The sequence below is a fragment of the Marinobacterium sedimentorum genome, assembly GCF_024267675.1.
GTDB classification, from domain to species: Bacteria; Pseudomonadota; Gammaproteobacteria; order Pseudomonadales; family Balneatricaceae; genus Marinobacterium_A; species Marinobacterium_A sedimentorum.
Genome location: NZ_JALDYX010000007.1, coordinates 57,156 through 113,533, shown reverse-complemented (window position 1 = coordinate 113,533; position 56,378 = coordinate 57,156). Strand labels below are relative to the sequence as shown.

54 protein-coding genes (2 of these 54 cut by a window edge) are annotated in these 56,378 nt (G+C 58.8%); 20 read left to right on the top strand and 34 right to left on the bottom strand.

The features are described from left to right. From aptA to MRS74_RS08740, 4 genes are all read left to right on the top strand, one after another. Positions 1-1,285: the 3' portion of an omega-aminotransferase AptA gene (aptA, locus tag MRS74_RS08755; protein WP_254579899.1), read on the top strand. It extends 59 nt beyond the left edge of the window; only the last 1,285 of its 1,344 coding nucleotides appear in the window; its start codon lies off the left edge, out of view; its stop codon occupies positions 1,283-1,285. A 37-nt stretch (positions 1,286-1,322) separates the two neighbouring features. Continuing rightward, positions 1,323-2,813 carry a CoA-acylating methylmalonate-semialdehyde dehydrogenase gene (locus MRS74_RS08750; RefSeq protein ID WP_254579898.1) on the top strand — a complete coding sequence of 497 codons (1,491 nt, stop codon included), beginning with the start codon at positions 1,323-1,325 and terminating at the stop codon, positions 2,811-2,813. 339 nt (positions 2,814-3,152) lie between these two features. Continuing rightward, positions 3,153-3,791 (top strand): GTP cyclohydrolase I FolE, encoded by a 639-nt coding sequence (folE, locus tag MRS74_RS08745; RefSeq protein WP_254579897.1) that lies wholly within the window; start codon positions 3,153-3,155, stop codon positions 3,789-3,791. Between the two features lie 91 nt (positions 3,792-3,882). Beyond that, positions 3,883-4,383 carry a cyclic nucleotide-binding domain-containing protein gene (locus tag MRS74_RS08740; protein ID WP_254579896.1) on the top strand — a complete coding sequence of 167 codons (501 nt, stop codon included), beginning with the start codon at positions 3,883-3,885 and terminating at the stop codon, positions 4,381-4,383. Between the two features lie 91 nt (positions 4,384-4,474). On the opposite strand, the gene aroQ is transcribed toward MRS74_RS08740, so the two are convergent. The 4 genes from aroQ to MRS74_RS08720 form a co-directional block, all read right to left on the bottom strand. Beyond that, positions 4,475-4,912: a type II 3-dehydroquinate dehydratase gene (aroQ, locus tag MRS74_RS08735; RefSeq protein ID WP_254579895.1), complete on the bottom strand. Its 438-nt coding sequence runs from the start codon at positions 4,910-4,912 to the stop codon at positions 4,475-4,477. Positions 4,913-4,929: 17 nt separating this feature from the next. Next, positions 4,930-6,198, bottom strand: a complete 1,269-nt coding sequence (locus MRS74_RS08730; RefSeq protein ID WP_254579894.1) for a TRAP transporter large permease — start codon at positions 6,196-6,198, stop codon at positions 4,930-4,932. Between the two features lie 83 nt (positions 6,199-6,281). Further along, the gene (locus tag MRS74_RS08725) at positions 6,282-6,743 is read right to left on the bottom strand and encodes a TRAP transporter small permease (protein WP_254579893.1); all 462 of its coding nucleotides are present in this window, start codon (positions 6,741-6,743) and stop codon (positions 6,282-6,284) included. Positions 6,744-6,821: 78 nt separating this feature from the next. Then, a complete protein-coding gene (locus MRS74_RS08720) occupies positions 6,822-7,841 on the bottom strand; it encodes a DctP family TRAP transporter solute-binding subunit (RefSeq protein WP_254579892.1) in 1,020 nt (339 codons plus the stop codon). Between the two features lie 590 nt (positions 7,842-8,431). Between MRS74_RS08720 and MRS74_RS08715 the strand changes: the two genes are divergently transcribed. Beyond that, positions 8,432-9,283, top strand: coding sequence for a shikimate dehydrogenase family protein (locus MRS74_RS08715; protein WP_254579891.1), 852 nt, complete (start codon positions 8,432-8,434; stop codon positions 9,281-9,283). Between the two features lie 206 nt (positions 9,284-9,489). Beyond that, a complete protein-coding gene (locus MRS74_RS08710) occupies positions 9,490-10,155 on the top strand; it encodes a GntR family transcriptional regulator (protein WP_254579890.1) in 666 nt (221 codons plus the stop codon). Between the two features lie 15 nt (positions 10,156-10,170). Here MRS74_RS08710 and MRS74_RS08705 read toward each other — a convergent pair whose 3' ends face one another. The 10 genes from MRS74_RS08705 to pcaQ form a co-directional block, all read right to left on the bottom strand. Then, a complete protein-coding gene (locus tag MRS74_RS08705) occupies positions 10,171-11,106 on the bottom strand; it encodes an AEC family transporter (RefSeq protein WP_254579889.1) in 936 nt (311 codons plus the stop codon). A gap of 35 nt (positions 11,107-11,141) precedes the next feature. Continuing rightward, positions 11,142-12,479, bottom strand: coding sequence for a class-II fumarase/aspartase family protein (locus MRS74_RS08700; protein WP_254579888.1), 1,338 nt, complete (start codon positions 12,477-12,479; stop codon positions 11,142-11,144). A gap of 124 nt (positions 12,480-12,603) precedes the next feature. Continuing rightward, on the bottom strand, positions 12,604-13,809 hold the full coding sequence (pcaF, locus tag MRS74_RS08695) for a 3-oxoadipyl-CoA thiolase (protein WP_254579887.1): 1,206 nt from the start codon (positions 13,807-13,809) through the stop codon (positions 12,604-12,606). A gap of 9 nt (positions 13,810-13,818) precedes the next feature. Then, positions 13,819-14,589, bottom strand: a complete 771-nt coding sequence (locus MRS74_RS08690) for a CoA-transferase subunit beta (RefSeq protein ID WP_254579886.1) — start codon at positions 14,587-14,589, stop codon at positions 13,819-13,821. A gap of 13 nt (positions 14,590-14,602) precedes the next feature. Next, on the bottom strand, positions 14,603-15,460 hold the full coding sequence (locus MRS74_RS08685; protein ID WP_254579885.1) for a CoA transferase subunit A: 858 nt from the start codon (positions 15,458-15,460) through the stop codon (positions 14,603-14,605). Between the two features lie 93 nt (positions 15,461-15,553). After that, complete coding sequence (locus MRS74_RS08680) at positions 15,554-16,384, bottom strand: 3-oxoadipate:acetyl-CoA acetyltransferase (protein WP_254579884.1); 831 nt, start codon at positions 16,382-16,384, stop codon at positions 15,554-15,556. A gap of 15 nt (positions 16,385-16,399) precedes the next feature. Beyond that, positions 16,400-16,999: a protocatechuate 3,4-dioxygenase subunit alpha gene (gene pcaG / locus MRS74_RS08675; protein ID WP_254579883.1), complete on the bottom strand. Its 600-nt coding sequence runs from the start codon at positions 16,997-16,999 to the stop codon at positions 16,400-16,402. 3 nt (positions 17,000-17,002) lie between these two features. Next, the gene (gene pcaH, locus MRS74_RS08670) at positions 17,003-17,701 is read right to left on the bottom strand and encodes a protocatechuate 3,4-dioxygenase subunit beta (protein WP_254579882.1); all 699 of its coding nucleotides are present in this window, start codon (positions 17,699-17,701) and stop codon (positions 17,003-17,005) included. 1 nt (position 17,702) lies between these two features. Continuing rightward, positions 17,703-18,887: a bifunctional 3-oxoadipate enol-lactonase/4-carboxymuconolactone decarboxylase PcaDC gene (gene pcaDC, locus MRS74_RS08665; RefSeq protein WP_254579881.1), complete on the bottom strand. Its 1,185-nt coding sequence runs from the start codon at positions 18,885-18,887 to the stop codon at positions 17,703-17,705. Positions 18,888-18,970: 83 nt separating this feature from the next. Then, on the bottom strand, positions 18,971-19,924 hold the full coding sequence (gene pcaQ / locus MRS74_RS08660; protein ID WP_254579880.1) for a pca operon transcription factor PcaQ: 954 nt from the start codon (positions 19,922-19,924) through the stop codon (positions 18,971-18,973). Between the two features lie 244 nt (positions 19,925-20,168). Between pcaQ and MRS74_RS08655 the strand changes: the two genes are divergently transcribed. Next, on the top strand, positions 20,169-22,019 hold the full coding sequence (locus tag MRS74_RS08655) for a bifunctional sugar phosphate isomerase/epimerase/4-hydroxyphenylpyruvate dioxygenase family protein (RefSeq protein WP_254579879.1): 1,851 nt from the start codon (positions 20,169-20,171) through the stop codon (positions 22,017-22,019). Between the two features lie 556 nt (positions 22,020-22,575). Here the strand turns inward: MRS74_RS08655 and gbcB are convergent. The 5 genes from gbcB to MRS74_RS08630 form a co-directional block, all read right to left on the bottom strand. Beyond that, on the bottom strand, positions 22,576-23,685 hold the full coding sequence (gene gbcB / locus MRS74_RS08650) for a glycine betaine monooxygenase reductase subunit (protein ID WP_254579878.1): 1,110 nt from the start codon (positions 23,683-23,685) through the stop codon (positions 22,576-22,578). A 33-nt stretch (positions 23,686-23,718) separates the two neighbouring features. Next, positions 23,719-25,065 (bottom strand): NAD(P)/FAD-dependent oxidoreductase, encoded by a 1,347-nt coding sequence (locus MRS74_RS08645; RefSeq protein ID WP_254579877.1) that lies wholly within the window; start codon positions 25,063-25,065, stop codon positions 23,719-23,721. 109 nt (positions 25,066-25,174) lie between these two features. After that, positions 25,175-26,668 carry an aldehyde dehydrogenase gene (locus MRS74_RS08640; protein ID WP_254579876.1) on the bottom strand — a complete coding sequence of 498 codons (1,494 nt, stop codon included), beginning with the start codon at positions 26,666-26,668 and terminating at the stop codon, positions 25,175-25,177. Beyond that, complete coding sequence (locus tag MRS74_RS08635; RefSeq protein WP_254579875.1) at positions 26,668-27,576, bottom strand: dihydrodipicolinate synthase family protein; 909 nt, start codon at positions 27,574-27,576, stop codon at positions 26,668-26,670. Before MRS74_RS08635 ends, MRS74_RS08640 begins: the two co-directional genes overlap by 1 nt. Before the next feature lie 395 nt (positions 27,577-27,971). Beyond that, entirely contained in the window at positions 27,972-28,916 is a 945-nt protein-coding gene (locus MRS74_RS08630; protein ID WP_254579874.1) for a LysR family transcriptional regulator, read from the bottom strand. A gap of 269 nt (positions 28,917-29,185) precedes the next feature. On the opposite strand from MRS74_RS08630, the gene MRS74_RS08625 reads away from it, so the two are divergent. From MRS74_RS08625 to MRS74_RS08590, 8 genes are all read left to right on the top strand, one after another. Continuing rightward, a complete protein-coding gene (locus MRS74_RS08625; RefSeq protein ID WP_254579873.1) occupies positions 29,186-30,397 on the top strand; it encodes an aromatic ring-hydroxylating oxygenase subunit alpha in 1,212 nt (403 codons plus the stop codon). A gap of 242 nt (positions 30,398-30,639) precedes the next feature. Continuing rightward, positions 30,640-31,536 carry a DMT family transporter gene (locus MRS74_RS08620; RefSeq protein ID WP_254579872.1) on the top strand — a complete coding sequence of 299 codons (897 nt, stop codon included), beginning with the start codon at positions 30,640-30,642 and terminating at the stop codon, positions 31,534-31,536. 338 nt (positions 31,537-31,874) lie between these two features. Then, entirely contained in the window at positions 31,875-33,056 is a 1,182-nt protein-coding gene (gene proV, locus MRS74_RS08615) for a glycine betaine/L-proline ABC transporter ATP-binding protein ProV (RefSeq protein ID WP_254579871.1), read from the top strand. A gap of 27 nt (positions 33,057-33,083) precedes the next feature. Then, positions 33,084-34,046 (top strand): glycine betaine/L-proline ABC transporter permease ProW, encoded by a 963-nt coding sequence (gene proW, locus MRS74_RS08610; RefSeq protein WP_254579870.1) that lies wholly within the window; start codon positions 33,084-33,086, stop codon positions 34,044-34,046. Positions 34,047-34,074: 28 nt separating this feature from the next. Further along, positions 34,075-35,100, top strand: a complete 1,026-nt coding sequence (gene proX / locus MRS74_RS08605) for a glycine betaine/L-proline ABC transporter substrate-binding protein ProX (RefSeq protein ID WP_254579869.1) — start codon at positions 34,075-34,077, stop codon at positions 35,098-35,100. A 64-nt stretch (positions 35,101-35,164) separates the two neighbouring features. Then, on the top strand, positions 35,165-36,499 hold the full coding sequence (locus MRS74_RS08600; protein WP_254579868.1) for an MmgE/PrpD family protein: 1,335 nt from the start codon (positions 35,165-35,167) through the stop codon (positions 36,497-36,499). 206 nt (positions 36,500-36,705) lie between these two features. Further along, positions 36,706-38,019, top strand: a complete 1,314-nt coding sequence (locus tag MRS74_RS08595) for a 7TMR-DISM family protein (protein WP_254579867.1) — start codon at positions 36,706-36,708, stop codon at positions 38,017-38,019. Then, a complete protein-coding gene (locus MRS74_RS08590; protein ID WP_306421976.1) occupies positions 38,016-38,663 on the top strand; it encodes a GGDEF domain-containing protein in 648 nt (215 codons plus the stop codon). The genes MRS74_RS08595 and MRS74_RS08590 overlap by 4 nt, the downstream gene beginning before the upstream one ends. A gap of 277 nt (positions 38,664-38,940) precedes the next feature. Here the strand turns inward: MRS74_RS08590 and MRS74_RS08585 are convergent, their stop codons facing one another. From MRS74_RS08585 to MRS74_RS08570, 4 genes are all read right to left on the bottom strand, one after another. Next, the gene (locus tag MRS74_RS08585) at positions 38,941-40,455 is read right to left on the bottom strand and encodes a tripartite tricarboxylate transporter permease (protein ID WP_254579866.1); all 1,515 of its coding nucleotides are present in this window, start codon (positions 40,453-40,455) and stop codon (positions 38,941-38,943) included. A gap of 20 nt (positions 40,456-40,475) precedes the next feature. Further along, positions 40,476-40,946, bottom strand: a complete 471-nt coding sequence (locus MRS74_RS08580) for a tripartite tricarboxylate transporter TctB family protein (protein ID WP_254579865.1) — start codon at positions 40,944-40,946, stop codon at positions 40,476-40,478. A 54-nt stretch (positions 40,947-41,000) separates the two neighbouring features. After that, entirely contained in the window at positions 41,001-42,005 is a 1,005-nt protein-coding gene (locus tag MRS74_RS08575; protein WP_254579864.1) for a tripartite tricarboxylate transporter substrate binding protein, read from the bottom strand. Between the two features lie 223 nt (positions 42,006-42,228). Next, positions 42,229-43,308, bottom strand: coding sequence for a Gfo/Idh/MocA family protein (locus MRS74_RS08570; protein WP_254579863.1), 1,080 nt, complete (start codon positions 43,306-43,308; stop codon positions 42,229-42,231). A 129-nt stretch (positions 43,309-43,437) separates the two neighbouring features. Here MRS74_RS08570 and MRS74_RS08565 point away from each other — a divergent pair, with 129 nt between their 5' ends. After that, positions 43,438-44,358 carry a LysR substrate-binding domain-containing protein gene (locus tag MRS74_RS08565; protein WP_254579862.1) on the top strand — a complete coding sequence of 307 codons (921 nt, stop codon included), beginning with the start codon at positions 43,438-43,440 and terminating at the stop codon, positions 44,356-44,358. Positions 44,359-44,361: 3 nt separating this feature from the next. Here MRS74_RS08565 and MRS74_RS08560 read toward each other — a convergent pair whose 3' ends face one another. Beyond that, positions 44,362-45,216 carry a sugar phosphate isomerase/epimerase family protein gene (locus tag MRS74_RS08560; RefSeq protein ID WP_254579861.1) on the bottom strand — a complete coding sequence of 285 codons (855 nt, stop codon included), beginning with the start codon at positions 45,214-45,216 and terminating at the stop codon, positions 44,362-44,364. A gap of 6 nt (positions 45,217-45,222) precedes the next feature. Then, positions 45,223-46,068, bottom strand: coding sequence for a VOC family protein (locus MRS74_RS08555; RefSeq protein ID WP_254579860.1), 846 nt, complete (start codon positions 46,066-46,068; stop codon positions 45,223-45,225). A 347-nt stretch (positions 46,069-46,415) separates the two neighbouring features. Here MRS74_RS08555 and MRS74_RS08550 point away from each other — a divergent pair, with 347 nt between their 5' ends. The 3 genes from MRS74_RS08550 to pcaG (MRS74_RS08540) all read left to right on the top strand — a co-directional run bounded on the left by MRS74_RS08550 (position 46,416) and on the right by pcaG (MRS74_RS08540) (position 48,645). After that, positions 46,416-47,090 carry a GntR family transcriptional regulator gene (locus MRS74_RS08550; protein WP_254579859.1) on the top strand — a complete coding sequence of 225 codons (675 nt, stop codon included), beginning with the start codon at positions 46,416-46,418 and terminating at the stop codon, positions 47,088-47,090. A gap of 218 nt (positions 47,091-47,308) precedes the next feature. Further along, positions 47,309-48,025 carry a protocatechuate 3,4-dioxygenase subunit beta gene (gene pcaH, locus MRS74_RS08545; protein ID WP_254579858.1) on the top strand — a complete coding sequence of 239 codons (717 nt, stop codon included), beginning with the start codon at positions 47,309-47,311 and terminating at the stop codon, positions 48,023-48,025. 14 nt (positions 48,026-48,039) lie between these two features. Beyond that, positions 48,040-48,645 carry a protocatechuate 3,4-dioxygenase subunit alpha gene (gene pcaG, locus MRS74_RS08540; RefSeq protein ID WP_254579857.1) on the top strand — a complete coding sequence of 202 codons (606 nt, stop codon included), beginning with the start codon at positions 48,040-48,042 and terminating at the stop codon, positions 48,643-48,645. Here pcaG (MRS74_RS08540) and MRS74_RS08535 read toward each other — a convergent pair. The 3 genes from MRS74_RS08535 to MRS74_RS08525 are packed head-to-tail and all read right to left on the bottom strand — an operon-like array spanning position 48,588 to position 49,554. Further along, positions 48,588-49,163 carry a type 2 periplasmic-binding domain-containing protein gene (locus MRS74_RS08535; protein ID WP_254579856.1) on the bottom strand — a complete coding sequence of 192 codons (576 nt, stop codon included), beginning with the start codon at positions 49,161-49,163 and terminating at the stop codon, positions 48,588-48,590. The genes pcaG (MRS74_RS08540) and MRS74_RS08535 overlap by 58 nt on opposite strands. After that, a complete protein-coding gene (locus tag MRS74_RS08530) occupies positions 49,147-49,377 on the bottom strand; it encodes a type 2 periplasmic-binding domain-containing protein (protein ID WP_254579855.1) in 231 nt (76 codons plus the stop codon). Before MRS74_RS08530 ends, MRS74_RS08535 begins: the two co-directional genes overlap by 17 nt. A 21-nt stretch (positions 49,378-49,398) precedes the next feature. Then, positions 49,399-49,554, bottom strand: a complete 156-nt coding sequence (locus MRS74_RS08525; RefSeq protein ID WP_254579854.1) for a helix-turn-helix domain-containing protein — start codon at positions 49,552-49,554, stop codon at positions 49,399-49,401. A gap of 120 nt (positions 49,555-49,674) precedes the next feature. Between MRS74_RS08525 and MRS74_RS08520 the strand changes: the two genes are divergently transcribed. Beyond that, positions 49,675-50,076 (top strand): FCD domain-containing protein, encoded by a 402-nt coding sequence (locus MRS74_RS08520; RefSeq protein WP_256557867.1) that lies wholly within the window; start codon positions 49,675-49,677, stop codon positions 50,074-50,076. A 44-nt stretch (positions 50,077-50,120) separates the two neighbouring features. Here the strand turns inward: MRS74_RS08520 and MRS74_RS08515 are convergent, their stop codons facing one another. The 6 genes from MRS74_RS08515 to MRS74_RS08490 form a co-directional block, all read right to left on the bottom strand. Next, on the bottom strand, positions 50,121-51,635 hold the full coding sequence (locus tag MRS74_RS08515; protein WP_254579852.1) for a tripartite tricarboxylate transporter permease: 1,515 nt from the start codon (positions 51,633-51,635) through the stop codon (positions 50,121-50,123). Between the two features lie 25 nt (positions 51,636-51,660). Further along, the gene (locus MRS74_RS08510; protein WP_254579851.1) at positions 51,661-52,131 is read right to left on the bottom strand and encodes a tripartite tricarboxylate transporter TctB family protein; all 471 of its coding nucleotides are present in this window, start codon (positions 52,129-52,131) and stop codon (positions 51,661-51,663) included. Positions 52,132-52,554: 423 nt separating this feature from the next. Beyond that, entirely contained in the window at positions 52,555-53,343 is a 789-nt protein-coding gene (locus tag MRS74_RS08505; protein ID WP_254579850.1) for an IclR family transcriptional regulator, read from the bottom strand. A gap of 140 nt (positions 53,344-53,483) precedes the next feature. Then, positions 53,484-54,479, bottom strand: coding sequence for a Bug family tripartite tricarboxylate transporter substrate binding protein (locus MRS74_RS08500; RefSeq protein ID WP_254579849.1), 996 nt, complete (start codon positions 54,477-54,479; stop codon positions 53,484-53,486). 84 nt (positions 54,480-54,563) lie between these two features. Continuing rightward, positions 54,564-55,559 (bottom strand): Bug family tripartite tricarboxylate transporter substrate binding protein, encoded by a 996-nt coding sequence (locus tag MRS74_RS08495; RefSeq protein WP_254579848.1) that lies wholly within the window; start codon positions 55,557-55,559, stop codon positions 54,564-54,566. A 93-nt stretch (positions 55,560-55,652) separates the two neighbouring features. Beyond that, on the bottom strand, positions 55,653-56,378 hold the 3' portion of the coding sequence (locus MRS74_RS08490) for an NAD-dependent epimerase/dehydratase family protein (RefSeq protein ID WP_254579847.1). Its footprint extends 216 nt past the window's final position; the window shows 726 of its 942 coding nt (coding positions 217-942); its start codon lies beyond the right edge, outside the window; it ends in the stop codon at positions 55,653-55,655.

The following is a 56,378-nucleotide window of genomic DNA, read 5'->3' as shown; positions in this document are numbered from 1 at the left end:
CTGGATGCCGTACACGGCCAACCGTCAGTTCAAGGCCGACCCGCGCATCATTGTTGGTGCCGAAGGTGCCTACTACAAGACGGCCGATGGCCGTCGCATCTTCGATGGCCTGTCGGGTCTGTGGACCTGCGGCGCCGGTCACAACAGGCCCGAGATCGCCGAGGCGGTCTCCAGGCAGCTGCGCGAACTCGACTATGCGCCGGCGTTTCAGCACGGCCACCCCAAGGCGTTTGAGCTGGCGCACCGCATCCGCGAGCTGACCCCCAAGGGGCTCGATTATGTGTTCTACACCGGTTCCGGTTCAGAGAGTGCCGATACCTCGCTGAAGATCGCCCGCGCTTACTGGCGCAAGAAGGGCAAGGCCAGCAAGACCAAGCTGATCGGCCGTGCCAAGGGCTACCACGGTGTTAACTTCGGCGGTATTAGCCTGGGCGGTATCGGTGCCAACCGGGCCCTGTTTGGCCAGGGCATCGATGCCGATCACCTGCCCCATACGCTGCTGAAGGAAAATGCCTTTACCCGTGGCATGCCGGAAGTGGGCGCCGACAAGGCCGAGGATCTGCTCGAGCTGATCGCGCTGCACGATGCCAGCAATATCGCGGCCGTGATCGTCGAGCCGATGGCGGGCTCCGCCGGCGTTATTCCGCCGCCTGTGGGCTACCTGAAACGCCTGCGCGAGATCTGCGATCAGCACGACATTCTGCTGATCTTTGACGAGGTCATTACCGGCTTTGGCCGCATGGGCTCCATGACAGGCGCCGAAGAATTCGGCGTGGTGCCGGACATCATGAACGTCGCCAAGCAGTTGACCAACGGCGCAGTACCTATGGGTGCGGTGATTTGCAAAGGTGAGATCTACCAGACCTTCATGGAGCAGGGCGGGCCTGAATACATGCTGGAACTGCCCCACGGCTATACCTACTCCGGTCACCCGGTAGCCTGTGCCGCGGCCCTGGCGTCGCTGGATATTCTGCAGAACGACAACCTGATCAACCGGGTTAAGGAAATGAGCCCGGTGTTCGAGAACGCGCTGCACAGCCTCAAGGGTACGCGCTATATCAGCGATATCCGCAACTACGGTCTGGCCGGTGCCCTGCAGATTGAAAGCTACCCCGGCGAGCCGGCGCGTCGGCCTTATGAAATTGCCATGAAGTGCTGGGAGAAGGGCTTCTACGTGCGTTACGGCGGCGACACCATCCAGCTGGGCCTGCCCTTTATCGTCGAGCCTGAAGAAATTGACCGGGTGATCAATGCCCTGGGCGATGCCTTCGCCGAACTCGACTGAACGACCGCGACTACAACACATTGACGGAGGCAACAGCATGAAAACCATCGGACATCTGATCAACGGTACCGCACACACAGGCTCCGGCCGCAGCCAGGACGTTTACAATCCCTCCACCGGTACGGTCGACAAGCAGGTTCTGCTGGCCAGCAAGGCCACGGTGGAAGAAGCCATAGCCGCGGCTCAGGCGGCCTTCCCGGCCTGGCGCAACACGCCGGCGCAAAAGCGCGCCCGCATCATGTTCCGGTTCAAGGAACTGCTGGAAGCCAATGCCGAAGAAATATGCCGCCTGATTGGCGAAGAACACGGCAAGATTTCCCACGACGCCATGGGCGAGCTGTCCCGCGGTATCGAGAACGTCGAGTACGCCTGTGGCGCACCTGAGCTGCTCAAGGGTGAGCACAGCAAGAATGTGGGCCCTGCAATCGATTCATGGAGCGAGTTCCAGCCCCTGGGTGTCGTTGCCGGCATCACGCCGTTCAACTTCCCGGCCATGGTACCGCTGTGGATGTACCCCATGGCCATCGTCTGCGGTAACACCTTCGTGCTCAAGCCGTCCGAGCGTGATCCGTCCTCCACGCTGTTTATCGCCGAACTGCTGATGGAAGCGGGCCTGCCCGCCGGCGTTATCAATGTGGTCAACGGTGACAAGGAAGCGGTGGACACCCTGTTGCAGGACAAGCGTGTGCAGGCGGTGAGCTTTGTCGGCTCCACGCCCATCGCCGAGTACATCTATACCCAGGCCAGCGCCAACGGCAAGCGTTGCCAGGCCCTGGGTGGCGCCAAGAACCACGCCATCGTTATGCCCGATGCCGATATGGATAACGCCGTCAGTGCCCTGACCGGCGCTGCTTTTGGCTCCTCCGGCGAGCGCTGCATGGCGCTGTCGGTCGCCGTTGCCGTGGGTGATGCCGCCGCCGATGCGCTGGTCAGCAAGATGAAGGCACAGATGCAGAGCCTCAAGGTTGGCGCCTTCAGCGACAGCAGCAATGACTTTGGTCCGGTCATCACCAAGGCGCACCAGGAAAAGGTGGTGGGCTTTATCAACAGTGCCCAGGAGCAGGGCGCCGAGATCGTCGTCGATGGCCGCGCGCCCAATGTGAGCGGCTATGAGAATGGCTTCTTCGTCGGTGGCACCCTGATCGACCGGGTGACCCCCGAGATGACCTGCTACCAGGAAGAAATCTTCGGCCCGGTGCTGCTGGTGGTGCGAGTCGATAGCATGCAGCAGGCGATGGATCTGATCGATGACCATGAGTACGGCAACGGTACCTGCATCTTTACCCGTGACGGTGAAGCGGCACGTTACTTCAGCGACAACATTCTGGTGGGCATGGTAGGCATTAACGTGCCACTGCCGGTACCTGTCGCTTACCACAGCTTCGGCGGCTGGAAGCGCTCCCTGTTCGGTGATCTGCATGCTTATGGCCCTGACGCGGTGCGATTCTACACCAAGCGCAAGACCATCACTCAGCGCTGGCCGTCGGCCGGTGTTCGTGAAGGTGCGCAGTTCGCTTTTCCGTCCTGAGGCTGGAATGAGTTGTAGCACGTTAGTTAAAGGATTTTAGCAGTGGCGTTTTCGGGCACGGCCTGGGCGGCTGCCAGATCAGATGTCCTGTATAGGCCCTTGAAAACACCGGAATTGAACCGGATCAGAGCAATCTGATCCGGTTTTCTTATATAAAGTATTCAGCGGCGCTGCCGATTGTTAATATCGCGTTACCAACGCAAGGCAAACCCTTGCGATTCTGATAAAAAACCTGCGAGCAGGTTTCACGCAGACAGTTGCCCTATCGAATAAAAAGTAAAAGGTACGGGAATCCGAATCTGGGAACTCTCGCATTCCCGTCAAACCCAGGATGGAAAAATGATATCCAATGAAGCGCAGATTGTTCGTGAAGTGCTGATCGCTCGGGGCCTGGAAACTCCGCTGCAGGAGAACGGCATGAGCAGCGAACAGAAGTACGAACGCATCAAAAGCTTGATGACCGAAGTGGTTGGCACGCTGGGGCTGGACCTCAGTGATGACAGCCTGGCGGAAACGCCGCATCGCATTGCCAAGATGTATGTCAACGAGATCTTCGCCGGCCTCGATTACGCCCGCTTTCCAAAGATGGCGCTGATCGAGAACAAGATGCAGGTGGAGGAAATGGTCAAGGTGCGGGACATCAGTGTCGTCAGCACCTGTGAGCACCACTTCGTGACGATTGATGGCGTGGCCAAGGTGGCCTATATTCCGGATCAGACCATTATCGGCCTGTCCAAGATCAACCGAATTGTACGTTTCTTCGCCCAGCGCCCGCAGGTACAGGAACGCCTGACACAGCAGATTCTGGTGGCGTTGCAGACGCTGCTTGGCACAGACAACGTGGCCGTCAGTATCAGTGCGGTACACTACTGCGTTAAGTCCCGCGGGGTCATGGATGCCAACTCCCAGACCGAAACCACGGCACTGGGCGGCAGCTTTAAAAGCAACGCCCGCACAAGAGCCGAATTTCTCGGCTGAATATGATACCCGGGCGGGCCTGGGGGAAACGCTGAGCCCGCCACACTGCCTACAGAGAGATTGGCAGTCTCCAAAGCGGGGGGCATGAGTGATGCGCACTATTGCTGGTAATGATCTGTGGCAGCGTTGGGGGGAGGATTACTTTCGTGCCCTGTCGACCTTCGGGGCGCTGCAGGACGGCACCATTCTCAGCCTGCTCGAAAACGGCCAGGTATCTGAGCTCTCCCAGGGCGAGGTGCTGTACCGCCCGGGTGACAAGACCCGCGGCTTCTATGTCATTCTCCGGGGCTCTATCGCCCTCTATATGCACCATCACGACCGGGATGCGCTGACGCGGCTGTATCGCAATGGCGAACAACTGGGCTTCGTCGACATGATCGGCCTGCACGACCGCTGGTCAACCAGTGTGGCCCAGCAGCCCACTACCCTGGTACATATCTCGTCTGATCAGTTTTACGAGCTGCACCTGCAAGCGTCGGATGACTTTGGCCTGCTGATGATCAACCTGTCTCGGGAGATGGCACGTACGGTGATAACGCTGGCTGAAGTAATTGTCGATCAGAGTGTGCTGATCGCCAGCGGGCGCAATTAAATATTAAGCAGGGGATGAGCAGAGGGCGGGGGCGAGGGTAGGAGAGTGCCACCGGCTGGCTGGCCGGCGGCGTGCATAACAAAAGCGGACTTTATTGGCCTGCCTCGACGAAGTACTCCAGCGCCAGCAGATAGCCCTTGGTACCCAGACCTGCAATCACCCCCTCGGCCCGCGCCGAGACAAAGGAGTGGTGGCGGAAGGCTTCACGCTTGTGGATGTTGGAAATGTGCACCTCGATGACCGGCTTTTCGAAGCTGTTCAGCGCATCCAGGATGGCCACCGAGGTGTGGCTGTAGGCTGCCGGGTTGATGATAATGCCGTCGGCCCGGCTGCGGGCTTCGTGAATCTTGTCGATAATTTCCCCTTCGTGATTGCTCTGGAAAAAATCAATCTCAAATCCCAGTTCTGCGGCCCGGCCGATCAGGCGTTGCTGCACGTCGGCCAGGGTTTCATGGCCGTAAACCTCCGGCTGGCGAGTGCCCAGCAGGTTCAGGTTCGGGCCATTCAGTACATAGATGCGTGTGCTCATTTCAAAGTCTCCGATGATCAGTAGCCAAAGAGCCCGGGTATAAAGGTCACGGTCTGCGGTATGAAGGTGATGATGATCAGCACCAGCAGCTCAACCAGGAACATGGGCATGATGCGGCGCGATATCGCCCCCATGCCTACATTGGCGATGGAGTTGGATACGAACAGGCAGATACCCATGGGTGGCGTAACCAGCCCGATCATCAGGTTGAAGATCACGACTATGCCAAAGTGCGTCGGATCAATTCCCAGGCTCATGGCGATGGGATGCAGGATCGGCAGCAGAATCAGCATGGCGGCGATGCCCTCAAGGAACAGGCCGACAACCAGCAGAATCAGGTTCACCGCGATCAGGAACACCCAGGGGCTCGAAATTTCGTCCAGCACGAAGCTGCTGACGGTCTGGGGCACGCGGGAGAAGGTCAGCATCCAGTTGGCCGCAGCGACCACGGCAATAATGATCAGGATGATTGACGAGTCACGCATGGCGCGGGTGAATATGCGCGGCAGCTGGCTCAGATGCAGGCTCTTGAGCACGAACATGCCGGCGACCAGGGCATAGCCCGCGGCCAGCGCTGCCGCTTCCGTCGGTGTGACGACGCCGGTAATGATGGAACCAACAATAAAGACCGGCATAAACAGCGGAATCAGGGCGTCGACAAAGGCCTTGAAACGTTCTTTATTCGACAGCTTTTTACGCAGCGGCGCATAGTGGGCGGCGAAAAAACGCACATAGATCGAAAGCCCAATGGCCAGCAGCAGGCCAGGGGCCACGCCCGCCAGAAACAGTGCCGGTACCGATACGCCGGTGGTGATCAGGGCGTAGATAATGACCGGAATACTGGGGGGGATCATGGGGCCTATCACGGAGGAGGCGGCCGTCAGGGCGGCGGCGAAATCCCGCGGGTAACCTTCTTTCTCCATGGTGGGAATAAAGATGCGACCCAGGGCCGAGGTGTCTGCCACGGCGGAGCCGGACAGGCCTGCGAAGATCACCGAGGCCCAGATATTCACCTGTGCCAGGCCGGCTTTCATGTGGCCGACCAGGGCATTGGCGAAAGTGATGATGCGCCCGGTAATGCCACTCTCGTTCATCAGCTCGCCCGCCAGCACGAACAGCGGGATGGCGAGGATGGCGAAGGAGTCGAGGCCCGAGAAAATACGCTGGCTGACCAGACCAAAGGAAAACGGCGTCTGGGACACATGCCCAAACACGGCCAGCAGAATGGCAAACGCAATAGGGCTGCCGATCGCCAGCAGTACGAACAGTATCAGAAATCCAACCATAGTCTTATTCGCTCTATTGGGCGTCGTTCAGCGGTAATTGAGCAACGCCTTGGCTCTTGTTCAGATGTGCAGCTGCCTGAGTGTCAGGCCGGGGTGCCGGTGCGGTGTTCAGACAGCTTGATCAGTGCCGCCAGTACCAGGCCGATGCCGCCGGCAATCATGGCGGACTGAAACAGGTACATGGGCAAGCCGGTTCCAGGCGCCAGGATGGCACCACGCTTGAGGACAAAGAGGTAACCGGACCAGACCAGAACTGCACCGGCCACCAGGGACACCAGGTCGACGACAATGGCCAGTAGCCGGCGCACGGGCGCAGGCACGCTGTCTTCCACAAAACTGAACTTGATATGGATTCCTTCGAGGTAGCACAGGATGCTGCCAAACATGGCGCCGTAAATCATGGCGAACTTGGCGACTTCCTCGCTCCACAGAATGGGGGCGTTGAAGGTATAGCGGCTCATGCTGCTGACCAGCACCACCGCAAAGACGATAAACAGCGAACTGCCTGTCAGCCAGGACAGGACTTTTTTGTAGAAGAGCTTCATAAGCTGTGATCCCGGAAAACAGGTAGTTGTGCAAACGCCGGAGGCTCAGCGCCTCCGGCGTTTGACGGTCAGGGCAGACTAGTCGGCGGAGGCAGTTTTTACCGCATCCTGAGCCTTGTTGATCCAGCTCGGATCGATTTCGCCCTTGAGCCACTCGATCACGGCCGGCTGAGCGGTGCTCTGGAACTTGGCCATCTGCTCGGCATCGGGCACGGTGATTTCCATGCCGTTTTCGGCCAGTTTCGCCAGACCTTCAGCGGAGTTGATCTGCTGAATGGCACGACCGACAAGACCTGCGACCTTGGCGGCGCGCTTGATGATGGCCTGATCCTGCGGGCTCAGGCTCTGCAGCAGCTCGTCGTTCATCAGGATGAAGTCGGTGCCATATACATGGCCATCCAGGCTGATGTACTTCTGCATTTCGTAGAACTTGTTGCCATAAATCACGCTGACCGGGTTTTCCTGACCATCAACGACGCCGGTCGCCAGAGCGGAGGGTACTTCAGGCCAGGCGATCGGTGTCGGCTCGCCACCCAGAGCCTTGACCATTTCGACGTACAGTGGCGTGGTCATGACGCGGATTTTCAGACCTTCCAGATCCTTGGGCTCGTTGATCGGGCGCTTGGAGTTGGTGAAGTTGCGAAAGCCGGTTTCGGCGTAGGCCAGGGTGCGCAGGCCGGTTTTTTGCAGGCAGTGCTCACCGAGCGCCTTGCCGAACTCACCGTCCAGCACTTCCCAGGCGATAGGAGCAGACGGGAACAGGTAGGGAATTTCCAGTACCGAGGCTTCGGCGCAGAGCTTGGAGTAGGCGCCGGATACCATGGCCATGCTCAGCGTGCCTTCCTGGGCGGACTGCAGCAGGTCGGTTTCACCACCGAGCTGGCCGGCCGGGTATACGTTCACGGCGATGCGACCACCGGACTCGGCTTCAACCAGATCCTTGAAGACCTTGGAAGCGGCGCCTTTTTTGGAGGTGGTCCATTCCTGGGGATCGACGTGACCCAGGGTCAGCTCGATATCAGCGGCCTGTGTCTGCAGCGCAATCATGGCAGCGGCAGTGGCTAATCCCAGTGTTATTTTTTTTGTTGAAAGTTTCATGCTTCTCTCCAAAGACGGACTTAGGTAGGCGTCCGCTATTACTTGTTGTTGTGAGTGCTTGTGCTCATCAGGGCGGCCCCTGAGGTTGAAATGCAGGCTAGCAACAGTATTGAGCATCGTCAAGTTCGTAGGTTTAAATCAAAAATACCCTATATTTTGTTTTTTATTCTTTACTATCGCCCCGGCTGTGCCTGGTTGCTGCTTTAAACCCAGCAATTTCAGGGTCTTAGTCTGCAAAGTTGCCTGTCGGCCGACCGTTCTGCCCATGAAATACGCAGCTTGATATGAAGAGTGATATTTCGTTTGTTTTATATATCGTTTTCGATATGTTTATCGCCTTATCCTGGCTCAGGCCAGCTAGCATGCGGCTTGCAGGCGTGCCCGTCTAAATATCCTATATTTTTGAAAATATCATACATATTGACGATTCTTGGTTGGGGTGGCTATTATCTGTTCATCTCAAAACGCAGTCGGCGACGGGGCTTCCCGTTACCGGATCCGGTTGATGGCGCGCACTAGGGCGATGCTGTTCCGGATCTCTGCGGCCCCTGAATAATTCGGCGGATGCGTTACCGCTGTGGAGAATAAGAATGCTCAAACTTGGTCTCATAGGGCAATCCATTGCCCAGTCCCGCTCGCCCGCCCTGCATATTATGCTGGGTGAAATGTATGATCTGCCGGTGAGCTATGAGCTGCACGAACCGGCGGATGCCAGCGAAGCTGCCTTTGCCGCGACCCTTGCCAGCCTGCGCGAGCAGGGCTATCGCGGCACCAACGTGACCTTCCCCTACAAGCAGCTGGCGGTTGCCCATGCGGGGGAGGTCTATCAGGGTGCACGGCTGGTGGGGTCCACCAATACGCTCAACCTGAGCGGTTCAGTGTCTGCGCACAATACCGATTACACCGGCTTCATCCGTGGCTATCGCCAGCGTGTGGGGGAGCAGGCTGCAGGCAGGGTGCTGCTGATCGGCGCCGGCGGCGTAGGCCGGGCGGTGGCGTTCGGGCTCTTTGAAGTCGGTGCCACCGAAGTGATGATCGCGGACCTGAATGCCGCCAGTGCGGCCTCCCTGGCCGCGGCGCTGAATGCTGCCGGGTTCAATGCATCCAGTGTATCGTCGGACGGCCTGGCGGCAGCGGCTGCCAGTGCCGATGGCCTGGTGAACTGCACACCGGTAGGGCATTACAAGACGCCGGGTCTGCCCATTGCGGCAGAACTGATAGGGTCGCAGCGCTGGGCCTTCGATGCGGTCTATACACCCATCGATACGGAGTTTCTGCTGCAGGCGCACGCCAGGGGCCTGGCGATCGTCTCGGGCTTTGATCTGTTCATTTACCAGGGCATCGATGCCTTTGAAATCTTTACCGGCGTGCGGGCCGATGCAAAGGCGGTACTGCAGCGCTTCAAACAGAAATTCGACATCCAGAGTGATCTGATTGCCTGATTCCTGATGATTGTGTCGCGCAGACCCGCTTTGTGCGGGTGTGTTTTTGCCGCGACTGACGCGACTTTTTTTACCTGCAGATTGGCGCGCAGCGTCGAACGGTTGAGCTGCCGTCTGATGGGAAGTGGCTGGTCATGGGAAAACAGCCTTTATTTGGAGTAGTATGGGGCGAAACCCTGATTGTCAGATACCTTGCGAGAATGCGAATGAACACTGCGGTGGACCGTAAACTGGTGGGTCAGACGGCCTACGAGAGCCTGCGTAACGACATCGTTACCGGCAAGCTGGGCCCTGGCCAGAAGCTGAAGCTGAACGAGCTTCGATCCAGCTATGGTGTGAGTGTGAACACCCTGCGTGAAACCCTGATGCGGCTGGTATCCGATGGCTTTGTCGCCTTCGAGGATCAGAAGGGCTTTCGCGTGAACCCGGTGTCGGTATCCGATCTGGACGAGCTGATCGAGCTGCGTGTACAGCTGGAAATTCTCGGGCTGCAGAAATCCATGGCCAACAGCCAAAACCGCATGGACTGGAAATCCGCTCTGATAAGCGCGCATTACCGCCTGAGCTGCATGGAAAAGCTGATGATGGAAAATGAATCCGCCCATGCACGCGAGTGGGAAAAGGCGGATCGCGACTTTCACATGACCATCGTGTCCAATTGCGGCTCCAGCCAGCTGATTCGCTATCACGGCTCAGTGCTGGAGCTGTTCATGCGCTACCAGGTGCTGGCGCTGAAAAAACGGCCGTTCCGTGGTGATGCCGTGGCGGACGAGCACCAGCAGCTGCTTCAGCTGGTATTGGACGACCAGCTGGATGCTGCCCAGGCGTTGCTCACCGAACATATCAACAAGGGCAGCGAACTGCCGCTTTGAGCCACAGAGCGCTGCTTAGAGCAGCAGCTTGAGCGTCAGAGTAATGGTGACGAAGGAAAGCACCGTTGTCACCAGCAGGATGCTGGCGCAGAGGTTGCGGTAGCCGTAATTGCCGCCGATGATCGGGTAGATGCTCATCATCGGCATGGCGGCCATCAGGACGGCGGCCAGCTGCAGGCGCGGATCGAAATCCGGCAGCAGCCAGATCAGCAGCACCATCATCAGCGGGTGCAGCGCCAGCTTGCCCACCACCACCAGGCTGATTTCCGACACACTGCCGCGCAGCGAGCTGTTGACCAGGGAGGCACCCACCACAAAGAGCGCCACCGGCGCCGCCGTGCCCGCCAGCATAGTCAGACTCTGATTCATCACCGCCGGCAACTGCAGTTCGATGGCCGAGGCCACAATACCGGCGACAATGGCAATAATCAGTGGGTTCTGCATGACCCGCACCAGCACCGACTTCCAGGCGCTCGCCAGGGTCGTGCCGTTCTGGCGCCCGACGCCGTATTCGATGATTACCAGCGCCAGCGGCAGAATGAGCATGTTTTCGATCATCAGGCCCATGGCAAAGGCATTGGTGGGTGGGTCGTCGAACACCTGCACCAGCACCGGGTAGCCGAAAAAGGCGCTGTTGGACACGGCCATGCCGATGGCCTTGACGCCGCCTGCGGCGATGGAGTCCCGAAACAGCAGTTTGCTGATACCAAGGCCGGCCGCCAGCGCCAGTGCCGAACCTGCCCCGTATACCAGCAGATAGGTCGGATCGATGACCTGGTCGAACTTCATGTTGACCAGGGTGCTGAAAATCATCGCCGGCATGGCGAAATACATCACCAGGCGCCCGAGGCCCGGGATGGCATCGGCGGGCATCAGCCGTGTCCGGACCGCGACAAAGCCCAGCGCAATGAGCATAAAGATCGGCGCTGTGGTGGACAGTACAGCCAGCATGAATGCCTCCGTGGCAAACGATAGAGTGGTGTCTGTTATGACTGAGTCAGCGAGCGGGCCTGTTGCAGCAGGGTATCGAGCCAGACGCTGGTGGCGCCATCGCAGAGCAGGCGTTGCTGCATCTGGCTGACGTCGAGCTGCATGCCGCTGAGTCTGGCTACTATATCGAACAGATGCTCATCGCCCGAGATAGCCTGCAGGCAGGCATTCTTGAGCAGCTGCGCCGCCTGGTCGCGGGGCATGCTGCGGGCCAGCTCGAAGGTGGCAGCTTCGGCGTAGATCACGCCATTGAAGGCGCCAAGGTTCTGCAGCATGCGATCGGAATTGACCTCAAGGAACTGCAGGGCTTCAAGGCCGTGCTTCAGCGCCACGGCGGTGGCCATCAGCTGCTGCGGCAATACCAGCCACTCCTGCGCCCAGCTGCTGCCACTGCGCTCGTGCTCGTGCAGCATGGCCTGGTGCATCTGGCCGACCAGTCCTGCGTTCTGGCGGGCCATGGCAAGAATGATCTCGGCGTTCACCGGATTGCATTTCTGCGGCATGGTGGAGGAGCCGCCGCCATTGCTGAAGCGGATTTCGCCCACTTCTGTCTGGGACATCAGCAGCCAGTCCTGGGCAATCTTGCCCAGAGCGCCGGTGCAGAGACCGAGCCAGCCGGAGAGCTCCACCAGGGCGTCGCGCTGGGTATGCCAGTTGGTGCCGCAGGCCAGATCCAGCCTGCGGGCCAGGATCTCACCGCTCTGGTCGGCCTTGTCGCCCATGGCGGCCAGGGTGCCAACGGCGCCGCCGAGCTGGGTTTTCAGCAGCCGGGGTTTCAGCTCTTCGAGGCGCTCGAGCTGGCGCAGCAAGGGGGAGAGCCACTGCGCTACCTTGAAGCCGAAGCTCATGGGCACGGCCTGCTGGGTGCGGGTGCGCCCGGCAATCAGGCTATCGCGGTGCGCCTCGGCCAGATCCGCCAGGCCGCCAATCAGTGCCCTGATGCGGCCTTCATGGAGCGCGATCAGTTCGCGGCAGTTCAGAATCAGCGCGGTATCGACAATATCCTGGCTGGTGGCGCCAAAGTGTACCCAGCGTGCCTGTTCGGCCGGCAGGACATCTTTCAGCGCCTTGACCAGCGCCGGCACCGGCACACCGGCAGACGCGGTGCCGGCGGCAAGGCTGGCAGGATCTGGAACAAGGGATGCCGCCGCCGCGGCAATGGCGGTAGCGGCGGCGGCGGGAATCAGGCCGGCTTCGGCCTGGGCCATGGCCAGCTCCCCCTCGACTCTGAGCATGGCCCGAAGCTGCGCCTGGTCATTGAGCCAGAGCCCGGCCTCGGTGTCGGACAGCAGGGTCTGATAGAGGCCGGAGTCGAAGGGGGATACCTGAATCATGATGCTTATCGCCGATGTAAAAAATGTTGGGAGACAGATCTCTGAATTTAACAAAAACCGGGTAGGTGCGGATCTCCTGTTCGCACGCCAACGACTTCCTGCCGTCAGTTACCAGGTTGTTCCGTCAGACCGCTTCCAGCGCGATGGCGATGCCCTGGCCGACGCCGATGCACATGGTGGCCAGCGCGTAGCGCTTGCCGCGACGTTTCAGTTCCAGCGCCGCAGTGCCGGTGATGCGTGCGCCCGAGGCGCCCAGCGGGTGCCCCAGGGCGATGGCGCCGCCGTTGGGATTCACCTGTTCGGCGTCGTCTGGCAGCCCCAGATCGCGCAAGGTTGCCAGCGCCTGGGAGGCAAAGGCTTCGTTCAGCTCGATCACATCGAACTGATCAATGCTCATGCCCAGTTTCTGGCACAGTTTCTGGCTCGCCGGCGCCGGACCAAAGCCCATGATACGCGGCTCAACGCCGGCCGTCGCGCCGCCGAGGATCTTGGCAATCGGTGTCAGGCCATATTTCCGTACCGCGTCCTCGGAGGCGATAATCAGGGCCGCAGCACCGTCGTTGACGCCGGATGCGTTGCCGGCGGTGACACTGCCGTTGGCGCGAAAGGGGGTGCCGAGTTTGGCGAGAATCTCGGCCGTGGTGTCGGCACGGGGGTGTTCATCCTGGGCAAACAGGATCGGGTCCTTTTTGCGCTGCGGGATGCTCACCGGCACAATTTCTTCGGCAAAGATGCCGGCGGCCTGGGCTTTGGCGGCGCGCTGCTGCGAGCGCAGCGCAAAGGCGTCCTGATCGGCGCGGCTGATGCCGAACTGCTCGGCCACGTTCTCGCCGGTTTCCGGCATCGAATCGACGCCGTATGCGGCCTTCATCTTCGGGTTGATGAAACGCCAGCCGATGGTGGTGTCGTGCACCTCGTTAGTGCGCGAGAAGGCGCTGCTGGCCTTGGGCATCACGAAGGGGGCGCGGGTCATGCTTTCGGTGCCGCCGGCAATCATCAGATCCGCTTCACCGGCCTTGATGGCGCGGGCCGCCATCAGGATGGCATCCATGCCTGAACCGCACAAACGGTTGATGGTGGTGCCGGTTACGGCGGTGGGGTAGCCGGCCAGCAGCAGCGACATGCGTGCCACGTTGCGGTTGTCTTCACCGGCCTGGTTGGCACAGCCGAAGATGACATCATCAATGGCGCTCGGGTCCAGCTGGGGGTTGCGCTCCAGCAGGGCTTTCAGTGGCACGGCGCCCAGGTCGTCCGGGCGAACCGAGGCCAGGGCGCCGCCAAAGCGGCCTATGGGGGTGCGTACATAGTCGCAGATATAGGCAACGGTCATGTCGATCTCCTATTGGCCGGCGTGGGCGCGGGCGGTACGTTCGTTCAGGGCGCGCAGGGCGGCGAGTTCGGACTCATTGGGCGCCGGTGTTTCGACCACCTGGTCGGCGAAGCGAATGGCCCAGCCGGTATTTTCCGCGATCTGTTCGCGGCTGACCCCGGGATGGATGGAGGTGACAACGAATTCCTTGCTGGCAGGGTCCGTTTCCATGATGCACAGATCGGTGGTCAGGCGGCTCGGGCCCCGGGTCTTGATACCAAGTGCCTCGCGCTCCTTGCCGGTCTTGCCGTGACCGAGGGACGTCATGAAATCGATGTTATCCACAAAACCACGGGCCGACTGCTTCATGACGATAAAGATCTCGCCGCAGGAGGTGGCGATCTCGGGGGCGCCACCGCCGCCGGGCAGGCGAACTTTCGGGCTGTTGTAGTCACCGCCGACCACAGTGGTGTTGAGGTTGCCGAACTTGTCGAGCTGGGCGGCGCCCAGGAAGCCGACGGAGATGCGTCCGCCCTGCAGCCAGTAGCGGAACATTTCCGGCACCGCCACGGTGGTGACGGCGGTATCGCACAGCTCGCCGTCACCGATGGACAGCGGCAGTACATCGGGTTTGGTGCCGATGGTGCCGGATTCGTAGATCAGGGTGACGTCGGGGGCATGGGTCAGGCGTGCCAGGTTGCAGGCCGCAGACGGCATGCCGATGCCGACGAAGCAGACATCGTCGTTGCGGATGGCACGGGCCGCGGCCACGGTCATCATTTCGGTCGCTGTGTAGTTCATCTCGTGGCTCCTGTTACTTCTCGGCCTGGGTAAAGACAACGCGGCTGGCGAAGGCGTCGGGACCTGCGTTCAGCACGTTTTCCTGCATCCAGGCCTGGAAGCCCTCGCGATCGCTGGCGATCGGGTCCCAGGCCTTGTAGAAGGCGTTGTCGCGCTCGTAGTAACCCTTGGCATAAGAAGGGTGAGCGCCTCCCGGCACCGGCACGACGGCTTTCAGCGTCCAGTTCGGCAGTACGCAGGCATTGGGGTGGAGGTCGTCAAAGTTGTCGACGATTTCTTCCACCGTGACGATGGCACGCTTGGCGGCCAGCACAGCTTCCTTCTGTACACCGACAATGCCCTCGATCAGAACGTCGCCCTTGCGGTTGGCTTTCTGGGCATGAATGATGCTGACGTCGGGCCTTATCGATGGCACCGAGGCCAGACGCTCGCCGGTGAAGGGGCATTCGATAAAGCGGATATTGGGGTTCACCTCGGCGAGTCCTGCACCCAGGTAGCCGCGAAAGACCGCGCAGGGCAAGCCTGCAGCGCCGGCTTCATAGGCATTGGCCATGGCGGCGTGGCTGTGCTCCTCGATTTCGAGCTTGTGGGGCCAGCTCTTTTCGTAGGCATCGCGAAAACGTCGCAGGGAGCCAACACCGGGGTTGCCGCCCCAGGAGAAGATCATCTTTTTGACACAGCCCATGCCGATCAGCTGATCGTAGATCAGGTCCGGCGTCATGCGGATCAGGGTCAGATCCTTGCGCTGCTGGCGGATGATTTCGTGTCCGGCAGCATAGGGAATCAGGTGGGTAAAGCCTTCCAGTGCAACCAGGTCGCCGTCAAAGACGTTGGCGGCGATCGCTTCTTTTAACGAAACAAACAGGGTCATGCAATGATCCTCCGGTAATCGAATGCAGTGATGTTGGCAGCGGGGCGCGCAGCCCCGCTACCAGTGCAGATGAAGCGGTTTTTTTGGGGAGGCTCAGGCCGGGCGCAGACCCAGCAGGGCACGGGCCTCGGCGGGCGTGGCGACGGTGCGGCCATGGTCGACCACCATGCCGGCCAGACGCTCCACTAGATGGGCGTTGCTTTTGGCCAGGGTGTTCTTGTCATAGCGCACGTTGTCTTCCAGCCCCGTGCGCACATGGCCGCCGAGTTCCAGTGCCCACTGGTTGAGAATCAGCTGGTACTTGCCGATACCGGCGGCCGTCCAGGTTCCGCCGGGGCAGACCTTTTCGTACTGCTTGATCATGAACTCCAGCACTTCACGATTGGCCGGAATGGCGTTCGGGATGGAGGTCACGAATTGCAGGTGCACCGGTGCCTTGATCAGGCCGCGCTCAACCAGCTTGGCGGTGTTGAACACCATCGACAGGTCGAAGGCTTCGATCTCGGGCTTGATGTCGTACTTCAGCATGCGCTCGGCCAGGTCGTCGATCAGCGCCGGCGAGTTGGCATAGACGATGGAGCCGAAGTTGACGGAACCGGTGGCCAGGGACGCCATGTCAGGCTTGAGGTGCAGCATGCCGCCACGTTCGTCGCCCGCACCGCTGCGACCGCCGGTGGAGAACTGAATGATCATGCCGGGGCAGTGCTTGCGGATACCGTCCTGAACCTGGGCGAAGCGCTCCGGGTCCGACGAGGTGGTACCGTCTTCATTGCGCACGTGCAGGTGCACCAGGGTGGCACCGGCCTCGAAGGCTTCGTGGGTCGATTCAATCTGCTCGGCCGGGGTGATGGGCACCGCCGGGTTGTTGGCTTTCTGCGGCAGGGAACCGGTGATGGCAACGCTGATAATGCATGGGCTGGTCATGGTTATATCCTGTTATTAGAAGTTGAAGAACACGGTTTCGTGCGGGCCCTGCATGTGAATGTCGAAACGGTACTCCACGCCGGTGGACGTTTCGTGGCGCGTCGCGATCAGGGTGTCGCGTCGTGCAGCTTCAACCTTGTTCAGCACCGGGTCCTCGGCGTTGAGGCTGGCCTCGTCACTGAAGTACAGGCGGGTATAAGCATGATTCGGCAGACCGCGCATAAACAGGATCACCGAAATAAAGGGCGCCTGGCCGTCCTGCGCGACACCCGGCTTGATGGTGTCAAAGCGAAAGCTGTTGTCGGGCGTGGTGCCGGTACCTACGCGGCCGAATCCCTTGAATGCAGGATCCAGCGGCCGTGACTCACGGGCATCCACAGGGTGATTGAAGCGCCCGGCGGCATTGGCCTGCCAGAGCTCGATCATGGCATCGTTGATGCGCTGTCCCTGGCCATCGAAGACCTGGCCAAGGATACGGATACGCTCGCCCAGGGTTTCGTCATTGGCCATGGCGCCGGTGGCGACCTGGGTCTGGGGGTAATGATACTGCTGAGCGGTCAGGCCGTAGGCGAAGTAGGGGCCAACGGTCTGGGACGGTGTCTGCTTCAGTGACATGAATTAGTCCTCCATTGGGGTGGCATTCACGCCACGCAGCACGATGTCGAAGATATATCCCAGGGCAAAGCCTTCTTCGGTCACATCGATCGAGAAATCCGCGATCATGCGCTCACGCGCACCTTGTGGTACCGACAGGTAGATCGGGTCCAGCGCCAGCAACGGGTCACCGGGGAAGTACATCTGGGTCACCAGACGGCTGGCGATGGACGCGCCGAAGAGTGAAAAGTGGATATGGTTGGGGCGCCAGGCGTTGGGGTGGTTGCCCCAGGGGTAGGCACCGGGCTTGATGGTGTAAAAGCGGTAGCAACCGTTTGCGTCGGTCAGGCAGCGGCCGGAACCCAGAAAGTTCGGGTCCAGCGGGGCATCGTGCTGATCGGCCTTGTGTACGTAGCGGCCGGCGGCGTTGGCCTGCCAGACTTCTACCAGGGTGTTGGCGACCGGGTTGCCGTTCTCGTCCAGCACGCGGCCGGAGACAACAATGCGCTCGCCCTGGGGCTCGCCATTCACTTGGCCGTTTTTGGTCAGGTCGTGATCCAGCGGGCCCAGTACTTCGGCGCCGTAGGCGGGGCCGGTCAGCTCGGACAGCTCGGGGTCAATATCCACCAGGTTCCGGGATACGCCACGCAGCACGGTGGATTTGTATTCGGGGCTGATATAGGCCGCATGGCTGGCCCAGTCGCGCTTGGTTAGGGTGCTCATCTCAGTGCTTACCTCCGTTAATAGCGATTCCCATGCCGGTATAGGTTTCCTTGGCGATGCGAATGGCGACATTGGATGCCGGTACACCGGCGTAGACGCCCAGGTGCAGCAGGGTTTCACGGACTTCGTCCAGGGTAGCGCCGGTATTGGCGGTGGCGCGTATATGCATGGCCAGTTCTTCGTCGTGGCCCAGGGCTGCCATCAGGGTAATGGTGATCAGGCTGCGATCACGCTTGCTCAGCGTCGGGCGGCTCCAGACAGAACCCCAGGCGCCTTCGGTAATAAAGGTCTGGAAGGGCTCATCAAAGGCGGTCTTGTTGGCTTCGGCGCGGTCGACGTGGGCATTGCCCAGCACCGAGCGGCGTACCTGCATGCCCTGCTCGTACCGGCTCAGCGGCTCTGTCACTTCGGCCAGGAAATCACGGATCAGTGCGGCCAGTGCTTTGGGCTGTTCAACGCAGGGCAGGTGGCCGGCATTGGCCAGCAGTTCAAAGCGCGCGTCCGGAATCAGCGCGGCGGTGGAGCGCACCAGGTCCGGCGGCGTGGCGCCGTCTTCGTCGCCCACCACGCAGAGCGTGGGCTGGATCAGCTGTGCGCTGCTCGCGGTCAGGTCGGCATCGCGAATGGCGGCGCAGGTGCCGATATAGCCTTCCACCGGCGTGCGCACCATCATGTTGCTCCACAGGGATACTTCGGCGGCTTTTTCCTGGCGGAAGGAGGCGGCAAACCAGCGTTCCATCACGGCGTCGGCAATGTATTCCAGGCCGTGCGCGCGAATCGTATCGATGCGGGTATTCCAGCCGGAAGCGTCACCGATCTTGTGGGCGGTGTCACACAGAATCAGGTTCTTCACCAGCTGCGGGCGTTTGGCGGCGACGCCCTGGGCGATCAGGCCGCCGACAGACAGGCCACAGAGCGTGACCTGGCTGAGTTCCAGTGCATCCAGCAGGCCGATCAGGTCGCTGATATGGTCATCGAGCTGGTAGGGCGCGGGCGGGCAGGACGACAGGCCATGGCCACGCTTGTCGTAGCGCAGGAAGCGGAACTGATCTTTCAGCTCGGGCAGCAGAGGGTCCCAGACCCGCAGGTCGGTGCCCAGTGAATTGGAAAAAACCAGCAGCGGCAAATGAGACGGACCGTCCAGCTGGTAGTGGATGAATTCTCCGTTGAGCGACAGGCTGTGCATAGTCATTGACCCTGATGTGGTTAAAGCATATTTCCCTACTTTCGATCACTTCTTCCGATATGTAAAATGAGGTTTTGTGGTTTTTATATATTCTTATTGATATGTGTATCAGGATCCGTAGCTTTAATTGCCAGGGCGACATCACGCACGGCATTCATCAGCAGCTGCAGCGCCGGTGACGGAATCGTATCGGCGCGGGTTGTCAGCCCCACGGGCCCCAGGGTCTCGCGGGTATCCAGCGGCAGTTCGCAGAAGATGCCATCGCTGATTTCCCGCGCCACTACGCCCCTGGAAATGATCCAGATGGCATCGGTCTGGCGGATATATTCCTTGCCGAAACCATCGGACACGGTTTCGATGCGATCGTGCAGCGCGCCAATGCCCTGGCTGATCAGGTAGCGCTCGACGGTGGGCGCAATAATGGAGTCCTTGGGCGGGTAGAGCACTGGATAACCGCTGAGGTCGCGCACATTCAGTGCCGGGTTCTGCAGCAGCGGATGGCCTGGGCGGACCGCAAAGGCAATCCGTTCTGAGTAGAGATGCTGGAACGAGAGCCCCGCCATCAGTTCGGGTTCGGCCAGGCGGCCTACCACCAGATCCAGTTGGCCGACGCGAAGCTGGCTGAGCAGCAGCGCATTGGGCCCTGTCTGCAAATTCAGGGTGACGTCCATGCCGCCCTGGCGAAAGCGCTGTACGGCCCTGGGCAATATACTGGTCGCCACCGTGGGCAGTACGCCGACGCTGAGACGCAGCTTGCCGCGCTGCTGGGCCTGGGCAATGCTGTCGGTACCTTCACGCAGGGCCGCGACGCTGGCGCCGGCATATTTGAGAAACACCTCGCCAAACTGGGTCAGTTCCACGCCTTTCTTGCTGCGTTCCATCAGCCGGACGCCCAGCATCTCTTCCAGTTCCTTGAGCTTTTTCGACACCGCCGGCTGGGTCAGCGCCAGCACGTCGGCCGCGCCACCGACGCTGCCCTGGCGCGCCACTTCCAGAAAGCATTGCAGATGGCGGTACTTGATGCGGTTCTCAAGCATGGGGGCGATTCTCCGGAGGTTCGTCTAAAGTGTAGGGTAATTTATAAATGGTTGAACGCATATTTTTTATGTGTGCTTATTGGCTAAATACAGTGCTTATCATATCGAATTCGATATTTAAATGGTCGTGTTATTCATTTATCAGCGCGACGCCATGGGAGTAGTGTTAGCGAAATGACAATTTTAGCTGGTCGCACTGCTGCGCAGACGCAGGCTACTGGCTCAGAATCTCCGGGAATACAGCATGAAAACGGCACTCGCGACGGTCACGATTTCAGGTTCACTGCAGGAAAAACTGCGCGCCGCGGCGCAGGCTGGCTTTGATGGCGTGGAAATTTTCGAGAACGATCTGACCCAGTTCGATGGCAGCGCGCGAGATGTACGCCTGATGGCGGAAGACCTCGGGCTGGAAATCATTGCGCTGCAGCCGTTTCGCGACTTCGAGGCGATGCCGGAACCCTGGCGCAGCCAGAATTTCTATCGCGCCCAGCGCAAGTTCGAGTTGATGCATGAACTGGGCACCAGGCGACTGCTGATCTGCAGCAATGTATCGCCCCATGTTATCGATGATCGCGACCGTGCTGCCGCCGATCTGCACGAACTGGCGGAACTGGCCCGCCAGCAGGACTTTATCATCGGCTACGAAGCGCTGGCCTGGGGCCGCCATGTGGCGGATTACGATGTCGCCTGGGATATCGTCAAGCGTGGCGATCATCCGAACCTGGGTATCATCCTCGACAGTTTCCACATGTTTGCCCGCGGCAATACGCTGGACGTGCTGCGCGATGAGATCCCCATCGACAAGATAGCGCTGGTGCAGGTGGCCGATGCGCCGCGGCTGCAGATGGAAGTGCTGCACTACAGCCGGCATTTCCGCTGTTTCCCGGGGCAGGGTGATCTGCCGGTGGTGGAGTTTGTGCAGTGCCTGAAGGACAAGGGCTTTGACGACTACCTGTCCCACGAAATTTTCAATGACGAATTCCGTTCCTCATCGCCGCTGGAAAAGGCCGTGGATGGAATGCGCTCCCTGATCTGGCTCGAAGAGCAAACCTCGGTGGCGCCGGAGCAACCGGCTCAGCCCGAGATTACCGACGTCGAATTTATCGAATTTGCGGTGGAGGGCGACAGCGGCGACGAACTGGTGCAACTGCTGCAGAACCTCGGTTTTCGCGAAACCCATAAACACCGCTCCAAGAACGTCAGCCTGATGCGCCAGGGTGATATCAACCTGGTGCTGAACCGCGAGCCGCTGAGCCAGGCCCATGAACACTATCAGGCCCACGGCGTGTCCATCTGTGCCCTGGCGTTTGCCACCACTGATCTGGGTGCCATGCTGGCGCGCACCGAGCGCTATCGCAGCACGCGCTTTGCCAATCAGGCGGGTCCTGGGGAGCTGAACATTCCGGCCATCCGCGGTATAGGTGACAGCCTGGTGTACTTTGTCGAGCGCCCGGGCAAGTTCCGCTTTTTCGATATCGACTTTGTACCGCTGACCGATGTAGGTGAGACCGCCGTCGGGCTGCAGCGCATCGATCATATCGGCCAGACGGTATCCAATACCGATTTCCTCTCGGCGTCCTTTTTCTACAAGTCACTGTTCGGGTTCGAGGTTGAAGCCAGTACCGATCTGCCGGATATCTACGGCCTGGTGGTCAGCCGTGTGGCCAAGAGCCGGGATGGCCGGGTGCGGATACCGCTTAACATGACGGCAGCACGTGAAGCTTCGGCGCAGCGCTTTATCCACAAGGCCAAGGGCTCCGGCGTGCAACAGATCGCCTTTGCCTGCGAGGATATCTTTGCGGCGGCAGGCGCGGTGGGCGCTGACAAGCTGCTGCCCATTCCGCAAAACTACTACCGTGATCTGGATGCACGCTTTGCGCCTGAGCCCGACGTACTGGCGCGCATGCGCAGCCTGAACATCCTTTATGATCGCAATGACGACGGCGAATTCTTCCACTTCTACACCCGCGAAGCCCACGGCGTCTTCTTCGAGGTGGTACAGCGGATCAAGGATTACGACCGTTACGGTGAAGCCAACGCCCATATCCGCATGGCCTCCCAGGCCCGACAGTACCGCCGTGACGAGGGGCTTTGATCGGCGGTTAAGGTCATTAGTTATTCGTAATTCGTGATTCGTTAGCAGGGCGGGTGAGGTGCGCATGGCACAACGCTTGTCATGGCTCCGCTACTTGGGCTGTCAATATCGCCTCAATCGGTTCCGCAGCATTTCCAGATAGTTGAGGGCGGCACCCCGGCCGCGTGAGAAGCCGACGAGCACTGGGCTATTTTTCGATCAGGCCCTTCAGGGGCGAGGCAGGGATGCCGAGCCGCAGATCCGATAAAAGCCGTGCAGACTCTTCACCTTGAAGGCCGGCGTCCGGAAAATCGTTCCAGCGCGCAGTGAAAAAGCTTCATTAGGGCGTATTCTTCAAGGTAAAAAAGCCTTGCTTACTTTTCTTTCGCACGAGCAAAGAAAACTAAGGCGCCCAAAAGGGCGAAACAGGGACTATCCGACCATTGTGATGCTTGATTGTCTAGACATCTCTACACGGAGGCGGTGCATTCGTTTACCAGCGCCGCACCACTTTCTCGTTAAAACTGGAAGAACCCTTTTTTGAGGAAAGTCGGAGCCTGCAGCAAGCACCCGGCGATCAGAACTCGACCTGCAGGTCGCCCTCGACCTGGGTGCAGCACGACAGCACATAACCCTGTTCGATTTCTTCGGGCGTGATGCCGCCGTTGTGCGCCATGCTGGAACGACCATCGATGATGCGGACCCGGCAGGCACCGCAGATGCCGATGCCGCAGGCCTTGGGTATGTTGATGCCGGCTTCGGCGGCGGCCTCGTTAAGGTTACTGCCAAGGGCCACCTCGACGCTCTGGCCGGAGTCGGCAAAGTTGACGCGGGCCATCTCCAGCTCGACGAGCTCCGCTTGCTGAGCTTCGTCGGCATGCACCTCGGCCTGGCGCACATCCTGCGCCGGCGTGGCATCGAATGATTCCTCGTGGTACTGGCGCATGTCAAAACCGGCCTGTTCCAGCAAGGTACGAATGGCCTTCATGTAGGGCTCGGGGCCACAGCAGAAAACCTCGCGCTGCAGAAAATCCGGAGCGATGAGCTGCAGCATGTTGAGATCGACCCGACCGCGATAGCCGCCCCAGATCTGGCCGACGTCGTTGCGCTCACACACCAGGTGCAGCTGGAAATTGCCGATGCGCGAGGACATGTAGTCCAGCTCGTGCCGGTAGATCACATCCCCCGGGGTGCGGGCGCTGTGGACGAAGGCGATATCGACCTCAGTGTCGGTATCAAACCACCAGCGCGCCATGGACATGACCGGCGTGATGCCAACACCGCCGGACAGCAGCAGGACTTTCTCGGCCGGGAAGTCCAGGCAGTTGAACTGCCCCACCGGGCCGTGCACGGCAATCTGGTCGCCGGACTGAAGATTTTCGTGCAGCCAGTTGGAGACCTCGCCACCGGGGACGCGCTTCACGGTGATCGAGAAGCTGTAGGGAATCGACGGTGAGCTGGAGATGGTGTAGGAGCGCATGACGCGCTGGCCGGCGATCTCCAGTTCCAGGGTGACAAACTGCCCGGGCTTGAAGAAAAACAGCACCGGCTGGCCCAGGCTGAAGGTAAAGGTGCAAACGTCCGCGGTTTCGCGGATCACCCTTACGCAGCGCACCAGGTGGCGGCCGTTGCTCCAGGTCTGGGTGCGGACCGGGTCCAGAAACTCGCTAGTGTTGAAGTGGGTCATAGTGGTTTCCTGTTCAGAGTCAGCGCCGGGAGATTACATTTCAATGCCGGCCTGCCATTCCTTCCAGCGCATGGTCATGTTGGCGCCGACCGTCAGAAATGGCTCGGGCGGCAGCTTCCCGGGTTGCTGGTGGTCCAGAAACTGTGTCAGCAGTGTCGAGCTACCGAGTACGGCCTGCTCGGCGGCCATCATTCCCGACAATGTACCTTTCACCGTGCCCAGGCCATTCTGACACGCGGCTGCCCAGACCCTGGATTCCACTTCGCCAAACGCGGGTACAGAGTTCAGGGAAAGACACAGTCGCCCTCCCCAGCGATATTCCATCTCAACCCCCTTGAGCATCGGAAAGCGATTTTCAAAAGAGCGATCCTGCAATCTTGCCGCTCTTTTCATATTTTGGGCCGTCGCTTCAATAGACTGGTTCAGGGTCGCGTGATTACGAATCACAATACGATCGCCGCTGCCCATAAAGTCAGAGCTGCGACGTACCGTTGTGCCCATGGGGTCGGCGGGCAATATTCCCCAGTTACTGGCACCGCCCAAACGCTGGGTTTCTCCAGGCGTCAGCGCCCGGGTCATAGATGCGTAGGTAAATACATGCAGCAGCCTTTTCGGGAAGAAGCCAAACGACTGAATATGGCCATTGACCGCCAGGATAACCCCCTTGGCCCTCACGATGGCCCCGGGGGTGACCAGTTTATGCACAGCGCCGAGTTCCATACGGGTGACAGGGCTGTTTTCATAAATGCTGATCTTGGCGCTCAGGCCTTCGGCCGCCTTACGAATAAAGGCCGCGGGCTGTATCATGACCGCCCCGGGTGTAAAGAGCCCGTTTCGATAAAAGTCGCAGCCTGTCCACTCTTTCATTTCCGAGTGGTCCATTAACCGGAAGCTTTCGCCTAGCGAGCTCAAATGCTTCTGGTAGCTGGCAATATGCTGTTCGCCGCGGGATGAACCGGCTGCGGTTACTTTGCCGCATGGGTTAAATACGGCTTTTGGCATGCCGTACTCAGTGGCCATTTCGCCGGCAAACCGGATTGCTTCGCGGTTTAGTTTAATCTGCCGCAGGTCATTTTCATGGGCACCGGCATAGGTCTCCGAGCTCAGATCATGGGGCAGATCGATCATAAAGCCGCTATTGCGCCCGGCGGGGCCATCGGCCAGTCGTTTTGCTTCCAGCAGCACGATGGATTCGGTTCCGACCAGCTGGGACAGCCTGCGGGCTGCGGCGATACCGGTAAAACCACCGCCTACGACGACCCAGTCAGCATTTATATCCCCGTTCAGGCGTGGATACTCTGATGCCGGGGTCAGGATACTGTTCCAGGCTGCAGGGCCTGGATCCACGGGTAAGCGCTTTACTTTTATAGTTTTGGTCATACCGTTGTCCTTCTGAACCGGAGCCGGGTAACGCTAGTGCCATGCGCCTGGAACTTTGGCCCCTGGTCTCTTTTAATTGCAGTACCCGCCCGGTTAGAACCTTTAACCATCAGTCAGTCAGATCAATCCAGATAGTTTTCAGCTGGGTGAACTGATCATGTGCATGAATGGATTTGTCGCGACCACCGAAGCCCGACTGTTTGTAGCCACCGAAGGGGGTCGATACATCACCTTCGCCAAAGCAGTTCACGGTGACGGTGCCGGCACGCAGTGCCTGAGCCGCACGCATGGATGTTTTTCCATTGGCAGTGAATACCGAAGCCGCCAGGCCATATTCGGTATCGTTGGCGACGGCGATCGCTTCTTCGTAGCTGCTGACGGTAATGACCGACAGAACAGGCCCAAAAATCTCTTCTTTCGCCAGACGGTCGCTGTTTTTGACACCATCAAAAATGGTCGGCATTACATAGCAGCCATCTGACGTGTTTCCGCCGAGCAGAAGTGTGTGACCCTCTTCCCTGGCGATCTCGAGATACTCACAGACCTTGCCAAAGTGTACCTTGTCGACCAGCGCACCCAGCTGGTTCGACGGATCCAGAGGATCGCCGGTTTTCCAGTCTTTGGAGTGATGCAGCACCCGCTCCATCAGCTTGTCCTTGATGCCTGCCTGAACAATCAGGCGGGAGCCCGCTGAGCAGTTTTCGCCCATGTTCCAGAAGGCTGCGGCGACAACCTGCGCGGCAACTTTATCCAGGTCTTCGGCATCATCCAGCACGATGCAGGGGTTCTTGCCACCGAGTTCCAGTACCACTTCCTTGATGTTGGAGTCGGCGGAGTAGCGCAGAAAACGACGGCCGGTCTCTGTCGAGCCGGTGAAGGTCACCATGTCGATGTCCATGTGGCTGCCAATCGCTTCGCCCACGACCCGACCGCTACCGGTCACGATATTCAGCACGCCATCGGGCAGACCGGCTTCAGTGGCTAACTCAGCAACACGCAATGCTGTCAAAGACGTCTGAGCGGCAGGCTTGACGATCATGGAGCAGCCTGCTGCCAGTGCGGGTGCAATTTTCCACGCCAGCATCAGGATCGGGAAGTTCCAGGGCAGAACAGCCCCAACAACGCCAACAGGCTCACGCACCACCATGGCAACGGCATCATTTCCGACCGGCGCGGTCTGATCGTAGATTTTATCGATCAGCTCGGCGTGCCAGCTAATAGTGTGAATTATTTCTGGAATATCAATGGTCGCGCAATCAGAAATAGGCTTGCCTGAGTCAATGCTTTCCAGCACTGCCAGCTCATGAGCGTTCTTTTCAATCAGCGAGCAGAGCTGGATTAAAACTTTTTTGCGTTCTGACGGGTGGATTTTGCTCCAGACACCGCTGTCAAATGCTGTGCGTGCCTTCTCAACGGCAAAATCGACATCGGCAACAGTACAGGCCGCGATATGGGTTATCAGCTCGTCGGTGGCCGGATTCGTTACGGGGATTGTTTCCGCGTCGCTGGAAGGTCGGAAGCTGCCATTAATGAAACTCATTGAGGGCGGCGTCAGCTTGGCGGCAATCTCTTTATATTCTTCATGGGTCCGCAGAGTGGTCATTACTTGGCCTCCGACACAATGTCAGCGATATTCAGTTTCAATTCCTTAACCACCTGAGCCATGGCGGTCTTTTCCTGCTCGCTCAGACCCAGCAGGGGCTTGCGCACTTCACCGGCGAAGCGCCCATCCAGCGTTACGCCGTGCTTGACGCTCTGAATAAATTTTCCGCCCTGCTCAAGCACGCTCATCAGTGGCATCATCGCTGCCATGATCCGGCGACCCTTGGCAAAGTCGTTTTCCAGAACACAGGCGTTGTAGAGCGCAATATGTTCTTTGGGCAGGAAGTTGGAGCCGGCGCAGACCCAGCTTTTGGCGCCCCAGGCAAAGAACTCCAGTGCCTGATCATCCATACCGCAGGCAACCTGAATTTTGGGGTAGTCGTTCATTAGCATATGCAGACGGTTGATATCTCCCGAACTCTCTTTAATGCTGCAGAAGTTTGCCGACTCGGAAATCAGGTCAAAGAACTCGGCTTCCATGTTTATACCCATCCGGTCAGGATAGTTATAAAGCATGATTGGAAGGTTGGCTGCCCGGTCAATGCTCAGCGCATGCTGTGCCAATTCCTGCTGAGTCGGCAGTGAATAGGGAGGCGTTGCAACCAGAATAACATCGGCTTCATGTTTGACCGCAGATTCTGCCAGTTTCAGTGATGCTGCTGGGTCGATTGATCCGGTTCCGAAGATGATCTGTAGATTATTGCCGCAGACCTGGCGTGCAATTTTCAGTAATTCAACACGCTCTTCGTGGCTTTCTACATAATATTCACCCGTGGTGCCACCAATCATAAGGCCATGAACGCCGGACTCAAGCAGAAACTGTACTTGTGCTGCATAGGCATCGTAATCGATGGAGTAGTCTGCTTTAAACGGAGTAATGACTGGCGTGTAAATTCCTTCGAAGTGCATATTATTTAACCTTCGTTATGATTGTCGTGTCCGAGTTGGCGCGAGATTAAAAGGTCCAGACCTGATAAATCGCGGATGGGAAAATTTTAAGAGGGGAGTGGAAAAGCCACAATCAACCTTTTTATCGCAAATAGCATAACCATAGGTTATCAGCACAATGGGGACGAAACCTGCTCCTGACGCCGGCGGTGTAGCTCTGCGAATAGGTATCTACCGGCCCCGCTGAGCGGCGTGCAAAGGGAGCCACCCTGAGTGGCGTTGGCTGGCTATTGTCCGGGTTTTGGGCGCTACGCGCTTTGCTGCAGAGCAGCCTGCAGTCAGCATTCTCGCAATGCGTCCCTGGGGTACCAACCGGCCTTTCAGCGTTGAAGTTACGGCTATGTGTTTGTGTGGGTCTACTCGGCCGGTGGCACAACGGTTCGCTCTTCTTCTACGCAGGCGAGCATCCAGTTGCGGAACAGGCAAAAGGCTTCATTGTTGGTCTTGTTGTCGGCATAGGTCAGGTAATGCAGTTTTTCCTTCAGCTCCACCACCTGTGTAACCGGCGCCACCAGGCGCCCGTCGGCCAGCAGAGGCGCTACCAGGTGATGCCAGCCCAGGGTCACGCCCTGGTTGTTCAGCACCATCTGAATCAGCATGTTGTAGTCGTTGGCATTGAACAGGTGATAGCTGTCATCAATGCGGGCGTTGGCGCCTATCTTGAAAAACGAGAACCAGACATTCCAGTCCAGGTGTTCTGCCACCTGGGAGCGGCCGTAGGGGCTCAGGTTCAGCAGCACGCTATCGCGCAGCCCCTCAAGGCTCGCTACTTCAGGGTGCTGGCGCAGGTATTCGGGGGTGCAGATCGGATAGATCAGGTCATGGAAGAGGGCAATGGAGTGGTAGCCCTCGCGGGGGTCGGCGACCTTGTTGATGAATACATCCGGCGCGACGCCGGGTTCCATTTGCAGGAAGTTTTCAGTGGTCACGACATTGAGGTCGATATCCGGGTTGGCGGTGAAAAATGCCGGCAGGCGACGGGACAGCCAGAGCGCGGAAAAGGCCGGCGTGCAGCAGATCGTCAGCATTTTCTTGCTGCTGCCAAGCCCCTGCACGCGTTCGGCGGCCTGGGCGATATTGACGAAGGACAGGTAGGCCGCATCGTAGAAGATGGCGCCGGCTTCGGTCAGCTCCACCGCGCGCCCGGAACGTTTGAACAACTCGATGCCAAGGCTGGCTTCGAGTTCACGAATCTGCCGGCTGATGGCCGCCTGGGTAACGCACAGGGCTTCGGCCGCACGGGTGAAATTCTGGTACTTGGCGGCCGCCACAAATGACCTCACTGCTCTGAGTGAGGGCATTTTTACCAATACTTTGTCCGGCTCTGCGTGTTTAACCATAACGATACGTATTTAAAAACCTTGATAAAAAGTCGTTTTGCCCGCTGCGGGGGCGCTTCTAGACTGGTTGCACTGATAAAAACGCCGGCTGGCGCCACGGCCCTGTCCCAAAGCAGCTTGCCATAAAGCAGGTCGCGGGGACAGACGGGGTACAGATTCAGACCCTGTCGATCAGGGCGCCACGCCGGCGTAACAATAACCGCGAGCCCTGCTGTGACTGGAGTGAGGAAATGACAACAAAAGCCAAGACACTGGCCCTGATCAATCAGCGCAAGCCCCGCCATGCCCTGGGTAGCGAGCTTTATTCGGATGCCGAGGTGTATGAGCAGGATCTGGAGCAGATCTGGCACAAGGAGTGGATCTTTGCCGGCCACAGCTTCGAGATTCCCAAGGCCGGTGAATACCTGACGCTGCAGATCGGCAAGTATCCGGTACTGGTGGTGCGTGATGCCAAGGGTGATGTGCGCGCCTTCCACAATGCCTGTCGCCACCGCGGTTCGCGTATCTGCTCCCAGGCCCAGGGCAAGGTGGCCAAGCTGGTGTGTCCTTACCATCGCTGGACTTATGATCTGGATGGCAAGCTGCTGTTTGCCTCCAATATGGGCGAGAACTTCAAGACCGATGATCATGGCCTGGAGCCGGTGCATTGTGAGGTCGTGAACAGTTACATCTATGTCTGTGTTGCCCCGGAGGCGCCGGATTTTGACGCGTTTCGTGCTGATCTCGCGCCCTTTATCGAGCCCCACAACCTGGATAACTGCAAGGTGGCCTTCGAGTCCAACCTGGTGGAAAAGGGCAACTGGAAGCTGGTGTTCGAGAACAATCGCGAGTGCTATCACTGCGATGGCGCGCACCCGGAGCTGCTGAACTCTTTTATGGAAAACCTGGCCGTGGCCGGTGTCGGCGGTGCGGAAAGCCCAGAGCTTGTGAGCTACTGGGATCGCTGCGAAGCGGCGGGCCTGCCGAGTCGGCTGGTGATGGACCCCGCAGGTTGCCATCGCATGACGCGCATTCCGCTGTTCAAGGATGCCGTCAGCTACACCATGACCGGCAAGCCCGCGGTCAGTGGACGCCTTGATAACACTGATGAGGAAAATATCGGTGCGCTGCTGTACTTCCGCTACCCCTCTACCTGGAATCACTTCCTGGGCGATCATGCGCTGAGCTTCCGCATCCTGCCGCTGGGACCGGGTGAAACCCTGGTCACCACCAAATGGCTGGTGCCGGCTACCGCCGAAGAGGGCAAGGACTACGACCTGGATAATCTCACCAAGGTCTGGCTGGCCACCAATGATCAGGATCGTCAGCTGGTGGAAGAAACTTTCAAGGGCGTCAGCTCGCCATCCTATATTCCGGGGCCCTTCTCGGATCTGGCGGAAAATGGTGTCTGCCAGTTCGTCGACTGGTACTGCGCCACCATGCAGAAAAAACTGGCCGACTAGGAGGCTGGCCGACAATACTCAACCTACTGCGACCCACCTGAGTTTGGCTGTTTTTTGTGCTGTTTTGCGTTAAATAGAACCACTATTCGCCTTAAAACACCGCAAAAACCAGCTCAAGCCAGCAGGCTCTCGCTACGGCCAGTATTCTCGGACAGCCTCCTGTCTACGGTAATCGAGTGCCCGGGCTTGCCTGCCCGGGTCCGATCTCTGTGTGGCATTCAGGACTGAGCGGATGCAAACTTTTGAACCCAATTACTGAACTTAACAGCCAGCGGGAGTACGTTCGTGGCTTCGCGCTGGTGCTCCTGGCCGCCTTTTGTTACGGCCTGCAACCTTTCTTTGCTCACTTTGCCTACGCCGCCGGCGCTGATCCTGTTGGGCTTTTACTGATCCGTTTTAGCCTGGCTGCCGGCATGATGCTTCTCTGGCTAAAGGTAAAGCGCGTGCGCCTGCCTTCGATCCGCCTGCTGGGACCGACATTGCTGATTGGCATCGGTTACGCGGCGTCGGCTCTGGGGTATTACAGTGCCAGTCGCAGTACCTCGATCAGTCTGGCGGTGATTCTGATGTTTTCCTTTCCGGCCTTTGTCACGCTCTATGCGATCCTGTTCCAGAGCGAAGCCGCCAGCCTCGGCCGCTTGCTGAGTCTGTTGCTGGCCTGTGGCGGTGTCGTGGTATCGACCGGGCTGCACATACAGGGGGATATTGTCGGTGTTGGCTGGGCGCTATTTGCAGCGTTGAGTTATGGCGCCGCCATCATTTACGGTACCGCGCGAGTGCCGCCGCAAAATCCGCTGGTCTCGGCGACGGTTATTCTGCTCGGTGGTGCTCTGACCTTTGGTTGTGCCTGGTGGCTCAAGGGTGGCAGCTGGCCGCAGACGCCACTGGGCTGGTCGGCCTGTCTGGGGCTGGCCCTGTTTGCGACCATCCTGCCGATTGCAACCTTTGTCAGTGGTTCGCCGCGCATTGGCGCCTCGGATGCATCAACCCTGTCGACTCTGGAGCCCATAGTGGCGGTGACCATTGCGATTCTGCTGGTTGGCGAGGAAATGTCCCCGTCACTGCTCGCCGGTGGAGCCATGGTGGTGATTGCGGCCGTGCTGCTGTCGCGCAGCCGTGGCAGCCAAATATCACCATAACGAAAGGTTATGATTTAAACGCAACAAATGTCGTTGGACGTTAGGCCCGTAACTCCATAAATTATTGTTTATCAACCCGGCGGTTAATACATGAAGCAGGGATGCTTCATCATTGGCTGCAGGCCAATGCGAACCCACAAACACCAGCACGTCCACGCACTTGCGCCTGTTTTTGTGGGGTGACTGGAAAATAGGGAGGGAACCTATTTGCCAGCCAGGTTAATAGCAAATAACAAAAAACGTACTGGTTTATTGCAAGTAACAAGGCTTGGTAAAAGTTTTGTTGGTTGTATTTTTTGCCATGAACCCTGCGGAATAAAAAGTGAAACGAGGGATACATGACTAACACAGATGAAATACTCAGCATTAAAAATGTTTACAAGGTATTTGGGGCTGAACCCGATACGGCCATGAAAATGCTGGAGAAAGGCGCGGACAAAAACGAGATATTCGAAAAGACCGGTCAGGTGATTGGTGTTTTCGATGCCAGCTTCTCGGTCCGCAAAGGCGAGATTTTTGTCATCATGGGATTATCGGGCTCCGGCAAGTCCACCCTGGTGCGACTGCTTAACCGCTTGATTGAACCCACCGCCGGCAGTATTGCGCTTAACGGGCGAGATATTACCCGCTTGGGCGACAAGGATCTGCTGGATGTAAGGCGCAAGGATATGAGCATGGTGTTTCAGTCCTTCGCCCTGATGCCCCATATGAGCGTGCTGGAAAATGCCGCCTTCGGTCTGGAGATCTCCGGCGTTGCAGAAGCCGAGCGTCACGCCAGGGCACAGGAAGCCCTGTCCCAGGTGGGCCTGGGCGAACACGGGGCCAGCTTTCCGCATCAGTTGTCGGGCGGCATGCAGCAGCGTGTGGGTCTGGCCCGGGCACTGACCAACGACCCCACCATACTGCTGATGGATGAGGCCTTTTCGGCGCTGGATCCGCTGATTCGCTACGAGATGCAGGGCGAGTTGATCCGGCTGCAGAAGGAACAGGAACGCACCATCATCTTTATCTCCCACGACCTGGATGAGGCCATTCGCATTGGCGATCGCATCGCCATCATGGAGGGCGGGCGCATCGTGCAGATCGGCACGCCGCAGGACATTCTGAGTAATCCGGCGGATGATTACGTCGAAACCTTCTTCAAGGGTGTGGATATCTCCAGGATTCTCAAGGCCGGCGATATTGCCCACAAAGACCCGCGCAGCCTGATCAAGCTGAACGGCAGCGTCAGTCTGCTGGATGCCTCCGCCGATATTCAGTTCCGTTACCTCGTGGATGATCAGGAACAGTTGCAGGGTATCGTCACCGGTGGCGACTTCGCCGGGCAGGCGCCGGACATGGCCGCGCTGAATGCGCTGAAAGTGGCTCAGCCGCTGAGCATTCGCAGTGATGCGCCGCTGCACGAGGTGATGACGCTGGTGGCCGACACGGCTTACCCGCTGCCGGTACTGGACAGCCAGGGCGCCTTCCTTGGCACCATCTCCAAAAGCCTGCTGCTGCAGACGCTGAGCCATCAATAACACCGCCAGTTTTCAAGAGGACGTCAGATGTCTGAATTCAGTTTGCTTGATCCGTTTCAGTATCTTCACCTGCCGCTGGGAGAGTGGGTCGAATCCGTACTTAATTACCTGGTGCAGAACTTCCGCGGCTTTTTCCGCGCCATTCGCTGGCCCATTGACCAGGTGCTCAACGGCATCGAATTCACCCTGCAGTCCCCGCCGCCGCTGATCGGCATTTTGCTGGGCAGCCTGCTTGGCTGGCAACTGGCGGGCAAGCGCATGGGGGGGTTCTGCGCCATTACGCTGTTTTTCCTGGGCCTGATTGGTGTCTGGTCCGAGTCCATGACGACTCTGTCGCTGGTACTCACTTCGGTGTTTTTCTGCGCCCTGTTCGGTGTGCCGCTGGGCATTCTCTGTGCCCGCAGCGACCGTGCCGAGCGCTTTGTTCGCCCCGCACTGGATGCCATGCAGACACTGCCGGCCTTCGTCTATCTGGTACCGGTGGTCATGCTGTTTGGTATCGGTAACGTGCCGGGTGTGCTGGTGACCATTATCTTTGCGCTGCCGCCGCTGGTGCGCCTGACGAACCTGGGCATCCGCCAGGTGCCGGACGACAAGGTGGAAGCCGGCCGCGCCTTTGGCTGTACGCCTCGGCAGATGCTGTTCAAGGTGCAGCTGCCGCTGGCCATGCCCACCATCATGGCGGGCCTGAACCAGACGCTGATGCTGTCCCTGTCCATGGTGGTGATCGCCTCGATGATCGCCGTGGGCGGACTCGGCCAGATGGTGCTGCGTGGCATCGGCCGTCTGGATATGGGGCTTGCCACCGTCGGTGGTGTGGGCCTGGTATTGCTGGCCATCTTCCTCGATCGCCTGACCCAGGCCATCGGTGAGCGCTCCGATGTCAGCAACACCCTGCGCTGGTACGAAAGCGGCCCCGTCGGTATCTGTGTGCGCCTGTGCCGCAGCGTGCGCGGGACCAACAACACAACAGTACGAACCCATCCTTAAAACAATAAACACAACCAGGAGTACGCCCATGCGCACCCAACTCGATACATTTCTTAGCCGCACTCGTACCATCACCGCGGCTGTTTCCCTCGGCGCCCTGTTGCTCAGTGGTGCAACCCAGGCCAGCGAGCTGCCCGGCAAGGGTGAGTCCGTAACGCCGATTTTTCCGAGCATCGCCGAAGAGCGTTTTCGCGGTGAGGTGGCCATAGCCGGCCTGAAGGAGCTGGGTTACGACGTTGAAGAACCCAAGGAAACCGAATACGCCACCATGATGATGGCACTGTCCTACGGCGATGCCGACTTCAGCGTGCACCTGTGGGACAAGCTGCACGATACCTTCTATCAGAAGGCCGGTGGCGACGAGACCATGATCAAGACCGGCAGTATTATTCCCGGTGTTCTGCAGGGCTATCTGATCGACAAGAAAACCGCTGAGCAATACGACATCAAGTCCCTTGCCGACCTGAAAAAGCCTGAAATCGCCAAGCTGTTCGACTCCAACGACGACGGCAAGGCAGATCTCACAGGCTGCAACCCGGGCTGGGGCTGCGAACTGATCATCGACCATCACCTCAAGGCCTATGGTCTGGAAGACACAGTGACTCATAACCGCGGTTCCTACTTCGCGCTGATGGCCGATACCATTGCCCGCTACAAGGAAGGCAAGCCGGTACTTTACTTCACCTGGGTGCCACAGTGGATCGCCGGTGTGCTGGTTGAGGGTGAAGACGTGGTCTGGCTGGAAGTGCCCTACACCGATCTGCCCGATGGCAATAACGACATAGACACCTCCTACGAGGGCAAGAACCTCGGCTTCGCAGTTGACAAGGTCATGGCTGTGATGGGACGTGAGTTTGCGGAAGAGCATCCGGCGGCCAAGTCCTTCCTGTCCCAGGTGCAGATTTCCACCGCTGACGAAAGCGCTCAGAACTTGAAGATGCAGGACGGTGAAAAATCCGTTGAGGATATTAAACGCCATGCCCAGGAGTGGATTGCCGCCCACCGCGATCTGTTCGACAGCTGGCTGGCCCAGGCACGTACCGAGTCCAACTGAGTTCCAGGCAGGTCTTTTTGGGGGCCTTAGGGCCCCTTTTTTGTCTTCAGGCTGAGATTGCACCATGTCTTTGTATCGATTTGTTCAGGATTTGAGCTTTGCCGAGGTTCCCGCTCATACCCGCTACCTGATGAGTACCGCGCTGCTGGATATTATCGGCGTGGCAGCCGGGGCGCGGCATAACCACACTACCGACAGCATCAGGGCCTATGCCACCGAGCACTATGCGCCGGGCCGGCTCAACAGTCGTTTGCTGTTTGATGGCCGGCCGGTGCATCCGCTGGGCGCGGCCTGGGTGGGCGGTTTTTGCATCGATAGCCTCGATGCCCATGAAGGCCATTTCACCTCCAAGGGCCATGCCGGCGCCACTGTAGTGCCGGCGTTGCTGGCGCTGGTGGATGCCTGCCGGGCGCAGGGGCGCGAGATCAGCGGTGCCGAGTTTATGGCCGCTCTCACCGTTGGCTACGAAACCGCGCTGCGTGCCGGTGTCGCACTGATGGATACGGCGCCCGAGTATCATGCATCCGGCGCTTTTTCGGGGCTGGGTGTGGTGTGCGGTGGTGCCCGTCTGCTGGGCCTGGATGAAGATACCTTTCTGCATGCTTTGGGCATTGCCGAGTATTTCGGCCCGCGCTGTCCGATGATGCGTCTGGTGGATTTTCCGACCATGCTGCGGGACGCCCATGGCGCCGGTGCCTATGCCGGCCTTAATGCTCTGTTCATGGCCCAGGCGGGTATTACTGGCGCACCGGCGGCAACGGTCGAAGCCGATGGGGTAAAACACTGCTGGCAGGATCTGGGCGAGCGCTGGGAGATCGACGCCCAGTACTTCAAACCCTGGCCAGTGTGTCGCTGGGCCCAGCCGGCGTTGACCGCCGTCACGGCGCTGATGGCCGAGCACGGGGATATCAAGGGCACAAACATCGAGCATGTGCGGGTCGAGACTTTCCATGAGTCGATGCGTCTGCAGGGGCATTTCCCGGCCAACGCCGACGAGGCCCAGTACGGTCTGGCGTTTCCGCTGGCGGCCCTGATCAGCCGTGGCCAGGTGGGTCCCAACGAGGTGACCGGTGATGCCATCCAGGCCAAGGATATTCTGGCCGTGAGCAGGCTGATCGACATTGTTGAAGCCGAGGATCTGTCGAAACGTTTCCCGCAGGAGATCCTGTCCCGCGTACGCATCAGCCTGAAGGATGGCCAGGTGCTGCAGAGCCCGGTAACCGCTGCCAAGGGCGACCCCGCCACGGCCATGATCCAGGCGGAGTTTCGCGCCAAGTTCCGCATGCTTGCAGCGGTGAATCTGGCCCCGGCGCGTATCGAGGCCATTATGGCTGCGGTCGACGCTCTGGAGCAGGCGCCGGATTGCAGCGAGCTGCTGGAGCAGGTGCTAAACGCCTGAGTTTTTCCAGCTTGAGGCTTTTTCTAATGCCCGTAGGATTCGCGGTGTAAAGGTGCGCCAGGTTGTCACCTTTTAGCTGGAGGTGTCTGCGGCCATACGCCTTGCCGGTTTCTTATATAACAATGCTATATTGGCGTTCAGTCGACCCCCAGCGCGTTGATATGGATGCTGATGTATTGGTGTATAAACATTCGGTTAGGCATGAATTGCAGAGTGAAGCTGGCGTGATGCCCTGCGGTCAGCGGCGCAGTGGGCGGTGTTCTGCTCCGCTCGCAGCCGCCGCCCGGGTGTGGCTGCGCGCGCTGGTCATCTTGGTACTGGGCGTTCTTCCTGCGGTTGGGCTGGGGGCAGGGCAAAGTGCTGGGTCTGGCGCCCTGCTGGTGCTGCAGCCGGTGATGCAAGCCGTGCAGCTCGCGCCCTATTTGTCGGTGCTGGAAGACCCTGGCGGCAGTCTCAGGCTTGATGAGGTTCGCAGCGATTCATGGGCGCGGCAGTTTGCCCCGCTGCCCGAGGGCCGGACGGCTTTCGGGGTCTCGTCATCCGCCTGGTGGGTGCGGCTGGAGGCTTCGAACCCTGGGAGCGAGGCCGTCGCCTGGGTTCTGGATGTACCCCACAACACCACCGACTACATCGACAGCTACGAGGTTCGGCCTGATGGCGCTGTGGTCACGCAGCTGGCCGGCGACCACCGTCCCTTTGAGATGCAGCGCCCCCCCAGCGAGACTTTCAACTTTTCCTACCTGACGGCAGCGAGCGCGAGCAGCGAGATCTATCTTCGTTTTGCCTATGACTCGGCCGGCATTATCAATGTCTATCAGGAGGCCTCGACGGCGGCGGGCTTCGCGCAGCAGCAGCACACCAAAGCGGTGTGGCTTGGAATTTTCCTCGGCGCTACCCTGCTGGTCATCCTCTACAATTTTTTCCTGATGCTGTCTGTGCGCGAAGCGCCATTCTTCTGGTATCTGCTGTACGCCTCAGCGGCCACGCTTATGTATCTGTCCCTGAGCGGGCTTGGGTACCGGTATCTGTGGCATTTCAGCCCGCAACTGTCTGACATCATCCCCAATATGGCGGTGATTCTGTTCTACATGCTGGCGGTGCAGTTCAGTCGCAGCTTTCTGGAAACCCGGGTCAGGGTGCCGCGCCTTGATCGCATCCTGCTGGGGCTGATGATTCTGACCGCCGTCAGCGCGCTGCTGTTGTTGGTTGGCTTTCGTGGCCTGTCGGTCAACCTGACGCTGCTGATCGGGCTGGTACTGGGGCTGTTTCCCGTACTCGGTGCCTGGCTGTGGTATCAGGGCCATCAGATCGCCCGCGGTTATACGCTGGCCTGGACTATATGGTCGCTGACGGTTATCGGTGCCATTTTGCGCTACGCGGGCATTATCCCGTCCGATTCTATTTCCATTGGCGCGACCCGTTTCGGCTTGATCTCGCAGACAGTGCTGCTGGCCTTTGCGCTGGCGGACCGGATCAATATCCTGCGCAATGAAAGCTCGGCGCCGAAAAGCGCGAGCTGAGCGCCTCGTTAAAGTCCAGAAACGAACTGGAGTCCAAGGTACTGGAGCGGACGCGGGAACTGGAAACCTCAAGGCGCCAGGCCGAGATTCTGGCGCGGCAAGACTCCCTGACCGGTCTGCTCAACAGGCGCGCATTTTTTGAACGCGGCAACCTGGAGGTGGGGCGGGCCCTGCGCCACGGGCAGCCGCTCAGCGTGATCATGCTGGATATTGACCGCTTCAAGGCGGTTAATGATGGCTTCGGTCACGGCGTGGGGGACAAGATTATCCGGGAAGTGGCTCTGACGCTCACCAGAGTGCTGCGGGATTCGGATATCAAGGCGCGGATGGGAGGCGAGGAGTTTGCCGTGATCCTGCTAAAGACGCCACAGGAGTCCGCCTTGATCATGGCCGAGCGGCTGCGGGTTGCGATGCAGGCTTGCCAGGTGGCGGTTGAAGGCAGTGCAGCGGGCAGTACGGCGGTGACTGTGACCTCCAGCTTTGGCGTCTCGCAGCTTACGGACGGCATGGACACGCTGGAGGCCTTGCTGGCCCGCGCTGATGCGGCCCTGTACCAGGCCAAGAACAGCGGCCGCAACCGGGTCTGTGCCGCGATGATGGCGGAGCCTGTGATGCCTCGCCTTTCGGGGTTGCAGGGCGGCTAGGCCCGCAGAATGACCACCCGGGTAAGACAGAATACGCAGGAGCAGTTTTCTGTCCTACCCCCAGTACAAATTGCCCCTGCTCCTGCGCTTGCAGGATGACCGCCATGGATGGCGGAAATCCTGACATTGCAGGAGCAAATGCCAGGGACCGTACATCCTGTACATACCCTGCTCTAGCGCGTCCCTGTGCTCGCAGGATACGTACATCCTGTACATAAAAAAGGGGCTTTCCACGTGGTGGAAAGCCCCAAAGAAACAGCTTGTTCGACAGTGTTGGTTAAGCGGTTTTTCCTTTGGAAAAGCGAGCTTTTATCAGTCTGGGCAGCGCTGTCTGGCTGACAATCAGCCAGATGACCACCAGGCTCAGGATCAGGGAGATCGGGCTGGTGACCAGCTCGTGCATGAGTTCCAGCGTGCTGTCTCCCACACTGATCATGGCGCGTCTATAGGACACGTCCATCAGCGGCCCCAGGATAACGCCGAGAATAATGGGTCCAACCTGGAACCCGGCCATCTTCAGGAAGTAGCCAAAGACCCCAAAGCCCAGCAGCCAGAAAATATCGGCGATATTGTTGTTGATGGCGTAGGCACCCACTACCGACAGAATAATGATCAGCGGCAGTAACAGGCCTTTGGGAAGTTCAACCATCTTGGCGAAGATCTTGATGCCGGTGAGGCCAAAGATCAGCAGGAAGATATTGGCCAGTGTCAGGTTGCCCACCGTGAACCAGAACAGGTGCGGTGTTTCGATCATCATCATCGGGCCCGGTTTCAGACCGTGGATATAGAGCGCACCGATAATCACGGCCGTGACCGCATCACCCGGCATGCCCAGGGTCAGCATCGGAATGTAGGCGCCGCCTACGGCTGCGTTGTTGGCCGATTCCGGTGCCACCAGGCCTTCGTAAGCGCCTTCACCAAACGGCTTGGACGGGTTTTTCACCGAGCGCTTGGCGTGATCATAGGCCATCAGGGAGGCGATATCGCCGCCAGTACCGGGCAGGGCACCAATAAAGACACCAATAAAGGAGGTGCGGATAGACAGCGGCAGGTATTTCAGCACCACCGACCAGGACGGAATAATTTTGGAGACGTCCTGCTTGATGGGTTTGAGACCGATATGGTGCAGCTGGTACAGGGCTTCGGAGACACCGAAGAAGCCGATCATGGCGACCACATAGGGAATGCCACCGAGCAGCATCACGGTATCGAAGGTAAAGCGGCCTTCAGCGGTCATCGGGTCCATGCCCACCATGCCGATACAGGCACCGAAGGCGGCACAGAAGATGCCTTTGGCCATGGATTCGCCCGACAGGCTGGCCACCAGCAACAGTCCCATCAGCGCCAGCAGCAGGTAATCGCGCGGTGCAAACATTAATGCCACGTCTGATACCAGGGGTGCGGCAATGGCCAGTACCAGAATGCCGATAAAACCACCGATCACCGACACCACGGTCGTGACACCAATGGCCTGGCCAGCGAGGCCCTGCTTGGCCAGCGGGAAGCCGTCGAAGGCGGTGGCGATGGCCGATGGAGCGCCCGGAATATTCAGCAAAATGGCCGAACGGGAACCACCATAGACGCCGCCGATATAGACACCGACCATCAGCGCCAGGGCGTTGTTCACGTCCCAGGAAAAGGTAAAGGAAATCAGGATCGACACCGCCATGGTGACCGAAAGACCCGGAATGGCGCCGACATAGATCCCCGCCAGGGTGCCCAGGGCCGTAAGGCCGAGCAGCGAGGGGTCCAGCCAGGACATCATGAAATAACCGAACATGGAATCAGCCATTAGAACACTCCTCACTCAGCTCAGGGCAATACAACCCGGAACAGGTAGTTGAACAGGCCGTAAATCACGACAACAGCGACGGCGGCAATGACGACGCAGCGCAGGGGGGTACTGCCGCGCAGGTAGATAAAGCCGCTGCACAGGAACATAAAGGTGCTGATCAGAAAGCCCAGGGGCTGTAGCAGCAGCATGTAAGCCACGATCAGCAGGGTGAATAGCACGATACGCAGCGGCAGCAGTTCATGCATCACGGCCCAGGCCGGCTGTTTATCCTGTTCCGGTGTGCGACGTGCGATTCGCAGGTTCTGAACCACCAGCCACAGCATGGCACCGGTCATGATCGCGGAGGATGCCACTGGAAAGGCACCGGGGGTACTGAGCCCGGAGAATCCGGAAATGGCAATAGCCTGATACAGAACGAAAGCGCTGAACGCCAGCAACAACCAGCTGATCACCGTCTCGCCGGGATGGAGTTTGCGTACATTTTTCATAGGGAGTACCACTTGTCCACAGGGCAGGGGTGCCCTGTGGAGGAGCTTTCGGGATCAGGGCTTGGCGATGCCAAACTCCGCCGGTGATACCTTGGTTTCACCCACGGCTTCCAGCGACCAGGTGGTGACTGACTGCCAGTGCTTGAGGAAAGCATCGGCTTCGTCACCGCTGATGTTGGTAACCACGGCGCCGAAATCCTGCATGAATTTGCCGAACTGCTCGGTTGCAGCCGCCTGCTGGAAGGCATCGGTCAGCTTGGCTTTGGCGTCATCCGGGATATCACGTTTGGCAAAGACACCGTAGAAGGGGCCCCAGGGCAGGAATTTCTTGAATTCCGGGATATCGGCGGTGATCAGCGGAATTTCTTCCAGACCCGGTATCGGCGTATCGGACAGTACCGCCAGGGCTTTTACACGACCGGCGCGGATATGCTCACGTACGGCGGTCAGACCGGCCGGCATGAAATCGACATGGCCACCCTGCAAAGCGGTGATGCCGGGCCCCTCACCATCAAAGGGAACGGCACGGACATCGAAGTCGGTAGCGGTTTTGAGCATGGCACCTACCACGAAAGGCAGGCCGCCGGGGCCGGTGGAGCCCATTTTTACCGTGCCAGGGTTGGCCTGCGCATCGGCAACGAGATCCTTCATCGAGGTCCAGGGTTTGTCATTGTTGGCGACAATCACCACTACACCGCGGGCCAGGATATTGACGGGGTAAAAGTCGGCGTAATCGATTTTGGACAGACCCAGTACCTTGTGCAGCTGCGGGTTTTCCGCACCGTACAGCAGGGTATAGCCATCGCTGGGTCGGGAATTGACATAGTTGGTGGAGATGGCACCGGCACCGCCGGATTTGTTGACCAGCACGATTTCCTCGCCCAGCACGGGTTCAACCAGGGGCGTCACGGCTCGGGCGACGTTATCGGTCGCGCCGCCGGCACCCCACATGATGGCACCCTGCAGGTTCTTTTCGGGGAAATCTGCGGCCTGGAGGCCACAAGACAGGAGACCTGCCAGTGTGCTGCAGACCAGGGCTTTGGTAAAAGAATGCTTCATTGTGTTTTCCTTTTTGTTATTGAGTCTGGGGCGCGCGGTGGCGCTGGCCAGGGTGGAACAACTTCATGAGTACGTTATATAACTACCAGTATTGGTATGTAAAATAACAAATCGTGCAATTAGTATTCTTTATTCTATATGTATATATATAGAGGTGTTAATTTGTTAGATGCTATCTAATATTTTAGGTCTTATTATCTGCTTTCTGTGCTGATGATGCCTGTCAGCACGTCAAGTCGGCCATGGCCTGACCGATGGGCGGAATTCTTACGCTGGCGTTGCTCTTGGTCGCCAGGCTGATGGCTTCCACTATTCGCAGGTTTTGCAGACCGTCATGAATGGTCACAATGGGGTCTGCTTCACCGCGGATCACGGCACAAAAATGCTCAAGCTGCTCAGCCAGCGGATCATGACGCTCAAGCTCAATCGTAGTGCAGTCAAATGGCTTCCACCAGGAACGGCCGGCCTTGCTGGCGTAGCGCTTCATCCGCATGGTGGGGATGGACAGCGAACCCTCGGTACCGGCAATGACATAACAGTCTTCATCCGGATAGTGGGCGTAGCTTTTATTCTCATGGGAGGTCTGCTCCCAGCTGCGGGCACAGGCCGCGGTATCGCAGAGCATGAACGAGCCCAGGGTGCCGTTGGCAAAGCGCAGGCTCAGCGCCACCGTATCTTCAACTTCATACTTGCGCTGCGCATTGGAGGACATGGCCTGAACCTCCACAATCTCGCCACACAGATAACGCAGATTGCCCACTTCATGGATCATGTTGACAAGAATGGGCCCGGCGCCTTTGCGGGTGCGCCACGGTGAATGCTCGAAATAGTCGTCGGGCTTGAAGAACATGGCGCTGGCGCTGACGGCAACCAGATCACCGAGCAGATTCTCGCCGATGATCTGTTTGGCCTTGGCAATGATGGGGCTGTGGTAGCGGTGATGGCCGACCAGGCATTTGGCGTCTGCCGAGCGTGCGGCATCCAGTAGCTTGCGGCCTTCGTCCAGCGTGTGGGCGACCGGTTTTTCGATCAGTACCGGCACGCCAGCCGCGATGCAGGCCAGCGCCTGCTCGACATGCCGATGGTTGGGGGTCGCCAGAATGATACCGTCGGGTCTGGCCTGAGTTAACAGCTCGTCCAGCGACGTGAAATAGGCGGCGCCTTTGGCCTGGGCCAGTGCTTTGGCCTGCGCACAGGGGTCGACTACCGCGGCGAGATCGCAGTGTTCGCTTGCCACCAGGAGGTCCATATGCGCCTTGCCGATGATGCCTGCTCCGACTACCGCAATCTTGAGTAAGGTCATCTGCTATTAGTACCTGTTCTTATATTTATGATTCTAAAGACATTGTTGTTCACAGCTGTCTGATAACCATGCTACACCAAGGCTTCTGGCTTATAATTAGCCAAATTGTTTAATTATTGATAACAAATCATGAAGAATAACTGGGAGCTGGTCGACCTGGCGGTGTTCTGCGCGGTGGTCCGGCGCGGCAGTTTTACCGAGGCGGCCAAGGAACTGGGCTATTCCGGGCCCTATGTCAGCAAGCGCATCGCCGACCTTGAAACCAAGCTGGGTGCCCGGCTGTTTAACCGCACCACGCGCAGCATCCAGATCACCACCGAGGGCCAGATTGCCCATGGCTGGGCCACCAAGATTCTGGATGCCACCCAGGCCATGGCCAAGGATGTGGCGAACAGCAAAACCTCGCCGTCGGGCAGCTTGCGCATCAGTACCAGCCTGCGTCTGGGCCGTAATCATGTGGCCCCCATCCTGTCGCAGCTGATCAAGGACTACCCGGGGCTGGATGTCTGGCTGGAGCTGGTGGACCGGCGGGTGGATCTGCTGGAGGAAGGGATCGATATCGATATCAGGTCGGGTGGCGTCGAGGAACCGCATCTGGTGTCGCAACTGGTGGTCGAGTCCGCACGGATTCTGTGTGCGACGCCGGGGTATCTGGCCAGGCGAGGCACGCCTAAGCACCTGACCGATCTGAGCCAGCATGAATGCATGCTGTTTCGTGATGGTGACTATCCCTATGGCTCCTGGCGACTGAATGGGCCGAACGGGCTTGAAACCGTTCGTGTGTCCGGCAATGTACTGCGTTCTCATCACAGCGACGTGGTGAAAAACTGGGCACTCGATGGCCAGGGCATCATCCTGCTGTCCGAGTGGGATGCTGCAGCACATATACACGATGGCAGTTTCGTCCGTGTGCTGCCTGAATACAGTTATAAGGTCGACATCTGGGCCGTAACGCCGGCACGTCTGAGTCATTCGGCGCGCATGAAGGTCTGTGTGGACTATCTGGTTGAAAAATTGCGGGCTGGCCCCTTTGCGCTGGATACCATGTGACGCTCAGTTCAGGCCCTCGAGCAGCCACTGGCGCGATTGCACCGCGTGCTGCAGTGCATCTTGTGGCGCCTGGGCCAGGTACTTGTCGTTGAATACATCGAACACATAGTCCCCCCGGTAGCCGATACCCTGGCAGTAGCGCACCAGTTCGCGGATGCTCTGGCCGTGGCTGCCTTCGCCCGGATAAAGGCGGGCGTGGCGGGCGATATCGATCTGGTCTTCCAGTGCCGGAATGGCGCTTATGGCAAAATCCGACAACTGCACCAGGCTGATACGTTCAACCGGGATCTCGGCCAGGGACTCCGGGCTTTGGGCCTGGGCCAGCAGGTGGAAACTGTCGATGACCAGGGTCAGGTTGGTATTGCCCGCCCGCTTGATGATTTCCCAGGCCAGCGGATAGTTGTGCACATCGTGGGCCCAGGCCAGCGGCTTGAAGCCGATACGGATACCGCGCAGCGTTGCCAGTGTCGCCAGGGTGCGCAGGTCCGTTGCCATGCGGTCGATATCCATCGAAGCGTGGGACGAGGTGGCCGGGGTGACGATCAGCAGGCGGCAGCCCAGGCGCGCCATGAGCTGCAGATAGGTTTTTGCCAGCTCGATCTTGTAGGCCATGATCCGGCCTGAATGGCCGCCAAAATCGCGCACTTCCTGCAGGGCGCTGATGCGCAGGCCACTGCTGCGGATACGCTCGACCGAGCCGTTGACGCCCTCTTTCGCCCCCGACAGATCCAGTGCGCCCAGTTCGACGGCATCAAAGCCCGCTGCGGCTATGGCCTGGAGTTTGGCATCCAGGGTGCCGGTCAGGCTCAGGCTGCTGATGGAAAAACGGGGTGCCTTGCTGTTGTCGCCTTGAGTCATGGATATTTACCGGCCTATAAGGAAATTGATGCTGGAATCGAACTGCGGGTGCTGCACGACATAACAGTCGTTTGACCGTTTGCTGGCCTTGGTACTTTGAGGGCCCGCAGGCCTGAGCTGCAGCCCGGCGGCATTGAGGTTGCCTTGCGTGCCGGCCAGATCCTGAGCGCTGAGCTCGATACTGGCAAAGCCTTCGTCGGCAAGATCGCTGTGCTCGCCCTCCAGTTCCTGAAACCGCAATTGCAGAGCTCCATCCGGGCTGGTGACGAACCCTGGCTGCGTGGCGCTGAAGCCGAACAGCTGGCAGAAAAAGTCGTTCCACTCCTGGCTGCGGCCGGCGCATACGTTAAGTGTCAGTGCGCTGACTCGCTGCAGGTGCTCTGCCGGTGCTTCAGTTTCCGGCAGGGTCTTGAAATCAATGTCATAAATACTGAGGTCCTGGCCGTAGCGGTCGATCAGGTAAATCTGGCTGCCGCCTATGCATTCGAGCGCCGGAATGTTCAGTTCCATCACGCCGGCGGTGGTGCTTGCCTCCCAGGCGCCCCGTGCCAGCAGGGTCTGGTAGGCGCTGTTGGCATCGCTGACCCGCAGCGCCAGGGCGCAAATGGAAGCACCACGCTGCTGTGCGTAAGATTGGGCGAAGCTGCCGGGGGTGGCGTTGACGATAAAGTTGATCTCTCCCTGACGGTACAGGGTGACATTCTTGCTGCGGTGCCGGGCGCAGGCCCTAAATCCAAGTTGTTCCAGAAAATGCACCAGCTGAGCGGGGTCGGGCGCGGCGAATTCCACAAACTCCAGCCCCTCAATACGTACGGCGGTGTCAGTGGTGGTCTTGGTACTGGTGTCCGGCATGTGCTGGGTGTCTCCCTGGGATGATTCCGAGTTGCTTCGCCGGGGGCTGTCCGGCCGAGGGCTGGCGTCTGTGTGGCTGTGCAGCCACTGCAGTATAGGCGCTCGGTTGTACAGCGGGGCGAGCTCGGGCGTTGCTGGTTTGAGGTTGCGATCAGGCGCCGTATCTCTGTTTTTAAATACTACTTAATTAATTTAGTAGTATCTATTTTTATGTGTGCTGTTATTTGTTGCTGTTGCCGTATTCCATTGGAATACGGCGATTGGCTTTGAATGCGGTTCTTGTTAGCTTAGGCTCCCACTTGAACCAGGGATGCCGCGCTCCTGCGCAGGCCCAGACCGGTATGGCAATGAACACTGACGACGAGAACAGCAGCACCTGTCAGCAGCTGCGCAATGACATTTTGGACGGTTCCATTGAGCCTGCCAGCAAGCTGTCCATCAGTCACCTGTCGGCTCGCTACGAATCCAGTGCAGCACCGGTACGCGAAGCCCTGTCCCGCCTGGCGGCGGAGGGGCTGGTGATTCGCAAGGGCCAGCGCGGTTACTGGGCGGCGCCGGTATCGGTGGAGGAGTTTCTGGAAGTGGCGCGCCTGCGCGTCATGCTGGAAGTGGATGCGTTTCGCCAGTCCATCCGTCACGGCGACCTGGACTGGGAAGCGGGCATCGCGGGTGCGAGGCATCGCGAGCTGAGTGTACGTCGCGCCGCCCAGGGGCAATTAAAGGAAATGGCGGGCGAGCTGATTCGCGAAAATCGCCGTTTTCACATGGCGCTGATCGCCCAGTGCCCGTCCAGATGGCAACTGCGTTTTATCTCTACGCTCTATGATCAGTCCGAGCGCTTTCGTCGCCTGTCCCTGATCAATCTACGCGACGGGACTGTCGAGGTGGATGAGCATGAACTCATCATGGAGGCTGCCTTTCGCCGCGACGAAGAGGCCGCCTGTGACTTGCTCCGCTCGCATATTGAACATTCCAACAACCGTGTAATAGAAACACTGTTCCCGGATATGCAAGCAGAGTAACTGTCGCCGCCTCGGTCATTGTTGCGACTGTATTCTGTTCCAGGCTGCGATAAAGACTGTGCGGACAGTGCCTGGTCGCACTATATATACCGATATCGGTATATGAGACAGCTGGATTTTCAATAGACACACTTTTTGTAAGGATTATAGTGATCTCAAGGTTTAGGGAGGGGAAATAATCACCGCCTGCCTGATTAAAACGATAAGAGAGGATCGCTATGTCTGGTAATCGCTTTGTAGCCCGTGATCGTAACTGGCATCCGGCGGCGCTAACGCCGGATTACAAAACCTCGGTGCCCCGTTCGCCGCGCCAGGCGATGGTGTCGCTGCAGCAGCCCACCAGTTCCGAACTCTTGGGTCCTGATTTCCGCGAGCTGAAAATGGGGCCGCACGACAACGACCTGCTGCTGAATTTCAACCATGGTGGTTCCCCGGTGGGAGAGCGTATCATCATGTGTGGTCGTGTACTGGATCAGTTCGGTAAGCCTGTAGCCGGTACTCTGGTTGAAATGTGGCAGGCCAATGCCGGCGGCCGCTATCGCCACAAGAACGACAGTTATGTTGCGCCGCTGGATCCAAACTTTGGGGGCGTCGGCCGCTGCATCACCGATGAAGATGGCCGTTATGTCTTCCGTACTATCAAGCCGGGCCCCTATCCGTGGCGCAACGGCCCGAACGATTGGCGCCCGTCACACATCCATGTCTCGGTCATGGGACCGTCGATCTCAACGCGTCTGATTACCCAGATGTATTTCGAGGGTGATCCTCTGATTCCGAAATGTCCGATTGTCAAAACCATTGCCGATGAAGAAGCCGTCCAGACCCTGATCGGCAAGCTCGACATGGCGATGAGCAATCCGATGGACTGCCTGGCCTATCGCTTCGATATTGTCGTGCGCGGTGGTTTGCAGACTTATTTCGAGAACCTGGGTTGATGAGGGGAATAAAAATGACAACTGAACTGCTGAAAGAAACGCCGTCCCAGACCGCTGGACCTTATGTCCATATTGGTATGCATCAAGCCGCGGCCGGCAACCCGACCCGTGATCAGGAAATCAGTGATGTGCTGGCCAAGCCCGGCGCGGATGGTGAACATATCCGTATCGAAGGACGTGTTTTCGATGGTAACGGCAACCTGATCAAGGACTCCTTTATCGAGGTTTGGCAGGCCAATGCCCAGGGTGAGTACGACCCGGTCTACAACGTCGAAAAGGCCTTTAACAGCTTTGGTCGCACGGCAACCACCTTTGATCAGGGCGTCTGGACGCTCGATACTGTCAAGCCCGGTGCCGTGGCGCATCCGACTGGCGCGAAAATGGCGCCGCACATCAACCTGTCGCTGTTTGCCCGCGGGATCAATATCCATCTGCAGACCCGGCTCTATTTTGCCGACGAATCCGAGCTGAATGCCAAGTGCCCTGTGCTGAACATGATTGAGCACCCGTCCCGCCGCGAGACGCTGATTGCGCAGCGGGTCAAGGAGAACGGTCAGGTGATCTACCGCTTTGATATTCGAGTGCAGGGTGAGAACGAGACCGTATTCTTCGATTTCTGATCTGTTTCTGGATTGCAAAAGGCCCCGCCGGCGACGGCGGGGCCTTTTTTCAAGGCGGGTGAGCGCAGCGACAGAATCTCAGCACAAAATTGCAGGGATTCGCGGGTACATACCTGCAGTAGCCGCCTGCTTTTCGCTCGATACGAAAATTCCGGATAGCGCATGCGCATGGCCTCCAGCAGGGCCTGGAACAGCTCGGTGGCGGCTTCGGTCATGATTTCTCGTCGCGGCGTGACAATCGAGATCAGGCTGTCGGGAATGTTATCAACCAGTGGTACTGTGAAAAATTCTTCCTTCAGGTGTTCTAACTCCAGCGCTTCGCGGGAGAAGAGGACGGCCAGGTCCGCGCTCTGTATTAGCAGCCGCGCCAGGGTCATGGAGGTGCGCTCCCGTACCCGGGTTGGCAGCGCCAGGCCGTTCACCAAGAACAGCTGATAGTAATAGGTGCTCTGATCCTTGCGCACTACCACCACGTTGGGAATCCGGAAAATCGGCTGCCACTCAAGCGCGCTCTCCATCACCGCCCTGGCGCAGTTGTTCCAGCAGTTGGGCCGGGCGCATCTCCAGAATGCGCAGCCTGGCGGCGGGGTGGCGGCGCTGAAATTCGGTGAGACTGCCGACCAGAGGCTTGAGCAGTGACGACACCGGCGTGATGCCGATGGTGACCTCGCTGTTCAGCGCGCCCTGCTTGCTGTCGAGGTCCTGGCGGGCACGCCGGGCGGTTTCCTGCATCAGGCGTGCATAGCCGAGCAGTCACTGGCCGTAGGGAGTCAGGGTGATGCCGCGGGCGCTGCGATCGAACAGGCTGACGCCATACTGGTTTTCCAGCTCCTTGACCGCCTTGCTCAGGGCGGGCTGGGTAATATGCAGTTGCCGGGTGGCCGCCTGCAGGCTGCCGGCGTCGTGCACCGCCAGAAAGCGCTCAAGTGATGGGTTTTCATGGCGTTATTCTACACCGGGCCGGCCGCCGGTCAGCGGTCGTTGTCAGTAGGATAGCGTTCGCCAGCAGGCGGCGCCCGGCATCGGGAACTGAGCATACGTCGCGCAGCCCAGAGGCAATTAAAGGAAAAGGCGGGCGAGCTGATGCGGGAGAACCGCCGTTTTCACATGGCGCTGATCGCCCAGTGCCCGTCCAGATGGCAGCTGCATTTTATCTCCACCCTCTACGACCAGTCCGAGCGCTTTCGTCGCCTGTCGCTGATTAACCTGCGTGAAGGCCCCAATGAGGTCGTTGAGCATGAGCTGATCATGGAGGCGGCCTTTCGCCGCGATGAAGAGGCTGCCTGTGAGTTGCTGCGAGCGCATATCGAGCATTCCAACAGTCGCGTCATCGAGACGGTTTTTCCTCAGGGAACTGTAGCCAAGGAACCGACGGGCAGCTCTACTGACCAGCCTGTATATCCATTATATAAAAAGGGGCTTTCCACATAAGAGGGAAGCCCCGAAAGGTGCTGTTATTCCGCAGGACGGCTTTGCTAGGCTTGGGAGGCTTTACCAACGCGTGCCTTGATCAGTCGCGGCAGCGGTGTCTGGCTGATGATCAGCCAGGTGACCACGAGGCACAGGGTTAGTGATATCGGACTGCTCATCAGGTCATTCAGCAGCTCCGCCGGGTGATCCCCTGCCGATATCATGGCGCGTCTATAGGATACGTCCATCAGCGGCCCAAGAATGACGCCAAGGATAATCGGCCCGACCTGGAACCCGGCCATCTTCAGGAAGTAGCCAAAGACACCAAAGCCCAGCAGCCAGAAGATATCGGCGATGTTGTTGTTGATGGCATAGGCGCCCACCACCGACAGTATGATGATCAGCGGTAGCAGCAGGCCCTTGGGCATTTCCACCATCTTGGCGAAGACCTTGATGCCGGTGAGGCCAAAGATCAGCAGGAAGATGTTGGCCAGTGTCAGGTTGCCCACCGTGAACCAGAACAGATGCGGCGTTTCGATCATCATCATCGGGCCCGGTTTCAGGCCGTGGATATAGAGCGCTCCGATGAAAACGGCAGTTACTGCGTCACCCGGCATGCCCAGGGTCAGCATCGGAATATAGGCGCCACCGACCGCCGCATTGTTGGCCGACTCCGGCGCCACCAGGCCCTCGTAAGCGCCTTCACCAAACGGCTTGGACGGGTTTTTCACCGAGCGCTTGGCATGGTCGTAGGCTAGCAGCGAAGCGATATCGCCGCCGGTGCCGGGCAGGGCGCCGATAAAGACACCAATAAAGGAGGTGCGGATCGACAGCGGCAGGTATTTCAGCACCACCGACCAGGACGGAATAATCTTGGAGACATCCTGCTTGATGGGCTTGAGGCCGATATGGTGCAGCTGGAACAGCGCTTCGGAGACACCGAAGAAGCCGATCATGGCGACCACATAGGGAATGCCACCCAGCAGCATCACGGTATCAAAGGTAAAGCGACCTTCAGCGGTCATCGGATCCATGCCCACCATGCCGATACAGGCACCGAAGGCGGCGCAGAAGATGCCCTTGGCGATGGATTCGCCGGACAGGCTGGCCACCAGCAACAGTCCCATCAGCGCCAGCAGCAGGTAGTCGCGCGGTGCAAACATCAGTGCCACGTCCGATACCAGCGGTGCGGCGATGGCCAGTACCAGAATGCCGATAAAACCACCGATCACCGACACCACGGTCGTGACACCGATGGCCTGGCCAGCGAGGCCCTGCTTGGCCAGCGGGAAGCCGTCGAAGGCGGTGGCGATGGCCGACGGAGCACCGGGAATATTCAGCAGAATGGCGGTACGGGAGCCACCATAGACGCCGCCGAGATAGACCCCCACCATCAGCGCCAGGGCGTTGTTCACATCCCAGGAAAAGGTAAAGGAAATCAGGATCGACACGGCCATGGTGACCGAAAGACCCGGAATGGCCCCGACATAGATCCCCGCCAGGGTGCCCAGGGCCGTAAGGCCGAGCAACGAGGGGTCGAGCCAGGCCATCAGGAAATAACTTAGATTGGAATCAAACATGAAGAGCTCCTGCGAGTGGCCAGATTCAGGGCAATACAACCCGAAACAGGTAATGGAACAGGCCGTAGATTACGGCGACGGCAACCGCGGCAATGAGTACGCTGCGTAGCGGCGTACTGCCGCGCAGGTAGATAAAGCCGCTGCACAAAAACAGGAAAGTGCTGAATAAAAAGCCCAGCGGCTGCAGTAACAGCATGTAGGCCACGATGAGTGCTGTGAACAGCACGATGCGCAAAGGCATTAGCTCGTTGATCACAAGCCAGGCGGGGTGATGATCGTCCGCCGATTGCCTGTGGGCGAGGCGCAGGTTGTCGAACACCAGATAGAGCGCAGTGGCGCTCATGATAAATGCGGCTGCGAGGGGAAAGGCGCCCGCGCTGCTCAGGCCGGAGAATCCGGTAATCCGGTAGGCCTGATAAAGGACGAAGAGACTGAACACCAGCAGTAGCCAGACCGTGGTGACTTCCCCTGGATGAAGCTTTCGGGTCACTTTCATGGACTCACCATTCATTATTTTAATTGGATGAAACAGTACTCGACGCTCTCGCTGTAGCTGATCACCATCAGCAGACCGGGAGCGCCATTATGGAGATAATACATCTATTTTGTTTAAAATAGAACTGTGTTCAATTAATGAATTTAGTTGTCTTTTTGTCTGCGGGTGCGAACGACAGAGGACTGCTCAAGTTGAATATTCTGGCAATCAGTGCGGCGCACAGCCGGGCTCTGTGGGTCGAGGCGGGTGGGAAGGCGTGAGCAAGGGTTCGCCGAGGCTGATGATGGGCCCCTGTGTTCGTGTCCTGATGGCCTGAAGGTGCAAACGTCGGGTGCTGCGCCGCCTTCAGGTGACAAAGCCTGGCAAAGGAGGGCCGGGACAGCGCGGAGCCTGCTGTTTTCTTTTGGAGATAGGGGGCGGGCCTTACGCCAGAATGTGCAGATAGCGGGTTAATACCGCAAGCTGTGACAGTTCGTCTGCGGCCTGTAGCAGCAGTGGGGCGAATTCAGTCATTTTTTGTTCAGTCAGGCGCGCGCTGGGGCCACCGATGCTGAGAACCGCTACTGTATGGCCTGTTCCAGGTTCCCTCACGCTGGCAGCAATGGCGGACATGCCCGGTGCAGACATGTCGATCGCCTGACCAAAACCGCGCGTACGGGTCTGGCTCAGTTGATGCAATATTTCTGCGAAGCTGGAGGGGGATGCCGGGCCGCGATTTTCCAGATTTATGGGGCCGCGGGAGGCAACCAGACGAATCGCTTCATCATCGGAAAAGCCCGCGAGCCAGGCAAAGGCGGTGGCCGTACAGAACAGGGGAGCTTCGCCGCCGGAGTCCGGGTCATAACGCAGGCCGCTTTGAGCCCCTTGCGCCTTGGCGATGAAGATCAGCCGGGAGCGGTCTACTACTGCCAGCCGTACCAGTTCGCCGCTGGTCTGGGCGAGCGGATCCAGCAGTGGCTGGACCGCATTGATGATGCCGCTGCCGGCCAGATGCTGCATGCCCAGTGACGATAACTTACCCGTTAGCTTGTACTGGCCATTATCAGCATCCTGAATCACGAATCCCTGCTGCATCAGTTCGCCGAGCAGTCGGTGAGCCCCGCTCTTGGGCATATCGACGCTATCGGCGATGACCTGCAGGCCAAGGCCGCGGCTGTTCAGTGCAAGCAACTCTAGGGCTCCGAGGGCTCGGGTAAGAAGACTGGCTGCCATGCTTTCCTCAACGGGTTATCAAACAGAACGATGTTCACCTATTTGGCCCTAATTGATGCCAGGCTTCAAGTCGCTAAGCCGGGCGCCACTGTGTGGCGCCCGGCCTTCGGCGGATTATTGCCTGAGTTTTACCGGATCGTTCAGGGTTTGGGTATGTTGAACTCCTGGGGAGAGGCCTTGGTGGCGGCGGCGTCGTGCAGCAGCCAGCTGGTGACCGACTGCCAGTGATTCAGCCAGGCGTCTGCTTCGTTGGCGCTCAGATCGACTCGGATGGCGCCGAAGTTGTCGAGGAATGTCTGAAACTCAGGCTCGTTCACGGCTTTGTGAAAGGCCTCGGTGAGCTTGATTTTGACATCTTCTGGCGCATCTTTCTTGATGAATACACCGTAGAAAGGACCCCAGGGCAGGTATTTCTTGAATTCCGGGTACAGCTCGGTAATCAGCGGTACACCTTCAAACCCCTCCACCGGTACATCAGAAATAACCGCCAGTGCCTTGGCACGACCGGCGCGGATGTTTTCCCGTGCCGCCGACAGGCCGACCGGCATGAAATCGACATGGCCGCCGAGCAGCGCAGTCACGCCGGGGCCTGTGCCATCGAAGGGCACGCTGCGCACATCAAAATCCGTGACGCCCTGGAGCATTTTTTCAACCACAAAAGACAGTCCGCCCGGGCCTGTAGAGGCCATTTTGATGCTGTCTGGCTTGGCCTGAGCATCGGCAACCAGCTCGGTGAGTGTATTCCAGGGCGCATCATTATGGGTCAGAACCACGGCGATATTGCGCGCCAGAACGTTGACCGGGTAAAAGTCACGATAATCGAGTTTGGACAGGCCCAGTACCCCGTAAAGCTGGGGGTTTTCGGCACCGAACAGCAGGGTGTAACCGTCGGATGGGCGGCTGTTTACATAGGTGGTGGCAATAACGCCGGTGCCACCGGGCTTGTTCACCAGGACGATTTCCTCACCCAGGTGTTGCTCGGCCAGCTTGGTGACGGTGCGAGTCACGGTATCGGTTGAACCGCCAGCGCCCCACTGAATAACGCCCTGAATGTTGTGATCCGGATAATCGGCCAACGCAGCGCCTGACAGAAGCAGGCTGGCCGTCGCGGCGCAGATGAATGATTTGATATTCATGATTGTTTCCTCATGTTCTTGTTATTGCTCGTCGTGATTGAATGCCGGCCAGGTCGCCACAGCCGGTCTCGCTGAGGTGCCCGGTTAAAGGCGTGGAATGCCGAACGACTCCGGTGATGCTTTGGTCACGCCGCTGTCGTGCAACAGCCAGGCTGTAATCGATTGCCAGTGGCTCAGGAACTGCTCGGCGTCCGCGCCACTGAGATCGACGCTAATGCCACCCGAGTTTTCGACAAAGGCCTGAAACTCTGGGCTTTGGGTCGCGTTGTGAAAGGCGCTTTCCAGGTTGTCCCGGATCTCCTTGGGCGTATCGCGCTTGACGAAGACACCGAAAAACGACCCCCAAGGCAGGAATTTTTTGAATTCCGGGTAGGCATCTGTAATCGGCGGGATTGTTTCAAAACCGGCAACTTTCTCGTCCGTGATGAAGGCCAGCGCCTTGACCTGGCCGGAGCGGATGTATTCCTTGGCCGCCGACAGGCCAAACGGCATGAAGTCGACGTGACCGCCCAGCAGTGCGGTCATGCCGGGGCCAGAACCATCAAAGGGCACACTGCGGACATCGTATCCGGTGATGCTCTGCATCATGCTGTCGATCACGAAGGGCAGGCTGCCGGGACCATTGGTGCCCATCTTTATGCTGTCGGGGTGCGCTTTGGCCTCGGCAACCAGGGCCTCGAAGGAGTCCCAGGGTGCATCTTTGCGGGCCAGAATAACGCCGACATTTCGCGACATGATATTGACGGGATAGAAGTCCCGGTAATCCAGTTTGGATAGCCCCAGCACGCCGTAGAGCTGCGGGTTTTCAGCGCCGAACAGCAGCGTATAGCCGTCTGACGGGCGGGAGTCGACAAAAGTAGTGGCAATCACACCGCTACCACCGGGTTGGTTGACCAGCACGATTTCGGTATCGAGATAGGGCTCCACCAGTTTGCTGATGGTGCGTGATACGCGGTCGGTTTCACCGCCGGCTCCCCACTGGATGATGCCCTGCAGGTTCTGTTCCGGGTATTGGGCAAAACTGTGGCCTGATAGCAGCAGTGCTGCCGTGATAACACCCAGTATCGTTTTGCGGCTCATCTATGCGTCCTCATTTTGTAGTTATTAACAGTAGATCGCCTGATCATTAAAACGCCAATCTTAATAAAACACAATACAAAAATAGAACCATGTTCAATTTTGTATATTTATTTGTCTTTTTGTATTTATGTCGTCGCCCACGCCTGCTTCAAGTGCCTGGTAGTGGGCCAGGGTGGCATCGATGCCCGCCTGCAGCGACGTCATGGGTACGTTGCACGCGAAGTCGGGCAGGCCGGTATCCGTCAGATTGCAAGCAATGGGCAGCGGGGAGCCGCTGGCGCTGATACGGGCAGTGGGGTACCGTCGCTCGATGGCATGAATGACGTCGTCGACGCTGGCAGTGGAGCCGGCCAGGTTGCAGACCTGGGCGCCGGTGGCCTCGCTGAGCAGGGCTTCACAGAACAGGCGAGCCACGTCTTGGACGAAGATCATTCCGGCGGCCCCGGTATAGGGAATGACGTAAGCCTCGTTGCGCACGGCCGCGCGGCAGGCCAGGCTGGCTCCGGCACTGGCGCCGAGTTCGCGCCCGAGCCCGTAGACGACATAGGGGCGAAAGCCGATGCTGGGGAGCTGGTGGTCTGCCCAGTAGGCCCGGGCTGAACCTTCGCAGGCGAGCTTGAAGGCACCGTAGTGGGTGGTCGGCAGGGGTGTGCCCCCATCATGGGGGCCGAATACCCCGACGGAGCTGGTGTACAGAATGCGGCGAAATCCATGCCGCAGCCCGGCTTCGAACAGGTTGAGAGTCCCGATCAGGTTGATCTCGGCGCCGCGCACAGGGTCCTTTTTGCAGGCGGGCATCAGCAGGCCTGCCAGATGAAT

Excerpts from the sequence above, each read along its gene's own strand:
- MRS74_RS08750 (WP_254579898.1), top strand. The coding sequence starts at position 1,323 with ATGAAAACCATCGGACATCTGATCAACGGTACCGCACACACAGGCTCC.
- folE (WP_254579897.1), top strand. The coding sequence starts at position 3,153 with ATGATATCCAATGAAGCGCAGATTGTTCGTGAAGTGCTGATCGCTCGG.
- MRS74_RS08740 (WP_254579896.1), top strand. The coding sequence starts at position 3,883 with ATGCGCACTATTGCTGGTAATGATCTGTGGCAGCGTTGGGGGGAGGAT.
- aroQ (WP_254579895.1), bottom strand. The coding sequence starts at position 4,912 with ATGAGCACACGCATCTATGTACTGAATGGCCCGAACCTGAACCTGCTG.
- MRS74_RS08730 (WP_254579894.1), bottom strand. The coding sequence starts at position 6,198 with ATGGTTGGATTTCTGATACTGTTCGTACTGCTGGCGATCGGCAGCCCT.
- MRS74_RS08725 (WP_254579893.1), bottom strand. The coding sequence starts at position 6,743 with ATGAAGCTCTTCTACAAAAAAGTCCTGTCCTGGCTGACAGGCAGTTCG.
- MRS74_RS08720 (WP_254579892.1), bottom strand. The coding sequence starts at position 7,841 with ATGAAACTTTCAACAAAAAAAATAACACTGGGATTAGCCACTGCCGCT.
- MRS74_RS08715 (WP_254579891.1), top strand. The coding sequence starts at position 8,432 with ATGCTCAAACTTGGTCTCATAGGGCAATCCATTGCCCAGTCCCGCTCG.
- MRS74_RS08710 (WP_254579890.1), top strand. The coding sequence starts at position 9,490 with ATGAACACTGCGGTGGACCGTAAACTGGTGGGTCAGACGGCCTACGAG.
- MRS74_RS08705 (WP_254579889.1), bottom strand. The coding sequence starts at position 11,106 with ATGCTGGCTGTACTGTCCACCACAGCGCCGATCTTTATGCTCATTGCG.
- MRS74_RS08700 (WP_254579888.1), bottom strand. The coding sequence starts at position 12,479 with ATGATTCAGGTATCCCCCTTCGACTCCGGCCTCTATCAGACCCTGCTG.
- pcaF (WP_254579887.1), bottom strand. The coding sequence starts at position 13,809 with ATGACCGTTGCCTATATCTGCGACTATGTACGCACCCCCATAGGCCGC.
- MRS74_RS08690 (WP_254579886.1), bottom strand. The coding sequence starts at position 14,589 with ATGAACTACACAGCGACCGAAATGATGACCGTGGCCGCGGCCCGTGCC.
- MRS74_RS08685 (WP_254579885.1), bottom strand. The coding sequence starts at position 15,460 with ATGACCCTGTTTGTTTCGTTAAAAGAAGCGATCGCCGCCAACGTCTTT.
- MRS74_RS08680 (WP_254579884.1), bottom strand. The coding sequence starts at position 16,384 with ATGACCAGCCCATGCATTATCAGCGTTGCCATCACCGGTTCCCTGCCG.
- pcaG (WP_254579883.1), bottom strand. The coding sequence starts at position 16,999 with ATGTCACTGAAGCAGACACCGTCCCAGACCGTTGGCCCCTACTTCGCC.
- pcaH (WP_254579882.1), bottom strand. The coding sequence starts at position 17,701 with ATGAGCACCCTAACCAAGCGCGACTGGGCCAGCCATGCGGCCTATATC.
- pcaDC (WP_254579881.1), bottom strand. The coding sequence starts at position 18,887 with ATGCACAGCCTGTCGCTCAACGGAGAATTCATCCACTACCAGCTGGAC.
- pcaQ (WP_254579880.1), bottom strand. The coding sequence starts at position 19,924 with ATGCTTGAGAACCGCATCAAGTACCGCCATCTGCAATGCTTTCTGGAA.
- MRS74_RS08655 (WP_254579879.1), top strand. The coding sequence starts at position 20,169 with ATGAAAACGGCACTCGCGACGGTCACGATTTCAGGTTCACTGCAGGAA.
- gbcB (WP_254579878.1), bottom strand. The coding sequence starts at position 23,685 with ATGACCCACTTCAACACTAGCGAGTTTCTGGACCCGGTCCGCACCCAG.
- MRS74_RS08645 (WP_254579877.1), bottom strand. The coding sequence starts at position 25,065 with ATGACCAAAACTATAAAAGTAAAGCGCTTACCCGTGGATCCAGGCCCT.
- MRS74_RS08640 (WP_254579876.1), bottom strand. The coding sequence starts at position 26,668 with ATGACCACTCTGCGGACCCATGAAGAATATAAAGAGATTGCCGCCAAG.
- MRS74_RS08635 (WP_254579875.1), bottom strand. The coding sequence starts at position 27,576 with ATGCACTTCGAAGGAATTTACACGCCAGTCATTACTCCGTTTAAAGCA.
- MRS74_RS08630 (WP_254579874.1), bottom strand. The coding sequence starts at position 28,916 with ATGCCCTCACTCAGAGCAGTGAGGTCATTTGTGGCGGCCGCCAAGTAC.
- MRS74_RS08625 (WP_254579873.1), top strand. The coding sequence starts at position 29,186 with ATGACAACAAAAGCCAAGACACTGGCCCTGATCAATCAGCGCAAGCCC.
- proV (WP_254579871.1), top strand. The coding sequence starts at position 31,875 with ATGACTAACACAGATGAAATACTCAGCATTAAAAATGTTTACAAGGTA.
- proW (WP_254579870.1), top strand. The coding sequence starts at position 33,084 with ATGTCTGAATTCAGTTTGCTTGATCCGTTTCAGTATCTTCACCTGCCG.
- proX (WP_254579869.1), top strand. The coding sequence starts at position 34,075 with ATGCGCACCCAACTCGATACATTTCTTAGCCGCACTCGTACCATCACC.
- MRS74_RS08600 (WP_254579868.1), top strand. The coding sequence starts at position 35,165 with ATGTCTTTGTATCGATTTGTTCAGGATTTGAGCTTTGCCGAGGTTCCC.
- MRS74_RS08585 (WP_254579866.1), bottom strand. The coding sequence starts at position 40,455 with ATGGCTGATTCCATGTTCGGTTATTTCATGATGTCCTGGCTGGACCCC.
- MRS74_RS08580 (WP_254579865.1), bottom strand. The coding sequence starts at position 40,946 with ATGAAAAATGTACGCAAACTCCATCCCGGCGAGACGGTGATCAGCTGG.
- MRS74_RS08575 (WP_254579864.1), bottom strand. The coding sequence starts at position 42,005 with ATGAAGCATTCTTTTACCAAAGCCCTGGTCTGCAGCACACTGGCAGGT.
- MRS74_RS08570 (WP_254579863.1), bottom strand. The coding sequence starts at position 43,308 with ATGACCTTACTCAAGATTGCGGTAGTCGGAGCAGGCATCATCGGCAAG.
- MRS74_RS08565 (WP_254579862.1), top strand. The coding sequence starts at position 43,438 with ATGAAGAATAACTGGGAGCTGGTCGACCTGGCGGTGTTCTGCGCGGTG.
- MRS74_RS08560 (WP_254579861.1), bottom strand. The coding sequence starts at position 45,216 with ATGACTCAAGGCGACAACAGCAAGGCACCCCGTTTTTCCATCAGCAGC.
- MRS74_RS08555 (WP_254579860.1), bottom strand. The coding sequence starts at position 46,068 with ATGCCGGACACCAGTACCAAGACCACCACTGACACCGCCGTACGTATT.
- MRS74_RS08550 (WP_254579859.1), top strand. The coding sequence starts at position 46,416 with ATGAACACTGACGACGAGAACAGCAGCACCTGTCAGCAGCTGCGCAAT.
- pcaH (WP_254579858.1), top strand. The coding sequence starts at position 47,309 with ATGTCTGGTAATCGCTTTGTAGCCCGTGATCGTAACTGGCATCCGGCG.
- pcaG (WP_254579857.1), top strand. The coding sequence starts at position 48,040 with ATGACAACTGAACTGCTGAAAGAAACGCCGTCCCAGACCGCTGGACCT.
- MRS74_RS08535 (WP_254579856.1), bottom strand. The coding sequence starts at position 49,163 with ATGGAGAGCGCGCTTGAGTGGCAGCCGATTTTCCGGATTCCCAACGTG.
- MRS74_RS08530 (WP_254579855.1), bottom strand. The coding sequence starts at position 49,377 with ATGCAGGAAACCGCCCGGCGTGCCCGCCAGGACCTCGACAGCAAGCAG.
- MRS74_RS08515 (WP_254579852.1), bottom strand. The coding sequence starts at position 51,635 with ATGTTTGATTCCAATCTAAGTTATTTCCTGATGGCCTGGCTCGACCCC.
- MRS74_RS08510 (WP_254579851.1), bottom strand. The coding sequence starts at position 52,131 with ATGAAAGTGACCCGAAAGCTTCATCCAGGGGAAGTCACCACGGTCTGG.
- MRS74_RS08505 (WP_254579850.1), bottom strand. The coding sequence starts at position 53,343 with ATGGCAGCCAGTCTTCTTACCCGAGCCCTCGGAGCCCTAGAGTTGCTT.
- MRS74_RS08500 (WP_254579849.1), bottom strand. The coding sequence starts at position 54,479 with ATGAATATCAAATCATTCATCTGCGCCGCGACGGCCAGCCTGCTTCTG.
- MRS74_RS08495 (WP_254579848.1), bottom strand. The coding sequence starts at position 55,559 with ATGAGCCGCAAAACGATACTGGGTGTTATCACGGCAGCACTGCTGCTA.